This window comes from Micromonospora sp. NPDC049044, from assembly GCF_040649215.1.
Classification (GTDB): Bacteria; Actinomycetota; Actinomycetes; order Mycobacteriales; family Micromonosporaceae; genus Micromonospora.
Map to the genome: position 1 here is coordinate 1 of NZ_JBEZFA010000054.1, position 42,140 is coordinate 42,140.

A 42,140-nucleotide genomic window follows, 5' to 3' on the forward strand; every position below is an offset into this window, starting at 1 on the left:
ACGGACGGCGCCGGCGCGGCCCGAGCCGCCCGGAACGCGGCAAGCGCGGCATCCTCGCCGGCCAACTCGCCCGGCCGGGCCGGGCCGGCGGCCGCGGCGAGCAGGCCGGCCACCGGATCCGCAGCGGGTACGGCCACCGGCGACGACCCCGTGTCGACCCGGCCGACCTGGTCCGACGGGGCATGAACGTCAGCGCGGGCCGCGTCGAGCAGCCGTTCGGTTTCGGCATTGTCGACGCGCCGGAACGGGTTCATCCAGAATCCCCTCACGTCAGCCGTCCGCCGGCTCGGCGTGCGATGCCCGCAGGGATGGGCTGCCACCGGTGCGGGGCAGCGGCACCCCGTCGACCTCGGCCGACGGCTCGCCGCTCTGCCTTTCCAGCAGGGCGGCGAGCCGTCGCAGACCGCGATGGGCGGCGGTCCGGACGGCGCCGGCCCGACGGCCCAGCACCCGGCCGGCTGATCCCGCGTCCAATCCGATCACGGCTCTGAGCAGGACCGCTTCGGCTTCGCGGGGTGGCAGCGTGGCGATCAGTGCCAGGGCGGTCTCGGTGCCGATCGTCTCGCTGGCGCCCTCGGCGGTGTCCGCCGTGCTGGCCAGGTCGACGAGCGCGTGCACCGGGACCGGCAGGGACGGTCGGCGGCGCAGCCGGCGCAGGTGGTCCATCGCCCGGTTACGGGCGATGGTGACGGCCCAGGCGCGGAACTCGCCACCGGTGAAGGTGGGCAGGTCCCGGGAGATCTGTAGCCAGGTCTCGGAAGCGACGTCCTCCGCGTCCGAGCCGACCAGGGCGGTCAGATAGCGCAGCAGGCCCGGTTGGAGGCTGCGGTAGAGCAGGCGGAACGCGTCCTCGTCCCCCGCCTGCGCCGCGCTGACCGCCTCCGACAGCTCGGCTGTCATCCGCGACCCGTGGCGGGTCCGGCTCGCCCCGCCCCGCGTAGCCGCGGCGCGGCAGAGCACGCGGTATGACTCGTCCGACCGCCACACATCCGCCCCCGCACCGCCCTCCGCCGATCTGCTCCGACCCGTGACCGAGGTCGTCGGCCGGGATGCCTGGTGGCCGACGCCAGGGTCGATCGGCTCCGCGCGTCGACGGTCGAGGTGACCGGAGGCGCCGAGCCGGGCTAACGCTAGGACGGGGCCACCGAGGCGACAAGCCGGCACGTTGTCACGGAAGAGTGACAATTATCAACTCTGCGGGCCGGCGTGTCATCGTCACCGCCTGTGACCAGAGCGCGCAAACCAGACTGCGGCACGGCGTCTCGGTGAGCGCGGGGAATCGGCGGGCCGAAATATGTCACCTTTCGTCACCGAACGCTTCCACACCGTCACAAGAACGCGGCGTCCACAGAGGTCAACCGGCCGGTGCCGATGCTGTCACTCGTTCGGCGGACGGCCCGTGTCGCGCTCCCGCGCGCCACTCTGGGTACGGTATTGCGGTGTTGTCATCGGAGGTCGTGCTCAGCGGTCGGTACCGCCTGGACGAACGGGTCGCCACGGGCGGTATGGGCGACGTCTGGCTTGCCTCGGACCTGATCCTCGGCCGGCAGGTCGCGGTCAAGGTGCTGCTGCCGAGCCTGGTCTCCGACCCCGACTTCATCGCCCGGTTCCGGGCCGAGGCGCGGATCATGGCAGCGCTGCGGCACCCCGGCATCGTGCAGGTGTTCGACTGCGGCGCCGACGACCTGCCCGACGGCGCAGGTCGGGCGGACTACCTGGTCATGGAGTTCGTCGCCGGCGAGCCGTTGTCCAAGCGGATCGAGACGGCCGGCCGCCTCGACGTGGCCGAGACGATGTCGATCGTCGCCCAGGCCGCCTCGGCGCTGAACGCGGCGCACCGCGGCGGCATCGTGCACCGCGACGTCAAGCCCAGCAACCTGCTCGTGCTCGAGGACGGCACCGTCGTCCTGGTGGACTTCGGCGTGGCGCGTTCGCTCGACATCACCAGCATCACCAGCACCAACGCGGTGCCCGGCACCGCCCTCTACATGGCTCCCGAGCAGGCCGCCGGTCGACCGGTAAGCGGTGCCACCGACATCTACGCGCTGGGCGCGGTCACCTACTGCTGCCTCACCGGCAGTCCGCCCTTCACCGGCGACAACCCGCTCCAGGTGGCCGTCCGACACCTCGACGACGAGCCGCCGGAGCTGCCGCACGAGATTCCGGAGGCGGTCCGCGCCCTGGTGTACCGGGCGCTGGCCAAGGACCCACTCGAGCGTTTCAGCAGCGGCGCGGCGATGGCCGAGGCGGCCCGGACCGCGGTCACCGGCGGCGAGCCGCCGACCGCGCTGGCCGGGGCCGTTCCGCTGCGCGACGCCGGGCCGGGCACCCGCACCGACGGGCCGGTTGGCGCGGCGGTGGCAGGTGGGCCGCAGGTCGGGCGGGAGCGTCGGCGGGGTCCGTTGGTCGGCGCGGGGGTGGCAGTGCTCGTCGCCCTTGTCGGGCTCGGCGCGGCGCTCGGCGCGACGCGGGGTACCGGCGACGATCCGGCGGTCAACCTGCCGACCACCTCGCCGGCTGTGGCGCCGAGTGGCCCGTTGGAGCTGCCGGCGGGCAACGAGCAGGTCGCCACCGGTGGTCCGACCCGACCCGACCGGGCGGCGCCGCCCGGCAACTCGCCGTCGGCGTCGATTCCCGTTACGCCGAGCACGCGACCCAGTCAGACGAGCACCCCGCCGACGCCAACCGGGGCGCCGACGCTCACCACCCCGCCGACCAGCAGCCCGGCGAGCACCCCGGCGACCCCGCCGTCGGTGCCCCCGACGACCCCGCCGGACGGCCTGCCGACCGGTGGTCCGGACGTACCGGAGGGCAACTGAGCGCTCCGGGTTCGCCCAGCGCGGATAGTCCCACCAGCACCGATATCCCCAAAACGGACTTGCGTCACCCAACGCCCCTCTAGGCTCCTCGGCAGGTCATATCCACCATCTGCTGCGGGAGCCCGGGTGAACGCTGAAAAGCTGGTCGTGATCGGTCAGGGGTACGTCGGGCTGCCGCTGGCCATGCGCGCGGTGGAGGCGGGGCTGGACGTGGTCGGCCTCGACGTCGACGCCGACCGGGTGAAGCGTCTCGCCTCCGGCGAGTCGTTCGTCGAGGACATCCCGACCGACCGGCTGGGCCGCGCCCTGGGTAGCGGCCGATACCACCCCAGTACGGAGTACACGGATGCCGAGGGCTTCGACATCTGTGTCATCACCGTGCCGACCCCACTGCGCGACGGCACCCCCGACCTGAGCTTCGTCGAGCAGGCCGGTGTCGGCATCGGTCCGTACGTCCGGCCGGGGTGCACTGTGGTCCTGGAGTCGACCACGTACCCCGGCACGACCGAGGAGCTGCTGCGCCCACTGTTGGAGTCGGCGAGCGGACTGAGTAGTCCCGGCGACTTCCACCTCGGCTACAGCCCGGAGCGGATCGACCCGGGCAACCGGACCTGGCGGCTGGAGAACACGCCGAAGGTGGTCTCCGGCGTGGACGCGGCCTCGCTGGCCCGGGTGGACGAGTTCTACAAGCGGCTCGTGGACCGCACGGTGCCGGTGGGCTCGACCCGGGTGGCGGAGCTGACCAAGCTGATCGAGAACACCTTCCGCCAGGTCAACATCGCACTGATCAACGAGCTGACCATGCTCTCGCACCACCTCGACATCGACGTCTGGCAGGCGATCGACGCCGCCGAGACCAAACCGTTCGGCTTCCTGCCGTTCCGGCCCGGGCCCGGAGTCGGCGGGCACTGCCTGCCGATCGACCCGTGTTACCTGTCCTGGCAGGTCAAGCGCCGCCTGGGCCGGCAGTTCCGCTTCATCGAACTGGCCAACGACATCAATCACGAGATGCCCGAACACGTCTGCCAACGGATCATGGCGGGACTGAACCGGGACGGCCGGGCCGTCAGCGGGGCCCGGCTGCTGCTGCTCGGTCTGGCGTACAAGAAGAACACCGGCGACATGCGCGACTCCCCCGCGGTCGACGTGGCCCTCCGACTGCGGGGGTTCGGTGCCGAGGTACACGCGGTCGAGCCGTACGCCGAGGCGCACCACATCCCGGCCGGGGTGACAGTGGTCGGGCTCACCGAGCAGGAGGTACGCGCCGCCGACGCGGTGGTGGTGGTCACCGACCACGACACCTTCGACTACGACCTGGTGGTCCGGCACGCGCGCTACGTCTTCGACACCCGCAACCGGTGCGTCGGCCCGATGGTCGAGCGCCTCTAGACCCGGCACCGCTGGCCGGTCCCGCCGCCGCGCAAGACGGCGGGACCGGCCGGCGGATGTCCGTTGCCGCCCCGGCCGGCGGCACCTCGTCCGTTCCCGCCCCGGCCGGCGGCACCTCGTCCGTTCCCGTCCCGGCCGGCGGCACCGGGCGGTGACACCCGTCGACGGCCGGCCGGCCGCGGCGTCGTCACTGGTCGGCGAGCGCCTCGACGACCGGGCGGGACAGCGCCCGGCGGGCCGGCAGGACCGAGGCGAGCAGGGCGGCCAGCACCGCGACGCCCAGGATCAGCCCGAGCTGGCCGAGCGGCAGCACCACGTGGAAGTCCCCGCCGAGGCGGCTCAACAGGGCCATCGCGGAGGCGCTGACGCCGGTGCCCAGCCCCACACCGAGCACCGCACCGACAAGCGCCATCAGCACCGCCTCGACGGCGAGCACCGCCCGCATCCGGGCGCGGGTCAGCCCGACCGCCCGCAGCACGGCGTTCTCCCTGGTCCGCTCGACCACCGACAGGCTCAGCGTGTTCGCCACGCCGACCAGGGCGATCACCACGGCCAGGCCGAGCAGCGCGGTGACGAACGCGAGCACCATGTCCACGGTGCCGGTGAGCATGTTCTTGTACGCGCCCTGGTCCATCAGGTTCACCGTCGGATAACGGGCCAGCACCCCCTCGATCACGTCCCGGGCCTGCTCGGCGCTCACCCCGGCGGCGGGGTCGATCTCGGCCAGGAAACCCCGCTGACCGGGGAAGAGCGCGGCGAAGTCCGCGTCGGCCATGTCGATGACGTGACCCGCCGGCGCACCGTCGGCCGGCGTGTCGTCGGTGACCACCGCCGCCACCCGGAACGGCCGGTCCGCGACTGTCACCGGGGAGCCGACCCGCAGGCCGCGTGCCTGGGCCAACTCCTGGTGTACGAGCACCTGCCCGGGACCGACCCGGGTGGCGTCGCCGGCCAGCACCGCGCCCAGGGTCCGGCCGACGAGCGCCGGGTGGGCCGCCCGGATCTCGACGTCGTCGACGACAGTGTGACGCTGCTCGTGCACCACCCCCAACTCGGGACGGGCGGCCAGCTCACCGGTGAGCGCAGCCGGGAGATCCTGACCGATTCCGCTCACCACGAAGTCCGTCCCGACTTGCTCATCCACGCTGCGTTCGATGCCGTCCTTGGTGCTGCGTGCGCCGACCATGAAGGCCGACACCAGTCCGATCCCGATCACCAGGGCGGTGGCGGTAGCGGCGACCCGGCGCGGATTGCGGACCGTGTTGGCCACCGCCAGTGCGCCGGTCGCCCCGAGGACGCGCCGGACCGGCCAGCCGAACACCCGGGCCAGGGCCGGGACGAGCACCGGCCCGAACAGCACGATCCCGAAGAAGGTGAGCACCCCACCCGCCGCCACCAGCACCAGCTGGCCGGCGCTGGCGGCACCGGCCAGTGCGGCGACACCGACGGCCAGCAGCACCGCGCCGAAGGCCAACCGGAGCCGGCCGGCGCCCCGGCTCGGCTGCACCGCGGCGTCGGTGAGCGCGGCCACCGGCGCGACACGGGTGCCCCGCCAGGCCGGTAGCAGGGCGGCGCACACGGTGAGCGCGGTGCCCAGCAACAGACCGGTGAGCACTGTCGAACCGGTAACGGTCAGGGCTCCGGTGCCCAACACGTCCAGTTCGGACAGCAGCAGCCGCAGCCCGCCGGCGAGGGCCACCCCGAGCAGCACCCCGAGCGCGGAGGCGACAAGTCCGAGCACCGCCGACTCCAGCACGGCGGCCCGGAACACCTGCCCCCGGGTGGCGCCGATCAGGCGCAGCAGCGCGGTGCGCCGGGTGCGCTGGGCCAGCACTATCGCGAAGGTATTGGCGATCACGAAGCCGGCCACCACCACGGCGACCCCCACGAAGATCAACAGCAGCATCCGGAACTGGTCCGCGCTGCGGACCGCCTCCTCGACGGCCTCGTCGAGGATCCGCTGCCGGCTCTTCACGAGGGCTTCGCCGCCAGCCACGTCCCGCACCCGCTCGGTCACCGCCGCGACGGAGGCACCCGGACGGGCCGCCACCATGATCCGGCCGTATCCCCGCTGGCCGGTGAGGGCCAACGCGTCCGGCCCGACCAGGCCGACGAACGGCCCCCCGACGTCGCGGACGGTGCCAGCCACGTCGACGGTGCCCACCAGGGTGTACGGGCGGGCCGCGCCGCCACCGCCGCCGACCCGCACCTCCGCGCCGAGGGCGAAGCCCTCCTCGGCCGCCGTCGGCGCGTCGAGCACCACCTCCCCGGCCCGGTCGGGCAGGCGGCCGGCGACCACGTCGTACGAGCGCAGCGCCGGCTCGGTGGGGATGGCCACCAGCATCGTGAAGCCGAGCACCGGACGGCCGTCGGAGCCGAGGATCCCGGCGGTGTCCGTCAGTTCACCAGCCGCGGCGGCCACCCCGTCGACCGCGCGCACCCGGTCGACCAGGGCGGGGGCCAGCGCCTCCCGGCCGGCGGAGTAGACACCCAGGTCGGTGTGCCGGTCGAAGGTGCCGGCCCGCTCGTACGCCCCGGCGCGCATCCCGTCGACGAAGATCATGGTGCCGGCCACGAACGCGACCCCGAGCACGACGGCCAGCGCGGAGAGCAGCATGCGCAGCGCCTCGGCACGCAACGAGCGCAGGGTCAGGCGGATCATGCGGAGCTCCCGGTGCAGGTGACGGATCGGACCCCTCCGACGCTATGGCCGGAGCTGGTCAGTCGATCTCCACCTGCGCGCTCGACCTGCCTGCGCCGCGGGTCGCGGTGCGCCCATCACCCACTACGACCCAGGTCGTACGCGGCGTCATCCGCCGGGTGTGACAAGCCCGCTCTCGTACGCCAGGACCACCGCCTGGACCCGGTCGCGCAGGTGCAGCTTCGCCAGGATCCGACCGACGTGGGTCTTCACCGTCGCCTCGGCCACGTGCACCCGGGCGGCGATCTCCGCGTTGGACAGGCCCTGGGCGACAAGCAGCAGCACCTCCCGTTCCCGCTCGGTGAGCTGGGTAAGGCGAGGGTCCGCGCTCGGTGCGGCGCCGAGCTGCCCGGCGAACCGGTCCAGCAGCCGCCGGGTGATCGACGGGGCCACCACCGAGTCGCCCCCGGCCACCACCCGGATCGCGGCCAGCAACTCCTCCGGCGGGACGTTCTTGAGCAGGAACCCGCTCGCCCCGGCCTGTAGCGCGGCGAACGCGTCCGCCTCGGTGTCGAAGGTGGTGAGCACCAGCACCCGGGGCGGGCCCGCGGGCCGGTCGGCGCAGAGCCGCCGGGTCGCCTCCACCCCGTCCATCGTGGGCATCCGGATGTCCATGACGACCACGTCGGCCTCGGTGCGGGAGAGCACCCGCAGGGCGTCCGCGCCGTCGATCGCCTCCCCGACCACCTCCAGGTCGGGCTGGGACTCGAGCACCATCCGGAACCCGGCGCGGACCAACGCCTGGTCGTCCACGATCACCACCCGGACCGTCATGCCGCGATCACCTCCGTTGCCGGCTCCGACGGTAGCGGTAGCCGCACTTCGAGCTGCCAGCCCCCGGCCGGCCGGGGGCCGACGGTGAGGGTGCCGTCGTACACAGTGACCCGCTCCCGCATGCCGAGGAGACCGTGACCGCCGGACGGTGCCGGGCTGACCAGCGGCCGGCCCCGGCCGTCGTCGCGGACCCGGACCACGACGGCCCCGACGGTGTGGGTCAGGACGACCTCGACGCCGGCGCCGACGCCGGCGTGCTTGAGCGCGTTGGTGAGCGCCTCCTGCACCACCCGGTAGATGGTCAGCTCCAACCCGGGCGGCAGCGCCGGCTGCTCGCCGGTGACGGTGCTGCGGATGTGCAGCCCGGCGTCGCCGAAGCGAGCCAGCAGGTCGGGCAGCTCGGCCAGGGCCAGGCGCCGGTGTTCCGGGTCGGCGGCGGCCACGAGCCCGTCGCCGCCGGCCGGGCCGGCGTCGCGCAGGACGCCCACCAACCGGCGCATCTCCTCAAGCGCCGAGCGGCCGGTGTCCGCGACCACCTTCACCGCGGTGCGGGCCTGGGCGGGGTCACGGTCGAGCATGAACCGCGCGCCGTCGGCCTGGACGATCATCACCGCCAGGCTGTGCGCGACCACGTCGTGCAGCTCACGGGCGATCCGGGTGCGCTCCTCGGCGACCGCCGCCCGGGACTCGGCCTCCCGTTCGCGTTCCAGGGTGGTGGCCCGTTCCTCAAGGCTGAGTACGTAGAGCCGGCGGGTCCGCACGTTCAGCGCGACCAGCCACACCGCACCGGTGACCAGCGCGTACCACACCGAGGTGATCCACCAGACGATGACGCCGGGGGTCTGCACGGCGGCGAGCACCGCGCCCACCGCGGCGACCACGCCGGCGAGCACCCCGGTGCGCAGCCGATCGCCGTACTTCACCACGCTGTAGAGCGCGATCAGGACGGCGACGTCGAAGGGCAGCGGACCCCAGCGGGCGATCACCTGCACCAGGGCGAGCACGGCGACCACCACCGTCACCGCGCCCGGGCGGACCCGGCGGAACAGCAGCGCCACGGCCATGCCCAGACAGACGATCGCGGCCGCCCAGCCGCCCGCCAGGTTCGCCGCGCCGGCCAGGCCGATCAGGGCCACCACGGCGGAGACGGCCACGTCGAAGGCGACGCCGCGCAGCGGGCGACCGAACATCGTGCGTCTCACGGTCACCCAGCGTACGTGCCGGCAGGCGTGGCCAGCGCGCCTCGGCCGGGCCGGACCGTGCGGTGATCCCGCCGGTCGGCCCGACCGGCCCGGCTCACCGGTCGAGGACCTCGCGCATCCGGTCGATCTCGACGGTCTGCTCGGTGGCGACCGAGGTGGCGAATTCGTTGAGTGTGAGGTCGGACCCGACGGTGAGCAGGTTGGTGGCCATCTCGATGGCGCCCTGGTGATGCTCGGTCATCATCCGGACGAAGAGCCGGTCGAAGGCCGCGCCACGGCTGGCGGCGAGCTGCCGCATCGCCTCGGGTGACTGCATGCCGCGCATGGTGCCGTGGTCGTGCCCCGCGACCTCCGCCGGGAGGCCGCGGGTCTGCAACCAGCCCCGCATCATGCCGATCTCCGGTTCCTGACTGGCCCGCATGCGCTCGGCGAGGGCCCGGATGTCGGGGTCGGCAGCGCGGTCACCGGCGAGTTGCGCCATTTCGAGCGCCTGCGCGTGGTGCGGGATCATCATCCGGACGAACCAGACGTCCAAGGAGTTGTGCGGCGCGGGGCCGGCGTCGCGGACCTCGTGGGCCGCGCGGGTGGCCGCGACCTCACCGGGGCGGCCGGGCGCGATGACGGTCAGGTCGGTGGGGACCGGGCTGGCTGTCGGCGAGGTGGGCGCGGGGGTGGCGGGTGCGGAGGCCGACCCGGCGGCGCCCGTCGCGGCGTCGCCGCCGGCGCGGGTCACCACCACGGCCACCAGCGCGAGCATGACGGCCAGTGTGACAATCGCCAGGGTTCGGGCGCGCCGGTCGGTCATGGGCCACTCCCTGAAGTCGAGGTCATCGCGATGCTACCCATTGATGGAGTCACTTTAATGTGACCCCCATCACATCGACGATCTTCGCAGGACGGTAAGGTGTCGACAATCATCTCCCCCTTGCGAAGGGCCTCGCCGATGATCAAATTCCACCTGCCCCGGCCACGACACCTGCGCATCGTGGCGCTCGCGACGACCGGCCTCCTCGTCGCCAGCGCGCTCGTCGCCCCGGCCAGCAACGCCCAGGTGGCGCCGCAGCCGGCGCCCGCCGCCGCGATCCCCGGCGTCGACGAGATCGTCAGCAGTCCCAACCTGCGTCAGATCGCCAACGTGCCAAAGGTCGCCCCCCTGGACGCGACGAACAGCGACATCGCCTTCCAGGGCAAGTACGCGTTCGCCGGCAACTACAACGGCTTCGTCATCTACGACATCTCGCGGCCCAGCGCCCCGACGGTCACGGCCCGGGTGCTCTGCCCGGGGTCGCAGAACGACATCTCCGTGCACGGCGACCTGCTCTTCCTCTCCACCGACTCGTCACGCAGCGACGACTCCTGCAACAGCACCGCGCAGGGGGCGGACGTGAAGGACTCCTGGGAGGGCATCAAGGTCTTCGACATCAAGGACAAGGCCAACCCGCGCTACATCAAGTCCGTCGAGACGGCCTGCGGCTCGCACACCCACACCCTGGTGCCGGGCAAGGACCGCAAGGCCGTCTACCTGTACGTGTCGTCGTACAGCCCGCGGGCCGAGTTCCCGGACTGCCAGCCGCCGCACGACTCCATCTCGATCATCAAGGTGCCACTGAAGAAGCCGACCGACGCGGCAGTGGTCGCCACGCCGAACCTCTTCCCGGACGGCGGCTTCGCCGGCGGGCCGGGCTCGGCGACCACCGGTTGCCACGACATCACCGCGTACCCGTCGAAGGACCTCGCCGCCGGCGCCTGCATGGGTGACGGGATCCTGCTCGACATCAAGAACCGGGAGGCGCCCCGGGTCATCAACCGGGTCCGGGACACCGTCAACTTCGCGTTCTGGCACTCGGCCACCTTCAACAACTCCGGCACCAAGGTGGTCTTCACCGACGAGCTGGGTGGCGGCGGGGCGGCGACCTGCAACGAGGCCATCGGACCCAACCGGGGCGCGGACGCCATCTACGACATCGCCGGCCGCGGTAACGCCCGGACGATGACCTTCCGCAGCTACTACAAGATCCCCCGGACCAACGCGGACACCGAGAACTGCGTGGCGCACAACGGCTCGCTGGTCCCGGTGCTCGGTCGGGACATCATGGTCCAGGCGTGGTACCAGGGCGGCATCTCGGTCTGGGACTTCACCGACTCGGCCAACCCGAAGGAGATCGCCTTCTGGGAGCGCGGCCCGCTCTCGACCGAGAGGCTCGTCGGCGGTGGCACCTGGTCCGCGTACTACTACAACGGCCACATCTACTCCAACGACATGGTGAAGGGCCTGGACGTCCTGGAGCTGAACGACTGGCGGACCTGGACGGCCAAACTGACCCGCTACCCCGAACTCAACGTGCAGACCCAGCCCAGCTACCTGGGCTGGTAGGCACCACACCGCACCGGGTCCGGTCCCCCGATCCATGGGGGGCCGGACCCGGCCCTGTTCGGGCAGGTCCGCCCACGTCCCCTCGGCGGCCGGCCGCCGCGATCGTGGGGCTGGTCACCACGGCGGGCGACAGACCGGCAGCCGTGGGAACGTGGTCAGACGTGAAGCCTGCCGCCGTCGCCGACGCACCGCCCGAGCCGACCAGCCGCTGGCGACCCCACCCGCTTGATCTGGTGGCCGTCGTCCTCGCGGCACTCGGGGTGGGTTGCGCGCTGAGCGGGCTGCTGCCCGCGGCGGAGACCACCGCCACCCTGCACCGGGTCCTGCCGCTTCTGCTCTTTCTCGGCACCGTGATCGTGCTCGCCGAACTGACCGCCGTGGCCGGTGTCTTCGACGTGCTGGCCAGCCAACTGGCCATCGCCTCCCGGGGCAGGTGGGCGGCGTTGTTCCTGCTCTGTGGTGGCCTGGCCACGCTTACCACCCTCGTACTCAACCTCGACACCACCGCCGTGCTGCTCACCCCGGTGCTGCTCGCCCTGGCCCGCAACCTGCGGGTGCCGGCCGCCCCGCTCGCAGTCACCACCGTCTGGTTGGCGAACACCGCCAGCCTGCTGCTGCCGGTGTCGAACCTGACCAACCTGCTGGCCGCCGACCGGGTCGGGTTGACCCCACTGGCCTACGCCGAGCGGATGGCGCTGCCGCAGCTCGCCGCGGTGACGGTCACCATGGCACTGCTCTGGTACGTGTGGTGGCGGCGGGACCGACCGGCCGGCGGGCGTTTCGTACCGCCGAAGCGGCACCTGCCGGCGGACCCGGTGCTGCACCGCGTCGCACTCGCCGGCTGCCTGCTCTTCGTCGCCGGCATCCTCGCCGGGGTGGAGATCGGTCTCGCCTCGGCCGTCGCGCTCGCACTGGTGCTTGTCGGGTTCGTCGTCCGCTCCCCCGCCACGCTGCGCCTGCGGCTGGTGCCGGTGCGGCTGCTGCTCTTCGTCGTCGGGCTGTTCCTGGTGGTGCAGACCCTCGGTCAGCACGGGCTGGACGACCTGGTCGCCGGCCTGCTCGGCGCCGACGACGGGGCGCTCGGCGCGCTGCGGGCCGGCGGCACCGGGGCGCTGCTGTCGAACGGCGTGAACAACCTGCCGGCCTACCTGGCCGGCGAGGCGGTGCTGCCGGCCACCGACCACACCCGCCTGCTGGCCCTGCTGATCGGCACCAACGTCGGCCCGCTGGCCGCGCCCTGGGCCTCGCTCGCCACCCTGCTGTGGTTCGAGCGGTGCCGGGCGGCCGGGGTGACGGTGCCGTCGACCCGCTTCGTGCTGAGCAGCACCCTGCTCGCGGTGACCGGCACGCTCGCCGCGGTCGGCGCGTTGCTGCTGGTGAGCTGAGCTGCCCAGGGCGGCACCGGCGGGCTGGTCCCCAGCCCGCCGCCGTCGGGTCCCCGCCACGAGGACCCGACGGCAGGGTCGGGTCAGTCCCGGTGCACCGCGAGCTGCATCTCGGTCACGCCCTTTTCCGGCTCGTCCGCGCAGTAGTCCAGGTACACCTCGCGGGCGAAGCCGTCGGCGCGGTAGCCGTTGTCGTCGATCCATCGGGCCAGCACCTGCATGCTCTGCTCGACGTCGGCCATCGCGCCGTGGTGGACGATCGTCGCGGCGGAGCCCAGCGCGGGCAGGTCGCGTACCTCGACGTCGGGGACTGTCGACGCCGCGACGGTCACCCCGGCGTGCACCAGCACCGCGTCGCCGTCACCCGGCGCGGCCGGCTCGTACCAGGCGATCGCCGGCCCCGTCGGGGTGATGCCGGCGGCGGCCAGCCGGCGGAACAGCTCCGGGTAGAGCGGCCCGATCACCGGGCCGATGTCCTGGCCCTGGTAGCTCGGCGCGACAGCGGTCAGCTCCGCGAGGCGCACCTGTGGAACTTCCTTCAGGACGACGTCCTGGGTAGTCATGGTTCCCTCCGACTCGATCATCCGGAGCCTCGCCTCGACCGCTGCCAACCGGGCGGCGTCCGCCGCCAGTTGCTCTTCCAACTGGGTCCGGCGTAGCCGCAGCATTCCGCGCAACTCGACCACGTCGACGGCGTCGTCGACGATGACCCGCACCTGCTCAAGCGTGAGGCCCAGGTCCTTCAGGGCGATCACCCGGTTGAGCCGGCGCAGCTGGTCCGCGCGGTAGAACCGGTACCCGGTGTGCGGGTCGACGGCGGCCGGACGCAGCAACCCGACGTTGTCGTAGTGGCGCAGCATCCGCACCGACACCCGGCCCAGCCGGGCGAAGTCTCCGATGGTGAACATGATCCCCTCACGCTCGTCCCTGACACGGTGTCAGAGTCAAGCGTGGGGTCAACCGACCGACGAGCGGCGGGCCGGGCGCGGGCCGACCAGTCGACGGACCATCGGCGCGGCGTTCCACCTGGCGGCACCGACCAGATCGCGGGCATGCTCCAGGACTGTGTAGTCGGGCCGGTCGAGCCCGTCGGCGATGGCACGGTCGAGGTCGTTGCCGCACCGGCTCAGCACCGAGTCGAAGTCGCGGCGCACCGGCTCCTGCAGGTCGTAGCCGAACGAGCGGTGCAGCCGGGCGAAGAGCGGTTTGTACAGGCGGACCCGCTCGTGCAACCCCGACGAGTACGACATCGGGTTCTTCGGCCGGCGCAGAATGTAGTCGGGCAGCACGTCGGCGAACGCCCGCCGGACGATCCACTTCTCCTGCCCGTCGCGCAGCTTCAGGTCCAGTGGCAGCCGCATCGCCAGCTCCACCACGCTGAGGTCGAGGAACGGCACGCGGGCCTCCACGCCGTGGCCCATCGCGGCCCGGTCCACCCGCTGCAACTCCGTCCGGCACAGGTTGCGGATCCGGTGCAGGAACAGCCGGCGGGCCGCGGCCGGGCCGACCTGGTGGTACATCGGATATCCACCGAACAACTCGTCCGAGCCGTCACCGGTGAGCACCACCTTGATGCCCAACTCCCGCAGGCGCCGGAAGATCGGCACCGAGACCACCGCGTTGATGATGTCGCCGTACTCGGTCAGCTCGGAGATCCGGATCGCCTCGCGCACGTCGGCGAGCCGGATGTCGCGCGGGCGCAGCTCGACCACGACGTGCGGCACGTCGAGGTCGGCGGCGAGCCGCCGGGCGTACGCGACGTCGGGGCTGTCGGCGACGCCGACCGTCACCGCGACGCAGTCCGGGTGGATGTCGCGTACCTGCCGCAGCGTCAGTGAGCTGTCCAGCCCACCGGAGAGCACCACCCCGACGGTCAGGTCGGTCTCCACCCGCATCCGGATGGCGTCACTCAGCGCGGCCCGAACGAGCAGGGCGGCCTCGTCCGGGTCGTCGATGACCGGCAGGCCGGCGCCGATGGTGAGCAGGTCGACGTACGGGTTGAGGCGGACCGGCCCATCCACCTCAGCCCAGCCGTGGTGCCCCGGCGGCACCTCGGTGATTGGTGCGCCGTGCCCGACGAGCGCCTTCACCTCGGAGGCGAGCTGCAGGCAGCCGGGCCGACGCGACAGGTACAGCGGTTTGACCCCGAGCGGGTCGCGGGCCAGGTAGGCCCGGCCGGTGCTCCGCTCGACGGCCGTGAACGCGTACTCGCCGCGCAGTCGGGTCACCGCCGCCTCGCCCCACTGCTGGAACGCGGCGAGCAGCACCTCGGTGTCGCTCTCGGTGCGGAACGCCTGACCCAGCCGGGTCAGCTGCGTGCGCAGCTCCCGGTAGTTGAAGATCTCCCCGTTGAAGCAGAGCAGCCAGCGCTCGTCGGTCGAGGTCCAGGGTTGCACCGCCCGATCCCGGTCGACGACGCGCAGGCGGCGGGTGCCGGCGAGCAGCCCGCGCTCGGACCGGGTTTCGGTGACCTCGCCGCGCGGGGCCAGGACGGCGAGCATCCGGCGGAAGGTCGCCGGATCGGCCTCGGGTCCGATGCTCAGGGCGATGCCGCACACGGTTCAGACCCCCATCTCGGCCTCGTACGCGCGGCGTAGCCGGCGCCGGGCGGCGGGCGCGAGGCACAGGTGCCACGCCTGCCCCTCGTCGATCACGTTGATCTCGCCGGCCTCCTGTCGGGCCAGCAGCAGTTCCGCGAGCGCCTGGCGCGCACCGAAGCGTTCGAACCAGCTCAGCTCGACGTCTGCCGAGTAGCCGAGACAGTGCCCGCTGGGCAGCATCGCGGCGTAGCCCAGCCGGCGCAGCCGGTACTGGTGTTCGGCACTGCGGACCAGGCTGGTCACCCACAGCGGTGGGGTGTTCGGCGGCGCGGCGGCGGCGAACTCCCGCGCGAGGTCGTTGAGCAACGCCACCACCTCCCGGCGGGCGCGACGGAACAGCAGTCCGGCGGTCTGCGGGGTGGCGTCCGGGCGCAGTCGGCGTCGCAGGCCGCGGGCGGCACGGCCCAGCAGGGTCGCGGGCTGCTCCTGGTAGCGGAACCGCAGCAGGTCGCGGCGACGCAGCCACTCCAGGTCGACAAGCTCGGCGCTGCCGTTCACCTGGTCGTCGGTGACGAACGTGGGGGCGTCCTGCCACCACAGCACGTCGATGCGGGAGAGCAGGTAGATCCGCACCAGCGCGCTGAGGTCGGCCGCCGAGGTGCGCTCGTTGGGCTGGTAGCGGGCCATCTCCAGCAGCAACGTCTCGCGGGCCCCGATCAGCCCCTGCGGGGTGGCGTCGAGGACTGCGGCCAGCGCCGGCTCCCGTAGCCGCTCGTCGACGAGCACCTGGCGGGCCCGGGTGCTCGCCGCGTCGGCCAGGGCACCGACCTCGATCAGCAGTTCGGCGACGGCGGCCCGGTAGGCGGCCAGGTCGGGCTCGACGGCTGGCCGGCGGCGCGCGGTGCTGCCGGTGGGCCGGCGGCGCGGCGGCGCGGTGGGTGAGACGGGCGAACCAGGTTGCTGTCCCGGACTACGGCTGGGCACTCGCATGACGGGGGTCCCTTCTCCGCTCGCGGCACTGGGTGGATCGCCCTGAAACCCACCGTAATCAGCCGGACTGGGATGGATCGAACAATCCTCCGATTCACCCCTAACGGAGCCGGACCTCGCGCTCACCGCTACGCCGAACGGCGGCACGGGAGGTACCTGCGCGTGATCAGACGCTGACGGATTGCCGCCATACTTCGTCAATGGCTGACGACACCGCACCGACCTCGCTGACGGCGAACGGGGCGAATCCCTTCGCGACGACCACACTGCGCACCGCTCTGGTGATCGTCGCCCACCCGGACGACGAGGCGCTGCTCTGCGGCGGCACCATCGCCCGGATGACCCAGGCCGGGATGGGCGTCCACGTCGCCGCCCTGTCGCACGGGGGGCAGGGCCGGGACAAGGCCTTCGACGCCTGCTGCGAGCTGCTCGGGGCCTCCGGCGAAGTGGGCGACCTGGCCTCCAACGACCTGCGTACCGACGGAGACCTGGTCACCCTCACCGATGCGTTGATCGATGCCCGCCGCCCGGATGTCGTGATCACCCACGGCCCCGGCGCCGGGCAGAACCAGGACCACAACGCGATCTGCCACGCCGTGCGGATCACCGTCAGCCGCAGCCGTCATCCGACGATGCTCCTGCTCGGCCACCCGACCTTCGCCACCACCGACTTCCGACCGACCTTCTTCGTGGACGTCACTGACGTCTGGTGCGCCAAGATGAAGGCGGTCGCCGCGTACCAGCAGATCCTCGACCGGGACTACATGACCGAGGAGTACCTGCGGGTCAAGAGTCGGTGGTGGGCCCAGGTGGCCGGCCTCGACCGAGGGCTGTGCGAGGCCTTCGAGGTGGGCCTGTGGCGTCCCGCACCTGCCTAGCGGCTGTCCCGCTGGCCGGATTCGCCGTCCGCAGGCACCAGGCCCTGCACCTCGGCGTACGACGACAGCCCCGACGCAGCGACGGGCCCGCCCGCCCGGACCGCGTCGGCGGCGGTGACCGCCGCGGCGAGCGCCGCCCGGAACAGCAGCGAGCCGGTGCTGACCCGGGCGGCCCCGGCCCGGCCCAGCTCGTCGAGCGTCGGCCCGCCCGGCTGGTACAGCGCGTTGAGCGGACCGTCGACCCACTCGCTGAGCACGCGCAGCGTCCCCAGGTCGACGGTGCCCGGCACGAAGATCCCGTCCGCGCCGGCGGCCCGGTAGGCCCGGGCCCGGGCCACTGTCTGCGGCAACGGCTCCGGCACCCCCAGCCACCACGTGTCGACGCGGGCGTTGACGAACAGGTCCGGCACCGCCGCCTTCACGGCCGCGACCTTGTCGGCCACGCACTCCGGATCGGCAAGCGTGCCGTCGGCGCGCCCGTCCTCCAGGTTGATCCCGACCACACCCAACCCGGCCAGCTCCGCCACGTACCCGGCGACCGCCGCCGGGTCGTCATCGAACCCGGCCTCGACGTCGACGCTGAGCAGCACCGGCAGGCGGGCCAGCCGACGGGCCAGATCCAGGGTCTCCACGGCGGTGGCCGCGGTGCCGTCGGGCCGTCCTGCGGCGGCGGCGACCCCGAGGCTGGTGGTGCCGATCGCCAGGTGCCCGCGCGCCGCGAGGGCCGCCGCCGACGCGTGGTCCCAGGCGTTCGGCAGTAACAGCGGTCGGCCTGTGTGATGCAGGGCGCGGAACTCCGCACACCGGTCGGTCATCGGACGCTCACCTCCAGGGTCTTCGGCACCGTCAGGGTCGGGTGCGGCTCGTGGCACAGCGGGGCGCCGGTGCGCCGGCAGCGTGCGCGCAGCACGTCGAGCACCCCGGTGGCGAGGGCCAGCGCGTGCCGGTCGCCGGGGCAGCCGCGCTCCCCCGCACCGAAGGTCAGCAGGCCGGCACCGGCACGGCCCGGCCGGAACGCCGCCGGCTCGGCGAACACCGTCGGGTCACGGTTCGCCGCGTCGAAGCGCAGGAGCACCGGGCTGCCCGCCGGCAGTTCCCGCCCGCCCAGTCGCACCGTGCCCACGGTGACCCGCCGGGTCGCCCGTACCGGCGGGTCCAGCCGCAGCACCTCGGCCAGCAGCTCCGCCGTCGGTACCGCCGGCGACGGGCCACCACCCAGCCCGGGCAGCAGGTGGTGGGCGGCGCCGCCGATCAGACCGGCGGTCGCGTCGCACGCCTGGACCAGCAGGCCGATCAGGTTCGCGCGTACCTCCGGCGCGGCCGGCGGCAGCGCCGCCAGCAGCGTCGCGACCGCCCGGTCGGCCCGCCGGACCAGGGCCACGTCAACCCCCGGGTGGTACGCCGCCGCGACGACAGCGACCGCCGTTCCGGCGGCGGCCGGTTCGGCGAGACCGAGCCGCCCGGCCAGCACCCGCAAGGGCACCGACCGGGCCAGTGCACGCATCACGTCGAGGCGGTCGCCGGCCTCGTCCAGGACGGCAGCGGTCCGCTGGGCCGCCTCCTGCCGCAGCTCGCCCGGGTCCAACGTGGTCAGCGCGCCGACCACTATCGACCGGCGCTCGGCGTGTCGGGGCGGCTCGCTGAACCTGCTCACCGAGGCACGCAGCCAGGCGAGCGTGCCGGGCGGACCGCTGTCGACAGCGGGAACCCGAAACGCCGGGTCGGTGAGCGCCGCCCGCACGTCCGCGTGCCGCGTAACCCACCAACCGCGCTCCGGCGCGAACGAGGGTGGGCCGCACTGCGGTGTTCCGGCGGCGGGTGGGAGGTCGGGCCAGGTGTCAGTCACGGCTCGACGGTAGGACCGGGATCGTTCGGTCCGCGCCGAACGATCCCGCCCCGGCCGACGGGCCCGGCCGACGGGTCAGGCGCGGCCGCTGGCGGGTGCCGGGGACGGGGCGGGCGCGAGGGCGGCCGTAGGGACGTCCAGGGACTCGGCGAGGGCGGTGCGACCGGCCGGGGTGAGCCGGACCGCGCGACCGGTGCCCGGGGTGATCCAGCCCAGGTCGGTGAAGCGGCCGCACAGCGCCGCGCCGAGCGCTCCGGCCAGGTGCGGGCGCCGCTCGGTCCAGTCCAGACAGTCGCGGACCACCGGGCGTCGAGCGGCGCGCAGGGCAGTCACCGGTACGCCCAGCTCGCCCGCCCACGCCCAGCCCGCGGCGGTCACCGTCAGGCCGCTGGAGCGGTCCAGTCGTCCGTCGGCCACCAGCGCGTCGTACATCAACACACCCAACCGCCCGGCCAGGTGGTCGTAGCAGGTCCGGGCGTACGCCAGGGCGGCGCTGACCACTGACGCGCGCAACGACCCGGACGGGGTCGGTGCGGCCGGCGCGTGCCCGGCCAGCTCCTCGATCAGCCGGGCCACCGACGGCCCGGCCAGCCGCAGGTAGCGGTGGCGGCCCTGCCGCTCCTCGACCAGCAGGCCGCCGTGCACCAGTCGGGTGAGGTGGTCGCTTGCCGTCGAGGGCGCGACCCCGGCCCGCCGGGCCAGCTCGCCGGCCGTCCAGGCCCGGCCGTCGAGCAACGCCAGACAGATACCGGCCCGGGTGCCGTCGGCCAGCAGGCCCGCCAGCTCGGCCATCGCGCGGCCCTGGGTGCCATCACTCATGCCGTCATCATCGCCCCGACGGGCGGCGCACCGATCTTCCGGGTCCGGCGCGCGCCGGACAGCCGCGTCGCCCGCTCACTGACGACCACCGGCCCGACGAGCGTGGCGTTCCGCGGCCGCATGCCACCAGGCGGGCGGGCTCGGGTTGGCGGCCGTCGCGGTCGGCTGGTCCGGGTGCAGGCCGAGTCCGCGCAGCGCAGCAGCCTGGACACGGATGCCGACCCAGCCGTGCCATCGACCGTCATCGCGGACACCACAACTCAGATCGACGGCGATCGCGTCCGCCACGAAGGGCATCCAGTCGATGCCCCGATCACGCAGTCACGCGCGTACGGCCGCCGTCGGTTGCGGGCAGCCCCGGGCGTTCGGATAGGTAATGATGGTGACCCACCCCGTGTCCACAGCGTCCATGGCGACCATGATCCCCCAATGTCTGCCAGCGCCGAAAGAGGGGATCCGCACCGCGCTCGTTTCCGTGAGCGGCTCCGGTCGGGCATCTCCTCCCCCGCAGGCACCGCAGGTGGGACTGGCCGTACCGGTCGTCGGTGCCGGACCGGTCCGAGCCGAGCAGATACGGGGCCAGGTAGTAGTCCTGACCCACCAGGCCGAGCGACAGCCGCCCGCAGAAGCAGCACTGCTCCGGGACACCGGCGTCGCGCAGCTGACCGTCGTGGGAGTCGATGTTCCGCACCCGGATCCCCCGCTCGGCCGACGACGCGCCGACCCTAGCGGAGGCGGGTCAACGGCGTCACCGTCCGGTCCGTTCCGTCGTAGCTGCGGGCGGCGGAGAACTCCCCCGTCGGGCGTTGCCCACCGGCGACGGCGCGGGCCACCCGCAGGTCCGCGTCGCGGAACCGCAGGGCCAGGCTCAGGTGCGGCACCCACACCCCCGGAGCGTGCCACGGGCGGTGCCCGTCGGCCTCGGCGAGGACGTCCCAGACGGCGGCGTGCAGCCGGGTGAGCGCCGGCGTCGGCCGGACCAGCCACACCAGCGGGGCGCTGCCGTCGAGCACCACGACGCGGTCGAGCGTGACCGGCACCGGCAGTGCGGCGTCGAACAACTCGGCCAGGCGGTACGCGGCCCCGGGCGGGAACTCGTCGACGGCGGCGAGGGTCAGGTGCGGCCGGTTGGTCGGGTGGATGTTGCGCGCCAGGCTGGGCAGCCCGGCGGCCACCAACCGCTGCCAGACCGCCCGGACCGCGGTTTCCAACCCGGGCGAGCAGACCAGTTCGACGGTACGCACGCGCTCACGCTATCCGGACGGCCCGGTCGGCTCCGGACGCTGGCGCCACAGCGCTGCCGCGTCGTCCGCTCAGGCGAAGAAGATCTCATCGGGGACGACCGTGTCACCAGGCTCCGCCAACAACGGGGACGGGGCAGCCGGCGGAACCCCGACCTCGGCCCAGTAGACCCGGCCGGCCACGACATAGTCAGTGCTCCGGTCGTGGTGGAGGAGGAACATCTTCCCGTACGGCCACCGCACCCCGACGCGTTCCTCCTCGGCGGCCTGCTGCTCGGCGGACGCCACCCGGAGCGCGAACTGGCGGCACACGTCGGGCACGCAGATCCGGGAGACATCGCGGAACACCACGTCCAGCACCCGGAGTTCGTCGTCCTCCTCCTGGTCGCCGATGATGCCCCGCAGGTGCAGCGTGCTGTGGCCGACGGCCATCGCCCACGGCTTGACCACCCCGTCGATCCGCAGGGGCAGATCTCCGTGGACGATCCTCGGCCCGCCGAACTGACGCCGCCAGTCGGCGCCGTTCACCACTGCTCCGAGAGTCGTTCGAGCTGCTCGATGCCCAACCGGGGCGGATTCCAGCCGAGGGCCTGCGCGTGGTGCAGAAAGTCTGCCGGAAGCCCGACCCGGTACCTCTGCACGTAGTACGGGAGGTCGCTGGGCCACGACCAGTCACCGTCGGTGAGGATGGCGAGGGGCGCGATCTCCGGCCGTGCCGGGTCCAGCTCGTCGTACGCGTAGCAGGCCGCCGCGGCGAGCGGCGCGCCGCCGGTGAGATACCGGACGGCCGGGGCGACAAGGTGCTGGGGCAGTTCGCCTCGGGCGTCGCGCAGGCTGCGCCCCGACGAATCCCCGTGCGGCAGTTCGGTGAAGTAGCCGACGTATCGCAATCGAACCCTCCCCGCTCCGGCGACGGCCCAGCGACCCTATCCGAGCGACCGACCGCTCCACGCCAGCCGGGCGTTCCGCGACGCCCGGGCCGATCGGGGCCGCGGCCCCCTCGTCACCGGGTTCGGCGCAGTGCGACGTCCTGGCCGGACACGGGGTTGACGCCGCCCGCGACCCGGGGACCGGCCGGCTCAGAGCCAGCCGTTGTCCCTGGCGGCGCGGACCGCCTCGGCCCGGTCGGCCGCGCCGAGCTTCTGCACGGCCGCGGAGAGATGGTTGCGAACGGTGCCGGTGGACAGGTGCACCCGGCGGGCGATCACCGCGACCGGCGCGCCGAACTCGGCCAGCCGCAGCGTCTCCAACTCCCGAGGCGTCAGCGGGCACGCGGGCAGGGTCAGCGCGTCGGCGGCCAGCGACGGGTCCACGTACCGCCCGCCGGCGTGCACCCGGCGGATCACGTCGGCCAGCGCGCCACCGGGCGAGCCCTTGGGCACGAAGCCCCGCGCCCCGGCGGTCAGCGCCTGGCGCAGGTGCCCCGGGCGGCCGTGCCCGGTCAACACGACGACCGCGCACTCGGGACGCACCCGGGCCAGCTCCGCGGCGACGGCGATGCCGTCCAGGCCCGGCATCTCCAGATCCACGACGGCGACGTCCGGGCGGTGCGCCAGCGTCGCGGTGACCGCCGTGGACCCGTCGGCGGCCTGGGCCACCACGTCGATGTCCGGTTCGAGGCCGAGCAACGCGGCGACCGCGACCCGGATCAGGTCCTCGTCGTCGGCCAGCAGGACCCGGATCACCACGGCACCGGCACTGTCGCCTCAAGTGTGAACACCCGCTCCTCCCGGCGGACCCGCAACTCTCCCCCGATCGCGGCCAGCCGGTCGGCCAGACCGCGCAGACCGTGGCTGTGCTCGTCCGGGCCGCTGTCGTCGACCCCGTCGTTGGCGATCGTCATCCTGGCCCTCTTCTCGTCCCGGTCGATGTGGATCCGGCACCACTCGGCCCGGCTGTGCCGCAGCACGTTGGTGCCCGCCTCGCGCAGCACCGCCGCCAGTTCGGTGGCGGCCGGCTGGGGCAGGTCGACACGTGGCGGCACCGTGCACCGCACCCCACAGGAGCGCAGCACGTCCGCCACGGCCGCCAGTTGCTCAGCGAGGTCGACGGCCCGGTAGCCGTGCACGCTCTCGCGGACCTCGGTGAGCGCGGAGGCGGCCAACCGTTGCACCTCGGTGGCCTCCCGCCCGGCCCGCTCCGGGTCGACCGGTGCGAGCCGCGCGGCGAGTTCGGCCTTCAACGCGATCACGGTGAGGCTGTGCCCCAGCACGTCGTGCACGTCGCGGGCGAAGCGCAGCCGCTCCTCGGCGGCGGCCAGCCGGGCCTGGGCGGCCTGCCCCTGCCGGGCCTCCACCAGCAGGTCCCAGAACCAGACCTGGAACCAGTTGACAGCCGCCGCCCCCACGCCGAAGCCACCGGTCACGGCAAGGGACCGCCCCACGGACCCGCCGGTCCACCACGCCACCGCCGCCGACACGAGCAGGGTGCCGGCGGTGACCGCCAGCGCGCCCGGGAGGCGGACCAGCAGGGGGGCCATGCCGACCAGGGCGGCGCCGATCCACGCCCAGGTCGGCCAGACCCCGGCCGCGACCGGAGCCACCAGCGGCACTGTCAGCGCCGCCACGACGACCAGGCCGACCTGGGCGCGACGCCGCCACCGTTGCGCGAGCCAGGGGGTGACCGCCGCGTACAGCACAGCGGTCTGGCCGCCCGTGAAGACGAGGATCCCCACCGCGCCGAGCGCGACGCGGCCGGTCGACGGTTCCCGGGTCAGGCCTACCGCGGGCAGCAGCACAGTCGCCCACACGCCGGTGGCCAGCGACAGCAGGGTCGCCCGCCGAGCCCGGTGCAGCCGGCGGTCCGCCCGGGGGGTCACCGCCTCGCTCGCCACGCACCGATCCTAGGACCGCCCGTCACCCGGTCCACCCATGCGAGATGTCACGGTCGGACCGTGCGGTCCGCACGGTTTTCCGGTGACGGACGAGCCTGCCGACCGCGCCGGGACACCGGCAGGGTCAACGGCATGGAAAACACACGGGTGTACGCGGACAGCATTGTCGTACCACCGCCTGGGCCGCTGCCGGCAGTGCCCGGCGCCGGCACGCGGCGGCTGTGGTGGCATCTCGCCGAGATGGCACTGGCGATGGTCGTCGGGATGGTGCTGCTCGGGCCCCTGTGGGACGTGGCCGGCACCCTGCTCGGGCTCACCGGGACGCTGGGTCGCCCGGACGTCGCCGCGCTGGTGATGGCCACGAACATGACGGTCGGGATGACGGTGTGGATGCGCTACCGGGCGCACCACTGGCGTGGTGTCGTCGAGATGGCCGCGGCGATGTACGTGCCGTTCCTGTTGGTGCTCGCACCGTTCTGGGCCGGCCGGCTGGATGCCGACGCCCTGATGCTCGGTGGTCACCTACTGATGGTGCCGGCGATGGTGCTGGTGGCGGTGCGCCACCGGCACGAGACGCCGGTGGCGGTACGCCGGCATCCGGTAGTGGTGGCGCTGGCCCACCGCTGGCCGACCGGGCTGGCGCTGCTGGTGACGGTGGACATGTGGCTCGACCCGACGGTGCTCAACCCGTGGACGATGCTGGTGCTGCCCGGCGGGTACCTGCTGATCGGCCTGGTCCGACGCACCCTGCACGGGCCGGGCGTGCTCGCCACCCAACTCGTCGGCCTGGCCGTCTGGGTCGCGGTGACGCTTGTCGCGGTCGGGGTCGGGGGGCGGACGGCGGCGTGGCTGGTGGCGCTCGGCTGGCTGGTGCACGCCGGGTGGGACGTGGTCCACCACCGCACCGGCCGGGTGGTGCCGCGCTGGTACACGGAGACGTGCATCGTGCTCGACACGACGCTCGGGGGCATCATGATCCTGGCAATCCTGACCGGCGCCGTCTGACGGCGCCGCCCGCCGGGGCCGAACGGGCACGCTTCGCGCAAGAATGCTGAAACTGCTGCCTCAGGAGTCGCGGAGGCAGCAGTTTCACAGTTGTCGCGTGGGTCCGGTGGGGGTGCCGGTGGGCGCTTGTCGCGCTCTTGTGGCGGTCGGCGCAACGGCCCGGACGGCGTGATGAAAGGCTTGGCACATGAGTTCCGCACCTGCACAGCACGACGCACCGACCGACGCACCGATCGACGCCACCCCCGGCGGCACCGACGAGGTGAGCGCCTTCACCGAGCTGGGGCTGCGCGCCGAGCTGCTGGGCGCCCTCGCCGCCCTCGGGTACGAGGAGCCGACCCCCATCCAGCGGGAGGCGATCCCGCCGCTGCTGGAGGGTCGGGACCTGCTGGGTCAGGCGGCCACCGGCACCGGCAAGACGGCGGCCTTCGCGCTGCCGCTGCTGAACCTGATGACGCCGCACCGCCGTGACGGCGACCCGGTGGCGCTGGTGCTGGTGCCCACCCGGGAGTTGGCGGTGCAGGTCTCCGAGGCGTTCCACCGCTACGGCAAGGACCTGGGTGCGCGGGTGCTGCCGATCTACGGTGGGCAGCCGATCGGACGGCAGTTGCGGGCCCTGGACAGCGGCGTCGACGTCGTGGTGGCCACCCCCGGCCGGGCCCTGGACCACATCGCCCGGGGCACCCTGCGCCTCGGTGGGCTGGCCACTGTGGTGCTCGACGAGGCCGACGAGATGCTCGACATGGGCTTCGCCGAGGACATCGAGGCGATCCTGGAGCACGCTCCGGCGCAGCGTCAGACGGTGCTCTTCTCGGCCACCATGCCGTCGCGCATCGACGGGATGGCCCGCCAGCACCTGCGCGAGCCGGTCCGGATCGAGATCGGTCGGGAGCAGCCGGTCGCCGGTGAGGCGCCCCGGGTGCGCCAGAGCGCGTACATCGTGACCCGGGCGCACAAGCCTGCCGCGTTGGGTCGGGTGCTGGACGTCGAGTCGCCCACCGCGGCGATCGTGTTCTGCCGCAGCCGGGAGGAGGTCGACCGGCTGACCGAGACGATGAACGGGCGGGGTTACCGCTCCGAGGCGCTGCACGGCGGGATGAGCCAGGAGCAGCGCGACCGGGTGATGGGCCGGCTGCGGGCGGGCACCGCCGACCTGCTGGTGGCCACCGACGTCGCGGCGCGTGGGCTGGACGTCGAGCAGCTCACCCACGTGGTCAACTACGACGTGCCGTCCGCCCCGGAGTCGTACGTGCACCGGATCGGGCGGGTGGGCCGGGCCGGCCGCGAGGGCGTGGCGATCACCCTCGCCGAGCCGCGTGAGCACCGGATGCTCAAGACCATCGAGCGGGTGACCGGCCAGCGGATCACCATCGACAAGATCCCCACCGTGGCCGACATGCGCACCCGCCGGTTGGAGCTGACCCAGGCGGCGCTGCGGGAGAGCCTGCTGGAGGACGACCTCGACCCGTACCGGGTGATCGTGGAGACGCTCACCGACGAGTTCGACCTGATGGAGGTCGCCCTCGCCGCCGTGAAGCTGGCCCACGAGGTGACCTCGCCGGGCTCCGACGACGAGGAGGAGATCCCGCAGGTGCCGGTACGCGGACCCCGCGAGGGTCGTCCGGAGTCCGGCGGCCGGGGCGGCGACCGGCGGGGTGGGGGGCGTTCCCGCTCCGGCGGTGGCAACACCGTCCAGGTCTTCGTCGGCCTGGGCCGGCGGGCCGGGGTGCGCCCGCAGGATCTGGTCGGCGCGATCACCGGGGAGACCGGGATCCGGGGCCGCGACATCGGCTCGATCGAGATCGCCGACCGGTTCTCGCTGGTGGAGGTGCCGCAGGGGGTGGCCGACGAGGTGATCTCCGGGCTGCGGCAGAGCACGATCAAGGGCCGCAAGGCCACGGTGCGCCGCGACCGCGGCGGCGACGAGCGCTGAGCGCGCCGCCGGCGACCGCCGGGGTACGACGGTCGCCGGCGCTGCGGATCAGAAGGAGTACGGGCCGAACCGGCCCCACGCCACCACTGCGGCGAGCACGAGCAGCACCGCGCAGGTGATCGCGCCCTGGATCTCGGTCCGCCGCCCCTGCGGCGTGTCCTGCTTCTTCAGGTCACGCAGGTGCACCAGGATGCCGCCGACCATGACGATGACCAGCCCGGTGGCGGCGAGCGGGGTGAGCACTGTGGCGATGCCGGTGAGCGGGGGCAGCACCAGCCCGACGGCGGCCAGCAGCTCGACCGCGCCGAGCGCCTTGACCTGGGTCGGCGGCACCGGGTCCACCCACCGCATCATCTCGCGCAGCTTGTCCTTGGGCTGGGTCAGCTTGGCGAAGCCGGCGCCGGCAAAGACGACGGCGAGCAGGATCTGGATGATCCAGAGCACCAGGTTCACGGGGGTTCCTCCAGGGGGCCGCCTCGCGGCGGAGAGGTAGTTGACGCTTCACGCGGCACAGTAGACCTCTGCCCACGTACCGGAGGACCCCCGCCGGCTGCGCAGCCGGCGGGGATCCCTGTGATCGCAGCGTCAGACCGTGAAGAGCGCCGGACCGTCAAGCGCCTCGACGTCGGCCGGGCGCAGCGCCAGGGCGAGCACGTCGGCCACGTCGGCCAGGGTGTGCACGGTCAGCGCCTCACGCACCTCGGCCGGCAGGTCGTCCAGGTCCGGCTCGTTGCGGGCCGGGATGATGACCTCGGTGAGGCCGGCCCGGTGCGCGGCGAGCAGCTTCTGCTTCACCCCACCGATCGGCAGCACCCGTCCGGAGAGCGTCACCTCGCCGGTCATCCCGAACTCGGGGCGGACCGGGCGGCCGGTGACAAGCGACGCCAGGGCCGTCACCATGGTGATGCCGGCGCTCGGGCCGTCCTTGGGCACCGCGCCCGCCGGGAAGTGGACGTGGATCCGGCGTCCGGCCAGGACGTTCGGGTCGATGCCGAACCGCCGCCCGTTGGAGCGCAGGTACGACAGGGCGATGTGCGCCGACTCCTTCATCACGTCGCCGAGCTGACCGGTCAGGGTCAGCCCCGGCTCGCCCTCCATGCTTGTCGCCTCGATGAACAGCACGTCCCCACCCGCGCCGGTGACGGCGAGGCCGGTGGCCACACCGGGCACCGCCGTACGCTCGGCCGACTCCGGGGTGAACTTCGGCCGTCCCAGGTAGGTGGCGAGGTTGTCGGTGCCGACGCGTACCGGCGTCGGGTCGGTCGCCAGTGCCACCGCCACCTTGCGCAGGATCTTGGCCAGGCCACGTTCCAGCTGCCGGACACCGGCCTCCCGGGTGTACTCCCCCGCGATCAGCGCCAGTGCCTCGTCGGCGATCTCCACCTCGTCGGCGGTCAGCCCGGCCCGCTCCCGCTGCCGGGGCAGCAGGTGGTCCCGGGCGATGGCGACCTTCTCGTCCTCGGTGTAGCCGTCCAGCATGACCAGCTCCATCCGGTCCAGCAGCGGGCCGGGGATGGACTCCACCACGTTGGCGGTGGCCAGGAACAGCACGTCGGACAGGTCGAGGTCGACCTCCAGGTAGTGGTCCCGGAAGGTGTGGTTCTGCGCCGGGTCGAGCACCTCCAGCAGGGCGGCGGCCGGGTCACCGGCGTAGCCGGCGGCCAGCTTGTCCACCTCGTCGAGGAGCACTACCGGGTTCATCGAGCCGGCCTCGCGCAGCGCCCGGACGATCCGGCCGGGCAACGCCCCCACGTAGGTGCGCCGGTGACCGCGGATCTCGGCCTCGTCGCGGACACCGCCGAGGGAGACCCGGACGAAGTTGCGCCCCAGCGCCCGGGCCACTGACTCGCCGAGGCTGGTCTTGCCCACTCCGGGAGGACCGGCCAGGGCGAGCACCGCGCCGGAGCCGCGACCGCCGACCACACCGAGGTTGCGCTCCGCGCGCCGGTTGCGCACCGCCAGGTACTCCAGGATGCGGTCCTTCACGTCGGCCAGGCCGGCGTGGTCGGCGTCGAGCACCTCCCGGGCCGCGCCCAGGTCGGTGTTGTCCTCGGTACGCGTGCCCCACGGCATTTCCAGCACGGTGTCCAGCCAGGTGCGGATCCAGCCCGCCTCCGGGGAGGCGTCGCTGGCCCGCTCCAGCTTGCCGACCTCGCGCATGGCCGCCTCGCGGACCTTCTCCGGCAGTTCGGCGGCCTCGACCCGGGACCGGTAGTCGGCCGAGCCGTCCGGCTCGTCCTCACCCAGCTCCTTGCGGATCGCGGCGAGCTGCTGGCGCAGCAGGAACTCCCGCTGGGACTTCTCCAGGCCCTCGCGGACGTCACTGTTGATCTGCTCGGTGACCTCCTGCTCGGCCAGGTAGTCCTTCACCCAGCCGACAAGTAGCTCCAGTCGGGAGGTGACGTCCGGCGCGGCGAGCAGCTCGATCTTCTGCTCCAGGGTCAGCCACGGCGCGTAACCGGCCGAGTCGGCCAACTCGGACAGGTCGGTCATCCGCTCCACCGCGTCGATGACCTGCCAGGCACCCCGCTGTTGCAGGACTGAGGTCACCAGGGCGCGGTACTCGCGGGCGAGTTCGCGGGCCTTGCCGGCGTAGGCGGGTTCGTCGAGTTCGGTCGCCTCGACCCAGAGCGCGGCGCCGGGGCCGGGCACGCCGGAGCCGATCCGGGCCCGGGACAGGCCACGGATGACGGCGGCGGGCTCGCCCTCGGGCAGCCGGCCGACCTTCTCGATGGTGGCGACCACGCCGACCGGGCCGTACTCGCCGTCGATGCGGGGCACGGCGAGCAGCTTGCGGTCGCCGGTCGCGCGGGCGGCGTCGATGGCGGCCTGGGTGGACGGGTCGAGGGTCACCGGGATGACCATCCCGGGCAGCAGCACGGCGTCGGTCAGTGGAAGTACCGGAAGAGTTGCCATGGAACACCTGCCATCACGTTGACTTGAGCGTGTCTGGCTCAAGTAACAAAGCGTTCCCCTTGTTCCGGACTGTGACCCAGACCACTTGACCGGGGGTCCGGCGGGCCCCCTCGAACCGGTGGGAGGCCCGCCACGGCATCTCAGGTGAGCTTGTTCTTGACCGTGTTCACCACCGAGCCGGCGACACCCGGGTTGGTGCCGTACAGGCGCGGGTCCCCGGGCGGCAGCACCGGCTCCGGGGCGTTCGCCCGCGGGCTGTCGCCGTACCGGAACTCGCCCTTACCGTCCGGGGCGGGCCCGGACGCCCAGCGTCCCTGCGAGGCGTCGGTACCCGAGGAGAAGCTCAGGTAGGTGTAGCCGAACTCCTCGGTGAACTCGTCGGAGTCCGGGAATGCCTCGGGCACCGGCATGTCCTCCAGGCCATCCTCCTTGAGCTGCTCGATCGCCGCCAGCCACATGTTCTGGTGCATGGTGTCGCGGGCCAGCAGGAAGCGCAGCATCTGCTTGACGCCGGGATCGTCGGTCATGTTGAACAGCCGGGCGACCTGGAGCCGACCCTGCGCCTCCGCGGTGACGTTGAGCTGGAAGTCGGCAAGCAGGTTGCCGCTCGCGGTGACGAACGAGCCGTTCCACGGCACCCCGTTGGAGTCGGCGGGCAACGCCCCTCCACCACCATGGATGAAGTGCGCCGGGTTCGACGCGGCGAAGACCGCCGCACCCCCGGGGTTGGCCGCAACGCCCTCCGCCGGCGACAGCGGCGCGTTGTCCAGCAGTCGAGTGATCATCGTGACGATCATCTCGACGTGGCCCATCTCCTCGGTGCCGACGTCGAGCAGCAGATCCTTGTACTTGCCGGGCAACCGGCAGTTCCAGCCCTGGAAGAGGTACTGGTTGGCAACTGTCATCTCGCCCCACTTGCCGCCCAGGACCTCCTGCAACCGGCGGGCGAACGCGGCGTCCGGACCGTCCGGCTTGGCCTCGAACTGCAGATCCTTGACATGACTGAACATCTGACCTCCTCAGTACCGGAAAGCTGACAGCGAGGCGTCCCCCTTCCGGTGACCCGGTCGGGCCGAGCCGCGTCCCCCCGGGGTCAGACCATCGGCCGCGCCACGGGCAGCAGGACCTCCAGCGCCACACCGCGCGGCCGCAGTCGGTGCACCCGCAGCGTCCCCCCATCCCTCGCCACGAGTTGCCGCACGATCCACAACCCCAACCCGGACATCCCGACGGACGGCACCGGACGACGCAGCGCCGCCAGCAGCGCGTCGTCCACCCGCCCCTCGTCGGTGACCAGGATGCTCAGGCCGGGACCACGCAGCGCGGCGTAGAGCCCGACCTGCCCCTCGGCCGGCCCGTGCCGCAGCGCGTTCTCCACCAGGTTGACAAGCACCTGACGGGTCCGCCCGCCGGGCACCGGCCAGGAGGCCGCCCGCCGGGTGGCCCGGGCACGCCGCCGACCGGCCGGCACCAGCGCGACGGCCTCGCGCAGGATGCCCTCCAGCGGCACTACCGGCTCCGGTCCGGGAGCCAGCGCCAGCGCGCCGGTGCCGGCGGTCGCGTCACGCAGCAGGCTCTGCAGGTGCGCAGCCTGGTCACGGGCCAACTCGGTGATCGCCCGCCGGTCCGCGCCGGTCAGCTCGCGACGCTCGTCGGCCAGCGCGCGGGTCAGCGAGGTCAGGTTACTGATCGGCGTCCGGAACTCGTGACACAACACCCGTAACAGCAACTCGGGATCGCCTCCCGGAAGCCGCAGGTCAGTCGAGCACGTCTCGATTCTGCGCAACCCTCGCAGCAGACCCCGCAGACCCTGGCGTGCGCGCATCCACCCGACTCCCCTCGTTCGGTGCGTACCCGCATGATCCGTACCCGCTGGGGAACGGCGCAGACATGCCGGGAGCCGCCACCATCCGACTCGTTGTCGTGGACGATCACCCCCTCTTCGTCCGCGGGCTGGAGTTGCTGCTCCCGATCACCACCGACGGCCGGGCCGAGGTGGTCGCCTCGACCGGCGACGCCGCCGCCGCAGCCGCGCTGACCAACAACTGGCGGCCCGACCTGGCCCTGGTCGACCTGCACATGCCGGCTCCCGGCGGGGTCCGGGCGGTGGCCGCGATCCGGCGGACCACCCCACGGGTACGGGTGGTGGCGATGTCCGGTTCCGTCGACCCCGGCCCAGCGCTGGAGGCGCTGCGGGCCGGCGCCGAGGGATTTCTGCCGAAAACCAGCGAACCCGAGGAACTGCTGCCCCCACTGCTGGCCGTCCTCGACGGCTGGGCGGTGCTGCCCGCCGAGTTGCTGCGAGCCATGCTGCGGCCCACCCACGCCCCGTCAGTCGACCTCGACGCTGAGGAACGGCGGCTGCTGCGGGCAATCGCGGCCGGCCGCACGAGCGTCGACATCGCCGAAGAACTGCACGTCTCGGAACGGACCGTGAAACGGATGACCGCCGCGTTGCTGCGCAGGTTGCGGGTGTCCAACCGGTCCGAGGCGGCCGCCGTGGCCGGGCACAGCGGCCTCCTCGACGATTGCGGCCCCGTCCAACGAGCCCATTCACGGTTTTCTCGGTAACGGAATCACGACGCGCCGAATGGTTGGCATATTGTTGCGGATTACCGGGGTGATAGGTCAGACTTTGGACACATCCCGCCGCACACAGGGAGTAATCGGCAATGGCGAGAAAAGTAATCACGGTCCTGACCGACGACCTCGACGGCGGCAAGGCCGACCGGACGGTCGAGTTCAGTCTCGACGGAGTGGCCTACACGATCGACGTCTCGGACGAAAATGCCGGCGTCTTGCGCAAGGCACTGGATCCGTACATCAATGCGGGTCGGCGGATCGGGCGCGGCCCGGTGGAGAGCACCCGATCGATCCGGCGGCCGGGGCGACCCACCGGGGCCGGAATGGATCGGGAGCAGAACCGGGCCATCCGGGAATGGGCCGTCAACAACGGCTACAAGATTTCCGAGCGGGGCCGGATCCCGGTAGAGGTCGTCGAGGCGTACAAGGCGCGCTGACGCGCGAGTAGCCAAACGGGGTCCCGCTGTGCTGGCGGGACCCCGTCGGGTTGTCCCGGCACGAAACGGTGGTGGCCGGTCACCCGGGTTGTCGCCCGGGTGACCGGCCACCGCCGGCGCAGATGGATCAGTTGACGTCGATACGCACCGAGTCGAACGCGGGCGTCTGGTTGGCCCGCTCCATCATCGGCAGGCGGTGCGAGCCGTCGCCGGCCCAGACCGAGCACTGCGCGGTCCCCGACTCCGGTAGGCCCGGAATCTGGATCGTCACCTCGTCGGGCTGGGCACCACCGCGGCCGTCCTCGGTCGCGACGAAGAAGGCGGGCACCTCCTGCGGCTCCGGCGGGGTGGTCAGGCTGTCAAGCATCCGGCACGCGGTGTGGAAGTGGCCGCGGACCAGGCCCTGGTCGTTGAGCAGCGAGCTCTCCACGTAGTAGCCGCCCTGCCCGGCCGCCAGGAAGCGGTCCCGGACCAGGTTGCGGGTGCTGACCCGGAGGGTGAATGCCTGGTTGCGACCGACCTGGTCGGGGAACTGGGTGATCAGCAGGGACGGGTTGTTGGCGGCCGCGCCGACCTCACCGAACTCGGTGCTCACGCAGCGGTTGCCGAGTTGGAAACCGTCGTGCGGCTGGAGCCGGCTCTCGTCGCAGTCGTTGGCCAGCACGCCGAGCCCGGCCCCGGGAGCGTTGCCGCCACCGTTGTTACCACCACCGTTGTTACCACCACCGTTGTTACCGCCACCGTTGGTGGGGCCACCGCCGTTGCTGCCGCCGCCGTTGGTGGGGCCACCGCCGTTGCTGCCACCGCCGTTGCCGGTCGGCTGCACCTGACAGTCGGCGAGCTGGGCGAGACCCTGCGGCCGGGGCCCGAAGCGGTCGATCGCTGTCGTCATCCGGTCCAGCACGGCGCGCCGCTTGTCCCGCAGCGGCTGCAGGATGGCGCTGCGGACGAACGCCTCTCCCTTGTTGCCCTCGGCGGCCAGCCGGCGGTCCGCCTCGGCGATCTGGGCCTGCAACTGGGCGAGACCGCGGTCCACCTCGGCCCGCGCCTGGGCCGGCACCTGCGGCAACTTCGCCGACACATCCGGGCAGGCGATGGCCGTGCCGGTGCCCACCGTGCCGTCCTTGCCGTCCTCACACTCGGGTACCGTCTGCTGCCCGTCACCCCAGTGATTACGCACCCAGCGACCGTTCTGCCAGGTCCGGCTGGTCGAGGTGCCACCAGCCGGGGCGGTCGAACCCGGGCTCGGTTCCACGCACTGCCCGGAAACCGGACGCGGCGTATTTGTCCGCCGGTCCTGGGCCGACGAAATCTGGGTCACGGCGACGACTCCGCCGAAGACCACGAGCGTGCCGACAACCGCCAGCAGACGCTTGCTCCGCGCGTTGCCGGATGACCGGCGCGCCCGTGTGGACCTGCGCATCGAATTGCTCTCCTTCTCGATCCGGTAGTGGATTCCTGCCCTCGGCGGACCGACGGATGTGAGGTGGCACGCCACGGCGGTGAACACCGTGACCTACCCGGGTATTGCGTCGATGGCCGACGATGCCCTTTCCGCACCGTCTCCCGCGCCCGGTGGACGCGGATGGGGAGATCCTGTTCGTTCGCGCAGGAGTACGGGACCGCGACGGGGAAGGTTCAACGCGCGCACAGAAAATTGCTCCGCGTCCGAACGGATCGGCTGCGGAACAGGGGTCAGGCGGGAAAGTGGGCCGGTCAGTCCGCGCAGAGGTGGTCGAACGCGAAACCACCCACCAGCTCGTCCCGCCGCTGGCTCAGCGCGACGATCTCCGTGGTGAGGTCCGCGCGCGCCAGCAGGTCCGGGCCGTCCGGCCGCACGGCGCGCAGCCGCTCGCCGATCGCCACGGTCGCCAGGTCCTCGGCCAGCCGGGCCACGTCGACGCCGCAGGAGAAGCGCTGCGCGGTCACCGAGACGCGCTCGATCAGGCACGCGTCCGGGCGCACCTGGACCCAGCTCCAGCCCTGCGCCGGGCCCTCGGTCCAGTGCACGTGCAGCCCGCGCACGATCGGGTCGGCCAGGCGCCCGGCCACGTACGCCTCGACAGCCGCCGCGCGGGTCAGCGCGCCGAGGTCGTTCACCGGACCGGTCCGGCCGTCCGGAAGCCGCCCGAGGATGTCGCGGAAGCCCACCGGGGCGGGCTCGTCGTCGGTGCCCGCCACGGCGGCACCCGCCGCGAAGGCGCGCGCGTCGACCACGTACTCGACGAGGCGCCGGCCGTGCTCGGCGGCCCGCAACGTCGGTGACCCGACGCGCAGCACGGGCAGCTCGACGGCAGCGCTCACGGCGTCGGTGAGGCGCTCGGCGCGCTGCTCGGCCGACCCGGCAGGCGGGACCGGGCCGATCGCCACGGCGACGACCGGCCGCCCGGTGGCGGCGTCGCTGACCACGAGGTCGAACGCCGCCCGGCTGGCGGACCCCCACTGGCTGCCGGTGACGCCCGGCGGACGCCCCTGCACCAGTTCGTTGAGCCGGCACGTCCCGTACACCCGGTGGCCGGCACGGCTGAAGAGAACGTCGCGTCCACCATCGGCGGGCATCGCCCGCAGCCAGCCGCGATCCACGCTGCTCGTCATCTGCCTGATCCATCCGCCGGTCGGTCGAACCGCGCCGAGTCTAGGCGGTCGATCAACCGTCCCGGTGGTGCGGCCCGGCCGGCTGCCGGAGTGCCGCGCCCGGCGCCCTAGCGGCAGACAGTCGTGACGACGACGGGCGCCTGCGGCAGGGTCGGCGGGTGGCAGGCCCCGGGCGTCGCCGGCCGCCAGGCCGCCGCGACGTTGTGGACCGGATCGTCCGGCACGTACGCGGCCCACCGGGACAGGTCGTTGCCACCGTTCAGGCCACTGGCGAGCAGCACACTGGGGGAACCTCTCCGGAGCGCGGCCAGCAGCAGCCGCATGCCGACCGTCGGATAGCCAAGCGCGGAGCACGCCACCTCACCGTCGCGCCAGCACGTCCAGGCGAGGGTCGGGTCGGCGATCGCCCGATCCGGGTACGGCGCCGAGAAGAGGTCGAACACCACGGTCTCGCCGAAGGCGGTCAGACCGACGCTCTCCCAGAAGTCCATGGCGTGCGCGGCGTCGGGCATCGGCTTGGCGCAGACGGCACGTTCGTCCCGGCAGGTCGCCCCCGGCCCGGTGTAGCGGCCGTGGCTCCAGCCGAGCGCGACGACGGGCGTGATGCCGGCGACCGTCAAGCGTTGCGTGTACGCGACGATCTCCTGCCGGTACGGCTCACCGCCGTAGCGGGGATCCACGTACGACAGGCCGAGCCAGCACGCCTCGTTGAGCGGGACGTACACCGCCTGGACGCCGCGTGCGACGAGCCTGGCCACGGCGGCGTCGTCGACCGGGCCGTCCCAGATGCCGCGCCCCTGCACGCAGCGGGCCTCCGCACCGGTGCGCACGAGCGGCGTCAGGCGTCGGGGGGCGGCCGCGTCGATGACCGGGGAGATGCCCCAGAGCTGGTCGCGCACCACGCTGACGTACGGTGCCTGCCGCTCCTCGCCCGGTGTCAACACGCGGACGACCGACATCCCGTCCGTCTGCGTCGCGCCCTGGTCGTCGTACGCCCTGGCGTAGAAGCTGTAGTAGCCGGCCGGCAGGTCACGCCACTGGGCGGTGTACGGCGCGGTCGTGTCGGTGCCGAGCGGGGTATCCACCTGGAAGGTCGAGCCGAAGAACTCGACGCGGGTGATCCGCCGGCCGGGCGCGGGCGTCGCGGTGGCTTCCACGGTGATGGTGGCCGGGGCGAAGAAGTGGTCCCCGCCTTGCGGGCTCGTGATCTCGACGGTCGGCCGGTTCGGGTCGGGGCCAGGGCTGGGTGATCCGCTCGGCTGTGGGCTCGGAGAGACCGGCGGCGGGCTCGACGGGGGCGTCGGCGTGGGCCTGGGCAGCACGGTCGTGCAGGTGACGCCGTTGAGCGTGAAGGTCTGCGGCCCGCCGACCCGCACCCCGTGCGTCATGACGAAGGGAAAGGACACCTGCTGGTCGGCCGGCAACGTGACACCGGGCAGGTTGCGGATCGTGACCTCACCACCGTGCTGCTCCCAGCGCGCACCGTCGACGTTCTTGATCTGCTCGGTCGGGTAGTGCAGCGGGAAGCTCAACGTCCAGTCCGTGAGTGGCTGGCCGACGCTCAGCACCGTGAGGTCGCCGCGCAGCATCGACGGGTACTGGAAGCGGACCTGGAGCTGCGCCGCGCATCCGCTGGCGGCGGACGCCGGGAGGACCACGGCGAGAACACCCGAGGCGGCGGCGAGCGCGGCAACTGTCAGTCGGACGATCCGCTTCCTCATCAACAGCCCCCGTCATCGACGTATGTCACTGGATCCTCGCTCCGATCGACGTCGGGCGTCAAGGCCGGCGACGCCGCGTGCCCAGCCGGCGCGCGGAGCGGACGACGGATTCTTGCAACGTTGTAGAAGCCGGCCGAGGGTTGACGGGCGACTCCAGCACTCGCCAAGGGCCTGTGATCTGTATCACACCTTGTTCGTGTTCCAGAGCACCGGGCGGCGTGTATCCAGCGAGGTCCCCGGTAGCGGACCGGCTGGGAGGTCAGAGCATGTCGCGTCAACAGTTCGGCACCCTCGCCGCGCGTGGGCAGGGTCCTCGCCGACCCAGCGGGGAGCGCCCGCGTCGGCCTCGCCAGCTTCGCCCCGCCGGTGATCCGACCATCCGCCGCCGACCGAACGCCGACCCGGCGGGACGCCACCACCGACTTCCCCAACGCCCCACCCTCACCCGTCGCGCCCCGAGCGCCGACCCGCCCGGCGGACCGCGCCCGGCCAGCGAAACCGGCGCGGCGGAGGTCTGGCGGATCGCGGCCCACGCGGCCGGTCGGGTGCCGGGCGTGTCCGACGTGCGCCCGGCCACCGTCCGCGTGGGCGACCGGTCCGTGGGCCTCGACCTGAACCTCATCATCGAGTACGGCCACAGCGTGCCCGCCGTCGCCGACGCGGTCCGCCGGACGGTCGCCGAACAGGTGCTCGCCGGCACCGGTCGCGCGGTGGCCACGGTGACGATCACGGTGCGGGACCTGGTGGTGACCGGCTCGGACGACGACGCCGCGTCGCGCACACCAATCGCCCGCCCCGAGCTGACCACAGCGACCGCCAACCGGGCGGCGTCCGCGCTGCTGGGCCTCGCCCTGCTCGCCGGCGGGATCCTGCTGGCCGCGCAGATGCTGCTGACCACGCTGGGTCGCCCGACGCCGCTGCTCCTTCGCCCCGGCTGGTACGGCGCGCTGACCACCACCCGGTGGCACGATCCCGGCGTACGGGCGGCCGCCTGCACCGCCGTACTGCTGGGCCTGCTCGTCCTGGTCGCCCAACTGCGCCGGTGGACGCCGGTCCGACTGCGAGTCGACGAGCGCGACGGTTGGCACCTGCACCGGCGGTGCGTGGAACGCCGGCTGACCGACGCGGCGGACACCGTGCCGGGCGTACGCGGAACCCGGGTGCGGGTCCGGCGGCACGGCGACCGGTGGCGGCCCCGGTTGCGTGCCACCGGCGACCCGGCGGCCCGCGCCGAGGTCGAGTTCGCCGTACGCCAGGAACTGCGTCAGCTCGCCTCGCCACGCGCCGACCGCGCCGACGTCCGGCTGCTGCCCCACAGGCGACCGGCATGACCGACGCCGCGCACCGCCTGCTGTGGACGATCGTCGCGCTGCTGCTGGTGGCCGGCGGGGTGACCGCGCTGGCAGTCGGTTCCGGCGCGCTGCCGTTCGTCGACCCCGACGCGGTCCTGCTCGGCGGCGGCCCGGTGGACGCGTGGCGGGTCGCGACGCCCTGGAGCACCCTGTCCGCGGCGGTCGCCGGGCTGCTGACCGCCGTCGCCGGCCAGCGCCTGCTGTACCGGGCGCTACGCCGACCCGACCGGGTCCTGCGGGGCACTCTGAGCCGCACCGGAAGCCTGCCCGGTCGCACCCGGCTGGCCACCGAGGTGCTCGTACGCGCGCTGGAACGGGACCTGCTGCGCGCACCCGGGGTGCACCGGGCCCGGGTGGTGCTCACCGGCACGCCGCCGCGCCCCGACGTGTGGGTCCGAGTGGATCTGACCAGCGATGCCCGCACCGCCGGAGTCCGCGAGCACGTCCACGACGCCGTCCGCCGGTTCGCCACCACGGCCGGCTGCCAACCGGCACACCTCGACGTGACGGCCCGGATCGAACCGGCCCACTCCTGAGCCTGTCGTCCGGCTCCGTCAGGTCAACGGCCGGCCCGGGCCCGGCGCTCGGCCACGACGCTCGACGCGATGGAGACCGCCAGGGTCAGCACCACCACGGCGAGCGTCAACCAGACCGGCAGCTTTCCCACCGGCGTCTCGGCCAGGATCAGCTTCAACCCGGCGAACGCGAGCAGCAGCGCCAGCCCGTAGCGCAGGTGACCGAAGTGCCGCAGCAGGCCGGCGAGGCAGAAGTAGAGGCTGCGCAGCCCGAGTACGGCGAACGCGGTGGCCGTCCAGACGAGAAAGGTGTTTGTGGTGATGGCGAGGATCGCCGCCACCGAGTCGACGGCGAAGACCACGTCGGTGGCCTCGATGGCGACGAGCGCCACCAGCAGCAGGGTCGCCACCCGGCGCCCGCCGACCCGGGCGGTGAAGCGGTCGCCGTGGTAGCTGGCGTCGGTCGGCACGATCCGGCGGAACAGTCGGACCGCCCGGTTGCGGTCGGGGTCGACGTCGGGTTTTCCGCGTACGGCCAGCCGCCAGCCGGTCCAGACCAGGAATGCGCCGAGCACGAACCCGGCCCAGGTGAGCCGGTCCAGCAGCTCCGCGCCCGCGAGGATGAACAGCAGGCGGAAGACCAACGCCCCGACAACGCCCCAGAACAGCACCTTGTGCTGGTAACCGGCCGGCACCCGAAAATAGCCGAAGAGCAGCGCGAAGACGAAGACGTTGTCCACCGAGAGCGCCTTTTCCAGCAGGTAGCCGGAGAAGTAGACGATGGCCGGATCGCCGCCCAGGCCCCACCAGACGACCAGCCCGAACAGCAGACCCGCGCCAACCCAGACGGCGCTCCAGAGCAGTGCCTCGCGCAACTCGATGACGTGGTTGTCACGATGCGCCAACACGTCGACCATCAGCAGCACGGCGAGCAACCCGCCAACCGCCGCCCAGGCCCACAGCGGCACCGCGACCGTCGCCTCAGCCACCGGCGTCCCCCGCATCGACCATGGCGCACCGCCCCGCTGCCCCGCCGGCCGGCGTTCCCGAGCCTATGCGAGCCGCCCCGGCGCCGTCGGCGCTCCGCTGAAGTCGCAACCCGGCAACGGCGTAGCCGACCCGCAAGCGGCAGCGGCAGCGGCAGCGGCCTGAAATCGCTCAGGCGACCGGCATGATCTGCCCGAGATCGATGGCCGTGTCGTCGGCGTCGTAGGCGATCGCGTTGGTCACCCGAACGACGCCACTCACCTGGCCCGCCAGCCGGCCGGCGAGGTCGACGGCGGAGCGACGGTCCAACCGGCCCGCCAGGGTGACGTCACCGTGGCGGACCTCGACAGTCACCAGACCGTCCCGCACGGCGAGCACCCGGTGCAGCACCTCCTGGACGATGTCCGCACGAATCTCCGCGTCGGAGCGCAGGTGCACCTTCAGCAGGTCGGCGCGGCTGACGATGCCGACCAGCCGACCGAGGTCGTCCAGGACCGGCAGTCGCTTGACCTGCTCATGGTCCATGAGCCGCGCGGCTGCGGACAGTGCCTCCGACGCGCCGGTGGTCACGGGCGGCGCGGTCATCAGGTCGCCGGCCAGCAACGCCTCGCCCTTGCCGCGGGCGTCGCGCCGACGCCGGCTCTCGAAGACCCGCCGCTGCGTCGGCTCACCGGCTCGCTCGATCCGGTGCAGCAGGTCGGCCTCGGACACCACACCCAACACCCGGCGGAACCCGTCGATCACCGGCACGGCACTGATGCCGCGGCGCAGCAGCACATCGACGATCTCCCGGTACGGGGTCCCGGCCTCCACAGTCACGACCTCCCGGGTCATCACGTCACCCACCTGCCAGGTCCTCATCACAGCCTCCCTTTCGTACCTCCACCTCGGACGCTACGGCCGGACGGCGGCCCGGGTCAGGGTCGACGGCCCGGGCCGTTGGGGGTCCAAGGTCCCGGGCCGGTGCGGACCGGTCGGCCCTGCCGAGGGCGCCGCCGAGAGCGTCTGATGGAGATGTCACCGGGAAGCGCGGTGCGAGGCAGAGAAGGGACGTGGACACCATGACCGCGACGATCGGGCGGACCACCGCCGAGACCACCGCTCCGGCGACCGGCACCACCCGAGAGAAGGCCACCCGGTACGTCCTGGCCGGCATCCGGATGGCCCTCGGCTGGATCTTCCTCTGGGCATTCCTCGACAAGCTGTTCGGCCTCGGCCACGAGACGGAATCGAAGAACGCCTGGATCAACGGCGGCAGCCCCACCAAGGGCTTCCTCACCTTCGGGGTCGCCGGCCCGTTCAAGGACGTCTACACCGGCATCGCCGGCGCCGCCTGGGCCGACTGGCTCTTCATGGCCGGCCTCGCCGGGATCGGCATCGCGCTCCTGCTCGGCGTCGGCATGCGGGTCGCAGCCGTGGCCGGTGGGCTGCTGCTGGTCCTCATGTGGACCGCCGTCCTGCCTCCGGAGAACAACCTCTTCATGGACGACCACCTGATCTACGCCGCGGTGCTCGCGGTCCTGGCGCTGCTCAACGCCGGCGACACCTGGGGCCTCGGCAAGCTCTGGGCGAGGCTGCCGATCGTGGCGCGGGTTCCCTGGCTGCGGTGAGCACCCCCGCACCATCGCACGGCGGGCGTCACCATCGGTGGCGCCCGCCGACACGTGTGCGCCAGGTGGCCCGGGGTCGGTTTCGAAACGTGTCGGGGCAGGTGGCGGGTCCGCCGCACATCGGTGAGGCGCTATCCGGCAGGATCGACGGTGACCGGAGACATCACCCAACACGGCAGGAGATCCCCGCATGAACCAGGCAGCAGGCGCCCGATCGGGCAAGCCCGAGGTGGGCCCGATCGAGGGTGCACCGCCGGCCGACCTCGTGATCGAGGACATCACCGTGGGCGACGGCCCGCAGGCCGAGCCGGGTCAGTTGGTAAGCGTTCACTACGTCGGCGTGTCCCACTCCACCGGCGGCGAGTTCGACTCGTCCTGGAACCGGGGCGAGGCGTTCGAGTTTCCGCTCGGCGGCGGTCAGGTCATCGCCGGCTGGGACCAGGGCGTGGTGGGGATGCGTGTCGGCGGCCGTCGTCGCCTCACCATTCCGCCGCACCTGGGGTACGGCGACCGCGGCGCCGCCGGCGTCATCAAGCCGGGCGAGACGCTGATCTTCGTCGTCGACCTGCTCGGCGTGCGCTGATCGAACGTGACAGGGGGTGGGGGGGGGGGGGGGGCCCCCCCCCCCCCGCCCCCCCCCGCCCCCCCCCCCCCCCCCGGCGGGCCGGCCCCGGCCGCCCCCCGCCGCCGGCCGG

Annotated in this window: 38 protein-coding genes and 1 pseudogene; 13 read left to right on the top strand and 26 right to left on the bottom strand. The window is 72.9% G+C overall.

Annotated features, from left to right (window positions below; all coding sequences use genetic code 11):
• Both AB0B85_RS30675 and AB0B85_RS30680 read right to left on the bottom strand, forming a co-directional pair.
• Positions 1 to 254, bottom strand: a pseudogene (locus AB0B85_RS30675) (hypothetical protein); the annotation flags it as partial.
• A 16-nt stretch (positions 255 to 270) separates the two neighbouring features.
• Positions 271 to 900 (bottom strand): RNA polymerase sigma factor, encoded by a 630-nt coding sequence (locus AB0B85_RS30680; protein WP_357412726.1) that lies wholly within the window; start codon positions 898 to 900, stop codon positions 271 to 273.
• A gap of 539 nt (positions 901 to 1,439) precedes the next feature.
• Here AB0B85_RS30680 and AB0B85_RS30685 point away from each other — a divergent pair.
• Both AB0B85_RS30685 and AB0B85_RS30690 read left to right on the top strand, forming a co-directional pair.
• The gene (locus AB0B85_RS30685; protein ID WP_357412728.1) at positions 1,440 to 2,819 is read left to right on the top strand and encodes a serine/threonine-protein kinase; all 1,380 of its coding nucleotides are present in this window, start codon (positions 1,440 to 1,442) and stop codon (positions 2,817 to 2,819) included.
• A gap of 126 nt (positions 2,820 to 2,945) precedes the next feature.
• On the top strand, positions 2,946 to 4,208 hold the full coding sequence (locus tag AB0B85_RS30690) for a nucleotide sugar dehydrogenase (protein ID WP_357412730.1): 1,263 nt from the start codon (positions 2,946 to 2,948) through the stop codon (positions 4,206 to 4,208).
• A gap of 187 nt (positions 4,209 to 4,395) precedes the next feature.
• Here the strand turns inward: AB0B85_RS30690 and AB0B85_RS30695 are convergent, their stop codons facing one another.
• The 4 genes from AB0B85_RS30695 to AB0B85_RS30710 all read right to left on the bottom strand — a co-directional run bounded on the left by AB0B85_RS30695 (position 4,396) and on the right by AB0B85_RS30710 (position 9,690).
• Positions 4,396 to 6,870 (bottom strand): ABC transporter permease, encoded by a 2,475-nt coding sequence (locus AB0B85_RS30695; protein ID WP_357412732.1) that lies wholly within the window; start codon positions 6,868 to 6,870, stop codon positions 4,396 to 4,398.
• 147 nt (positions 6,871 to 7,017) lie between these two features.
• A complete protein-coding gene (locus tag AB0B85_RS30700; RefSeq protein ID WP_357412734.1) occupies positions 7,018 to 7,683 on the bottom strand; it encodes a response regulator transcription factor in 666 nt (221 codons plus the stop codon).
• Complete coding sequence (locus AB0B85_RS30705; RefSeq protein ID WP_357412736.1) at positions 7,680 to 8,891, bottom strand: sensor histidine kinase; 1,212 nt, start codon at positions 8,889 to 8,891, stop codon at positions 7,680 to 7,682. The genes AB0B85_RS30700 and AB0B85_RS30705 overlap by 4 nt, the downstream gene beginning before the upstream one ends.
• Positions 8,892 to 8,979: 88 nt before the next feature.
• Positions 8,980 to 9,690 (bottom strand): DUF305 domain-containing protein, encoded by a 711-nt coding sequence (locus tag AB0B85_RS30710; RefSeq protein ID WP_357412738.1) that lies wholly within the window; start codon positions 9,688 to 9,690, stop codon positions 8,980 to 8,982.
• A gap of 138 nt (positions 9,691 to 9,828) precedes the next feature.
• Between AB0B85_RS30710 and AB0B85_RS30715 the strand changes: the two genes are divergently transcribed.
• The gene (locus AB0B85_RS30715) at positions 9,829 to 11,259 is read left to right on the top strand and encodes a hypothetical protein (RefSeq protein WP_357412740.1); all 1,431 of its coding nucleotides are present in this window, start codon (positions 9,829 to 9,831) and stop codon (positions 11,257 to 11,259) included.
• A 161-nt stretch (positions 11,260 to 11,420) separates the two neighbouring features.
• Positions 11,421 to 12,644 carry an SLC13 family permease gene (locus AB0B85_RS30720; RefSeq protein WP_357412742.1) on the top strand — a complete coding sequence of 408 codons (1,224 nt, stop codon included), beginning with the start codon at positions 11,421 to 11,423 and terminating at the stop codon, positions 12,642 to 12,644.
• Positions 12,645 to 12,727: 83 nt separating this feature from the next.
• Here the strand turns inward: AB0B85_RS30720 and AB0B85_RS30725 are convergent, their stop codons facing one another.
• The 3 genes from AB0B85_RS30725 to AB0B85_RS30735 are packed head-to-tail and all read right to left on the bottom strand — an operon-like array spanning position 12,728 to position 16,174.
• Positions 12,728 to 13,552, bottom strand: a complete 825-nt coding sequence (locus tag AB0B85_RS30725; protein ID WP_357412744.1) for a MerR family transcriptional regulator — start codon at positions 13,550 to 13,552, stop codon at positions 12,728 to 12,730.
• Between the two features lie 48 nt (positions 13,553 to 13,600).
• On the bottom strand, positions 13,601 to 15,202 hold the full coding sequence (locus AB0B85_RS30730; RefSeq protein WP_357412746.1) for an asparagine synthase-related protein: 1,602 nt from the start codon (positions 15,200 to 15,202) through the stop codon (positions 13,601 to 13,603).
• 3 nt (positions 15,203 to 15,205) lie between these two features.
• Positions 15,206 to 16,174, bottom strand: a complete 969-nt coding sequence (locus AB0B85_RS30735) for a hypothetical protein (RefSeq protein WP_357412748.1) — start codon at positions 16,172 to 16,174, stop codon at positions 15,206 to 15,208.
• A gap of 200 nt (positions 16,175 to 16,374) precedes the next feature.
• Here AB0B85_RS30735 and AB0B85_RS30740 point away from each other — a divergent pair, with 200 nt between their 5' ends.
• The gene (locus tag AB0B85_RS30740) at positions 16,375 to 17,052 is read left to right on the top strand and encodes a PIG-L deacetylase family protein (RefSeq protein WP_357412750.1); all 678 of its coding nucleotides are present in this window, start codon (positions 16,375 to 16,377) and stop codon (positions 17,050 to 17,052) included.
• On the opposite strand, the gene AB0B85_RS30745 is transcribed toward AB0B85_RS30740, so the two are convergent.
• The 8 genes from AB0B85_RS30745 to AB0B85_RS30780 form a co-directional block, all read right to left on the bottom strand.
• A complete protein-coding gene (locus tag AB0B85_RS30745; protein WP_357412752.1) occupies positions 17,049 to 17,867 on the bottom strand; it encodes an isocitrate lyase/phosphoenolpyruvate mutase family protein in 819 nt (272 codons plus the stop codon). The genes AB0B85_RS30740 and AB0B85_RS30745 overlap by 4 nt on opposite strands.
• Positions 17,864 to 18,898: a cytochrome P450 gene (locus tag AB0B85_RS30750; protein ID WP_357412754.1), complete on the bottom strand. Its 1,035-nt coding sequence runs from the start codon at positions 18,896 to 18,898 to the stop codon at positions 17,864 to 17,866. The genes AB0B85_RS30745 and AB0B85_RS30750 overlap by 4 nt, the downstream gene beginning before the upstream one ends.
• 75 nt (positions 18,899 to 18,973) lie before the next feature.
• A complete protein-coding gene (locus AB0B85_RS30755; RefSeq protein WP_357412756.1) occupies positions 18,974 to 19,717 on the bottom strand; it encodes a winged helix-turn-helix domain-containing protein in 744 nt (247 codons plus the stop codon).
• A gap of 725 nt (positions 19,718 to 20,442) precedes the next feature.
• Complete coding sequence (locus AB0B85_RS30760; protein ID WP_357412758.1) at positions 20,443 to 20,961, bottom strand: 2'-5' RNA ligase family protein; 519 nt, start codon at positions 20,959 to 20,961, stop codon at positions 20,443 to 20,445.
• A gap of 69 nt (positions 20,962 to 21,030) precedes the next feature.
• Positions 21,031 to 21,486, bottom strand: coding sequence for a hypothetical protein (locus AB0B85_RS30765; protein WP_357412760.1), 456 nt, complete (start codon positions 21,484 to 21,486; stop codon positions 21,031 to 21,033).
• Entirely contained in the window at positions 21,483 to 21,848 is a 366-nt protein-coding gene (locus AB0B85_RS30770; protein WP_357412762.1) for a hypothetical protein, read from the bottom strand. The genes AB0B85_RS30765 and AB0B85_RS30770 overlap by 4 nt, the downstream gene beginning before the upstream one ends.
• Before the next feature lie 189 nt (positions 21,849 to 22,037).
• A complete protein-coding gene (locus AB0B85_RS30775; protein WP_357412802.1) occupies positions 22,038 to 22,643 on the bottom strand; it encodes a response regulator transcription factor in 606 nt (201 codons plus the stop codon).
• Entirely contained in the window at positions 22,640 to 23,791 is a 1,152-nt protein-coding gene (locus tag AB0B85_RS30780; RefSeq protein WP_357412765.1) for a histidine kinase, read from the bottom strand. Before AB0B85_RS30780 ends, AB0B85_RS30775 begins: the two co-directional genes overlap by 4 nt.
• A 132-nt stretch (positions 23,792 to 23,923) precedes the next feature.
• Between AB0B85_RS30780 and AB0B85_RS30785 the strand changes: the two genes are divergently transcribed.
• Positions 23,924 to 24,796, top strand: a complete 873-nt coding sequence (locus tag AB0B85_RS30785; protein ID WP_357412767.1) for a DUF6010 family protein — start codon at positions 23,924 to 23,926, stop codon at positions 24,794 to 24,796.
• 187 nt (positions 24,797 to 24,983) lie between these two features.
• Positions 24,984 to 26,729, top strand: coding sequence for a DEAD/DEAH box helicase (locus tag AB0B85_RS30790; protein ID WP_357412769.1), 1,746 nt, complete (start codon positions 24,984 to 24,986; stop codon positions 26,727 to 26,729).
• Between the two features lie 48 nt (positions 26,730 to 26,777).
• Here the strand turns inward: AB0B85_RS30790 and AB0B85_RS30795 are convergent, their stop codons facing one another.
• From AB0B85_RS30795 to AB0B85_RS30810, 4 genes are all read right to left on the bottom strand, one after another.
• Positions 26,778 to 27,182 carry a DoxX family protein gene (locus tag AB0B85_RS30795; RefSeq protein WP_357412771.1) on the bottom strand — a complete coding sequence of 135 codons (405 nt, stop codon included), beginning with the start codon at positions 27,180 to 27,182 and terminating at the stop codon, positions 26,778 to 26,780.
• 132 nt (positions 27,183 to 27,314) lie between these two features.
• Positions 27,315 to 29,645 carry an endopeptidase La gene (gene lon / locus AB0B85_RS30800; protein WP_357412773.1) on the bottom strand — a complete coding sequence of 777 codons (2,331 nt, stop codon included), beginning with the start codon at positions 29,643 to 29,645 and terminating at the stop codon, positions 27,315 to 27,317.
• A 140-nt stretch (positions 29,646 to 29,785) separates the two neighbouring features.
• Positions 29,786 to 30,655: a manganese catalase family protein gene (locus AB0B85_RS30805; RefSeq protein ID WP_357412776.1), complete on the bottom strand. Its 870-nt coding sequence runs from the start codon at positions 30,653 to 30,655 to the stop codon at positions 29,786 to 29,788.
• A gap of 83 nt (positions 30,656 to 30,738) precedes the next feature.
• Positions 30,739 to 31,470, bottom strand: a complete 732-nt coding sequence (locus tag AB0B85_RS30810; RefSeq protein WP_357412778.1) for a HAMP domain-containing sensor histidine kinase — start codon at positions 31,468 to 31,470, stop codon at positions 30,739 to 30,741.
• 98 nt (positions 31,471 to 31,568) lie between these two features.
• On the opposite strand from AB0B85_RS30810, the gene AB0B85_RS30815 reads away from it, so the two are divergent.
• On the top strand, positions 31,569 to 32,216 hold the full coding sequence (locus AB0B85_RS30815; RefSeq protein ID WP_357412780.1) for a response regulator transcription factor: 648 nt from the start codon (positions 31,569 to 31,571) through the stop codon (positions 32,214 to 32,216).
• A gap of 101 nt (positions 32,217 to 32,317) precedes the next feature.
• Positions 32,318 to 32,665 (top strand): Lsr2 family protein, encoded by a 348-nt coding sequence (locus AB0B85_RS30820; RefSeq protein WP_357412782.1) that lies wholly within the window; start codon positions 32,318 to 32,320, stop codon positions 32,663 to 32,665.
• A 127-nt stretch (positions 32,666 to 32,792) separates the two neighbouring features.
• On the opposite strand, the gene AB0B85_RS30825 is transcribed toward AB0B85_RS30820, so the two are convergent.
• From AB0B85_RS30825 to AB0B85_RS30835, 3 genes are all read right to left on the bottom strand, one after another.
• Entirely contained in the window at positions 32,793 to 34,088 is a 1,296-nt protein-coding gene (locus AB0B85_RS30825) for a hypothetical protein (protein ID WP_357412784.1), read from the bottom strand.
• Between the two features lie 293 nt (positions 34,089 to 34,381).
• Entirely contained in the window at positions 34,382 to 35,260 is an 879-nt protein-coding gene (locus AB0B85_RS30830) for a hypothetical protein (protein WP_357412786.1), read from the bottom strand.
• Positions 35,261 to 35,367: 107 nt separating this feature from the next.
• Positions 35,368 to 36,981: an Ig-like domain-containing protein gene (locus AB0B85_RS30835; RefSeq protein ID WP_357412788.1), complete on the bottom strand. Its 1,614-nt coding sequence runs from the start codon at positions 36,979 to 36,981 to the stop codon at positions 35,368 to 35,370.
• 266 nt (positions 36,982 to 37,247) lie between these two features.
• Here AB0B85_RS30835 and AB0B85_RS30840 point away from each other — a divergent pair, with 266 nt between their 5' ends.
• Both AB0B85_RS30840 and AB0B85_RS30845 read left to right on the top strand, forming a co-directional pair.
• Positions 37,248 to 38,312: an Asp23/Gls24 family envelope stress response protein gene (locus tag AB0B85_RS30840; RefSeq protein ID WP_357412790.1), complete on the top strand. Its 1,065-nt coding sequence runs from the start codon at positions 37,248 to 37,250 to the stop codon at positions 38,310 to 38,312.
• Positions 38,309 to 38,869, top strand: coding sequence for a hypothetical protein (locus tag AB0B85_RS30845; protein ID WP_357412792.1), 561 nt, complete (start codon positions 38,309 to 38,311; stop codon positions 38,867 to 38,869). The genes AB0B85_RS30840 and AB0B85_RS30845 overlap by 4 nt, the downstream gene beginning before the upstream one ends.
• A 23-nt stretch (positions 38,870 to 38,892) precedes the next feature.
• On the opposite strand, the gene AB0B85_RS30850 is transcribed toward AB0B85_RS30845, so the two are convergent.
• Positions 38,893 to 39,837, bottom strand: coding sequence for a TerC/Alx family metal homeostasis membrane protein (locus AB0B85_RS30850; protein ID WP_357412794.1), 945 nt, complete (start codon positions 39,835 to 39,837; stop codon positions 38,893 to 38,895).
• 169 nt (positions 39,838 to 40,006) lie between these two features.
• Positions 40,007 to 40,696: a CBS domain-containing protein gene (locus AB0B85_RS30855; RefSeq protein WP_357412796.1), complete on the bottom strand. Its 690-nt coding sequence runs from the start codon at positions 40,694 to 40,696 to the stop codon at positions 40,007 to 40,009.
• 191 nt (positions 40,697 to 40,887) lie between these two features.
• Here AB0B85_RS30855 and AB0B85_RS30860 point away from each other — a divergent pair, with 191 nt between their 5' ends.
• Positions 40,888 to 41,445: a hypothetical protein gene (locus tag AB0B85_RS30860; RefSeq protein ID WP_357412798.1), complete on the top strand. Its 558-nt coding sequence runs from the start codon at positions 40,888 to 40,890 to the stop codon at positions 41,443 to 41,445.
• A 190-nt stretch (positions 41,446 to 41,635) separates the two neighbouring features.
• Positions 41,636 to 42,028 carry an FKBP-type peptidyl-prolyl cis-trans isomerase gene (locus AB0B85_RS30865; RefSeq protein WP_357412800.1) on the top strand — a complete coding sequence of 131 codons (393 nt, stop codon included), beginning with the start codon at positions 41,636 to 41,638 and terminating at the stop codon, positions 42,026 to 42,028.
• Positions 42,029 to 42,140 lie beyond the last annotated feature (112 nt).

Excerpts from the sequence above, each read along its gene's own strand:
- AB0B85_RS30680 (WP_357412726.1), bottom strand. The coding sequence starts at position 900 with ATGACAGCCGAGCTGTCGGAGGCGGTCAGCGCGGCGCAGGCGGGGGAC.
- AB0B85_RS30695 (WP_357412732.1), bottom strand. The coding sequence starts at position 6,870 with ATGATCCGCCTGACCCTGCGCTCGTTGCGTGCCGAGGCGCTGCGCATG.
- AB0B85_RS30700 (WP_357412734.1), bottom strand. The coding sequence starts at position 7,683 with ATGACGGTCCGGGTGGTGATCGTGGACGACCAGGCGTTGGTCCGCGCC.
- AB0B85_RS30710 (WP_357412738.1), bottom strand. The coding sequence starts at position 9,690 with ATGACCGACCGGCGCGCCCGAACCCTGGCGATTGTCACACTGGCCGTC.
- AB0B85_RS30715 (WP_357412740.1), top strand. The coding sequence starts at position 9,829 with ATGATCAAATTCCACCTGCCCCGGCCACGACACCTGCGCATCGTGGCG.
- AB0B85_RS30725 (WP_357412744.1), bottom strand. The coding sequence starts at position 13,552 with ATGTTCACCATCGGAGACTTCGCCCGGCTGGGCCGGGTGTCGGTGCGG.
- AB0B85_RS30735 (WP_357412748.1), bottom strand. The coding sequence starts at position 16,174 with ATGCGAGTGCCCAGCCGTAGTCCGGGACAGCAACCTGGTTCGCCCGTC.
- AB0B85_RS30740 (WP_357412750.1), top strand. The coding sequence starts at position 16,375 with ATGGCTGACGACACCGCACCGACCTCGCTGACGGCGAACGGGGCGAAT.
- AB0B85_RS30745 (WP_357412752.1), bottom strand. The coding sequence starts at position 17,867 with ATGACCGACCGGTGTGCGGAGTTCCGCGCCCTGCATCACACAGGCCGA.
- AB0B85_RS30755 (WP_357412756.1), bottom strand. The coding sequence starts at position 19,717 with ATGAGTGATGGCACCCAGGGCCGCGCGATGGCCGAGCTGGCGGGCCTG.
- AB0B85_RS30785 (WP_357412767.1), top strand. The coding sequence starts at position 23,924 with ATGGAAAACACACGGGTGTACGCGGACAGCATTGTCGTACCACCGCCT.
- AB0B85_RS30790 (WP_357412769.1), top strand. The coding sequence starts at position 24,984 with ATGAGTTCCGCACCTGCACAGCACGACGCACCGACCGACGCACCGATC.
- lon (WP_357412773.1), bottom strand. The coding sequence starts at position 29,645 with ATGGCAACTCTTCCGGTACTTCCACTGACCGACGCCGTGCTGCTGCCC.
- AB0B85_RS30805 (WP_357412776.1), bottom strand. The coding sequence starts at position 30,655 with ATGTTCAGTCATGTCAAGGATCTGCAGTTCGAGGCCAAGCCGGACGGT.
- AB0B85_RS30810 (WP_357412778.1), bottom strand. The coding sequence starts at position 31,470 with ATGCGCGCACGCCAGGGTCTGCGGGGTCTGCTGCGAGGGTTGCGCAGA.
- AB0B85_RS30820 (WP_357412782.1), top strand. The coding sequence starts at position 32,318 with ATGGCGAGAAAAGTAATCACGGTCCTGACCGACGACCTCGACGGCGGC.
- AB0B85_RS30825 (WP_357412784.1), bottom strand. The coding sequence starts at position 34,088 with ATGCGCAGGTCCACACGGGCGCGCCGGTCATCCGGCAACGCGCGGAGC.
- AB0B85_RS30830 (WP_357412786.1), bottom strand. The coding sequence starts at position 35,260 with ATGACGAGCAGCGTGGATCGCGGCTGGCTGCGGGCGATGCCCGCCGAT.
- AB0B85_RS30835 (WP_357412788.1), bottom strand. The coding sequence starts at position 36,981 with ATGAGGAAGCGGATCGTCCGACTGACAGTTGCCGCGCTCGCCGCCGCC.
- AB0B85_RS30840 (WP_357412790.1), top strand. The coding sequence starts at position 37,248 with ATGTCGCGTCAACAGTTCGGCACCCTCGCCGCGCGTGGGCAGGGTCCT.
- AB0B85_RS30845 (WP_357412792.1), top strand. The coding sequence starts at position 38,309 with ATGACCGACGCCGCGCACCGCCTGCTGTGGACGATCGTCGCGCTGCTG.
- AB0B85_RS30855 (WP_357412796.1), bottom strand. The coding sequence starts at position 40,696 with ATGAGGACCTGGCAGGTGGGTGACGTGATGACCCGGGAGGTCGTGACT.
- AB0B85_RS30865 (WP_357412800.1), top strand. The coding sequence starts at position 41,636 with ATGAACCAGGCAGCAGGCGCCCGATCGGGCAAGCCCGAGGTGGGCCCG.